The following is a 57,013-nucleotide window of genomic DNA, read 5'->3' as shown; positions in this document are numbered from 1 at the left end:
ACGCAAGCTGAAGATCTTTAGGGTCTAACGTTGCGAGCACTTCACCTTTTTGGACTTTTTGACCCATGCGTACACGTAATTCATCAACCTCTCCACCAACCTGAAAAGAAAGCTGCGCGCGATGTGTTGCATCAATACGCGCTAAAAAGGCGTGCGAGTCTTCAAGTTCTAGGTCTTTCACCGCCAGTAATTTTACAGGTTTGATTAAAGGTTCAGACGGCTCAGAAATGGCTTTATTACACCCAGTTAGCATCCCAGAAAGACTTAATGTCACCACTGCGCCAACTAAAGTGCGCTTTAAATATTGTTTTCGCACCCGCTTTCTCCGTAGGTTTTATATATTACACAGCCGTGCAGTATAAGCAGAATTTGAAATTGATCAACATATTTTCCAGGTGGATAGCAAATTAATTAGTCAAAGCGTTCGGTTTCTGGTAAAAGTAAGCGCGTGATTAATATTCGGGAAAATTCGAACTATGAATGAAAGAAAGCAGGGGCGTAGAAGTGCTGAAGCAGCAGAACAAACTAAGTGTCTGATCCTTAAAGTGGCAGCAGATATGTTTTGTGAACTTGGTTACGAGCGTGTCTCGCTGCGCAATATCAGTGAAAAGGCTGGTGTTTCACATAGTTTGATCCGTCACCACTTCGGCAGCAAAGAGAAAATCTGGCAAGCGGTTAGCGATGCAATGGACGAGTTCATGCAGTGCTATATGGCTGAACTCATCAATGAAATGCCGGAGAACACACCTTCGAATAGAAAAATTTATCTGTTTATGGTTCGCATGCTAGCATTTGCTCTCGTCAATCCTCACCCAGTACAGATGATCGCCGATGCCATTCGACAAGGCGATGACGGTGCTCTGCTGCAGTATTTCTTAAAGTCAAAAGATGAGTTCGCTGCAATATTTACCGGAATTTTCGAGCAGTACAACAGCGAAAACCCTAATGCACAATTTGATCAGTGGGAATCAAAGTGGCAAATGTTGATCTTCGCACATGGTGCTGTCAGTCTCGCGCCAATGATGCAAGAAACATGGCCGGATATTGCAGATAATCGCGAAAAACTGCTGATCAAGCATTGGGAATTGTTTAATACCATTATGGCCTCTCAATTTGGGATCCCAAAAGAAGAGATGATTCATCCGGAAAAGCTTGAAGATATCGTTATTGATATGTGCTGTACTATTGATGAAGCAGTAAACTAAAAGTAAACAAGCGAAAAGAAGACATAAAAAATGCCGAGCTACAAAGCTCGGCATTTTTGTTTCAATTCGTTTTAACCACGGTAGTAACGTTGTGGTACGAACGGCATTTTTTCAACTGTCATTGGTAGCATTTTACCACGCACTTCAGCGAACACTTCAGTACCAATCGCCGCCAAATCCGCACGAACATAACCCATTGAGACTGGCTTACCTGCATTCGGACCCGCCGTACCGCTGGTTACAACGCCAATTTTAACGCCGTCAGCATCAAACAGTTCAACACCTTCACGCACTGGCGCTTTGGTTTGACCTACTAGACCCACACGCTTACGCGCCACATCTTTAGTCTCAATCTGCTTAAGAATAATGTCTGCGCCAGGGAAACCACCTTCACGTTCACCACCAATACGACGAACTTTTTGGATACCCCATAGCAAGCTCGCTTCAACAGGTGTTGTTGTTGTGTCTAGGTCATGACCGTATAGACAAAGGCCACACTCAAGACGAAGTGAATCACGAGCACCAAGGCCAATCCATTCAACTTCATCTTCCGCAGTCAGTTTACGTGCTAGCTCTTCCGCTTTGTCAGCAGGAACCGAGATTTCGTAACCGTCTTCGCCTGTATAACCACTACGAGAAACAATGCACTCGGCGCCTAAAATATCGACTTTACGAATATCCATGAACAGCATTTCAGAAACTTCTGGTGCAAAACGCGCCAATACAGCCGCCGCTTTAGGGCCTTGGATTGCAAGTAGAGCTCGGTCTTCGATAATTTCTAGCTCAACACCAGATGGTAAATGCGCTTGTAGGTGTGCGATATCTTGCGCTTTACATGCTGCGTTCACAACCACAAACAGATGATCGCCTAGGTTAGCCACCATCAAGTCGTCCATGATGCCGCCCTCTTCATTAGTGAAAAAAGCGTAACGCTGTTTACCAGACTCAAGATCCACAATATCCACTGGAACTAATGTTTCTAGGAACGCAGCTGCACCGTCACCAATTAGGCGAAGCTGTCCCATGTGAGAAACGTCAAACAGACCTGCCGCATCACGAGTATGTAAGTGTTCCTTCTTTACGCCTAGAGGATACTGAACAGGCATATCGTAACCCGCGAACGGGACCATTTTGGCACCAACTTCAACGTGAAGTGCGTGTAGTGGTGTTTTCAGTAGTTCTTGAGTCATTTTCGTCTCCATTTAGATAGACCCGAGAATGCTATCGGCATTCGATGTGTTTCCAATAATAAACATGGCTCATTCTATTTTGCACGAACAAGACGTAGATCGACTTGCAAAAGTGTGACTCTTAACATTTTAATCACAACAAATCGTACAAAAAAAGCGCTTTAATGAGCAAGTTCTCATCAAAAAAGCGCCTTTTCATCATAACGACCACCAACAGCAATCGTTTGCTTTCACTATAGGAAATTTACAAGTATTTATCACTATTTGGCTGTCACCCACAAAATGAGCGCATCTTCCTCGCTAACACTGGTCAACATATGTCCCATATTTGCATCGTAATAAACGCTGTCTCCCTCGCTTAAAACAACAGGTTCGTAAAACTCAGAATAGAACATGACCTCACCAGATAAGATAAGCAGAAATTCTTCGCCATCATGACGAACCCAGTCTTTATATTCATCAAAACTACGAGCTCGAATTTGGCTCTTAAACGGCATCATTTTCTTATTGGAAAGTTGTGTCGCGAGCAGTTCATGTTCATAAGTTTGTGTTGGGTGTGGTTTACCTTCATTCTTCTTGGTAACATCCCTACGCCCTGTCGCTACCTTTTTTCTAGGTGGCTCAAAGAGTTGTGGCATGTCAATTTGTAAGCCAAGTGCCAATTTTTGCATCGCTTGAAACGTCGGGGAGATCTGCTCATTTTCTATTTTGCTCAGTGTAGATCGAGCAAGCCCGGTTCGCTGACTGGCCTCTTCTAATGTGATACCGAGTTTCGAGCGGATATCCTTAATACGCTGGCCCAGTTTTAACGGCTCGATATTTTGGTCATGTTGCTCTTTTGCCAACGTCATCGATGGGTATTCATCGTAAATACTTTCTGCCATAAATCCCTCTATAGATATCCATATTTTTTGTCTTACTCGCATTGTGCATGAAGCACATAGTGGATAGAAGTCCACCAAGTGAATTAAAGCGTGCTCTTGTTAACAAATTTTGAAATCTTGTTTCCTATAGGAAATTTTTGGTTGATTGTTCCCGTCACAGGCGCTATGTTACCAACTTGTTAGATGTAGAGATGCATATTTCCGTAAGAGATTGGTAAAGGAAACACGCAATCCAACGGAGTTTTTGCCCAAATTTAGGGCCGGATGTTCACTCTGTTCTGCTACGCAGTTCAGCTGTTTTTGAGGACAAATGAACCACAACCGCAAATCATAACTCATCTATTGCGGGTTCATTTTCAGATTTGGAAGGTCAACTACCATGAATAAGAGTTACCCTAACCACAGCTTGGAAAACTTTTTCTCTACCAACCTCTCTGCGACAGATGATGCTGTCTTTGCTGGAATTCAAGCGGAATCCGCTCGCCAAAACGAACAAATCGAACTTATCGCTTCTGAGAACATTGTTTCTAAAGCGGTAATGCAAGCTCAAGGCACATGCCTAACAAACAAATACGCTGAAGGTTACCCAGGTCGCCGTTACTATGGTGGTTGTGAGCACGTAGATACAGTGGAAGCCATTGCTATCGAACGCGCAAAAAAACTTTTTAATTGTGAATACGCAAACGTTCAACCACACTCAGGCGCGCAAGCAAACGGCGCAGTAAAACTGGCACTGCTTCAACCTGGTGACACCATTCTTGGTATGTCTTTAGACGCAGGTGGTCACCTGACGCACGGCGCACGCCCTGCACTTTCTGGTAAATGGTTTAATGCAGTTCAATACGGTGTTGATCGCGAAACACTAGAAATTAACTACGAAGATGTTCGTGAGCTTGCACTTGAGCACCAACCTAAAATGATCATCGCAGGTGGTAGCGCTATTCCACGTACTATCGACTTTGCAAAATTCCGTGAAATCGCAGACGAAGTAAATGCAATTCTTATGGTCGACATGGCGCACATCGCTGGTCTTATCGCAACAGGCGCACACCCTAGCCCACTGCCACACGCACACGTTGTTACGACTACAACACACAAAACATTGCGTGGCCCTCGCGGCGGTATGATTCTTACTAACCACGAAGACATCATTAAGAAAATCAACTCAGCCGTATTCCCTGGCCTACAAGGTGGCCCACTGATGCACGTTATCGCAGCCAAAGCGGTCGCATTTGGTGAAGCGCTTGGCCCTGAATTTAAAACTTATATTGATTCGGTGATCAATAACGCAAAAGTCCTAGCGGAAGTATTGCAAACTCGCGGTTGCGACATCGTAACTGGTGGCACAGACACGCACCTAATGCTGGTTGACCTTCGTCCGAAAGGGTTGAAAGGCAATAAAGCAGAAGAAGCTCTAGAGCGTGCTGGGATCACATGTAACAAAAATGGCATCCCATTCGATACAGAGAAGCCTATGATTACATCGGGCATCCGTTTAGGAACGCCTGCGGGTACAAGCCGCGGCTTTGGCGCTGAAGAATTCAAACTCATCGGTAATTGGATTGGTGACGTACTGGACGGTTTAGTGAACAACCCTGAAGGTGACGCAGAAGTTGAAAAACGCGTTCGCAAAGAAGTAAAAGAACTTTGCAGTCGCTTTCCTCTATACCAGTAAACGATTTTTTTGAAATCATAATAATTCCTGACAAGTTATTCGGAGATTAAGCAATGGACAAAACACTGAAGTTTGCAGATAGCCACGAGTGGGTACGTGACAACGGTGACGGCACAGTAACAATTGGTATTTCTGAGCATGCACAAGAAATGCTAGGTGACGTGGTATTCGTTGACCTACCAGACGTAGAAGACGAAGTTGAAGCAGGTGAAAGCTTCTCTCTCGTTGAATCTGTAAAAGCAGCGTCAGACATCTACGCACCAATCACTGGTGAAATCGTAGAAATCAATGAAGAACTAGAAGACAGCCCAGAGCTAATTAACGAAGAGCCGTACGAAGGTGGCTGGATCGTAAAAGTGAAGATGTCTGATGTATCTGAACTAGATAACCTGAAAGACGCAGACGAATACCTAAACTCTATCGAAGAAGAGTAATTAGGATGTGACGAAAGCTGTTCCCTAACCTGTTTAGAGAACAGCTTTTTTTCTAGGTTCGGACGTATAATTTAATTTATCAGTAACGCAAATCCGTTACCCGAACCAAGGAGTAGGTAAAGGACAATGACTGAATTACTTCAAAGCCTCAGCACACAAAACGAGTTCGTTGCTCGCCACAATGGACCAAACAAATCTGACCAACAGAAAATGTTGGAAGCGATCAACGCAGTTAGCCTAGATTCGCTTATCGACGAAACCGTACCAGCACAAATTCGCCTAGAGCAACCAATGAGCTTGGCAGAAGCGAAAAGCGAAGCAGACATGCTGGCAGCAATGCGTAAGTTCGCCGATCAGAACCAAGTTAAACGTACATTCATTGGTCAGGGTTACTACAACACCTTCACGCCGAATGTGATTCTACGCAACGTGATGGAAAACCCGGGCTGGTACACTGCTTACACCCCTTACCAACCAGAGATCTCACAAGGTCGTTTAGAAGCACTTCTAAACTACCAACAAATGGTGATGGATCTTACTGGTATGGAAATCGCGAACGCGTCATTGCTCGATGAAGCAACGGCAGCAGCAGAAGCGATGACACTTTGTAAGCGTGCGGGTAAAAGCAAGAGCAACGTATTCTTCGTTGCTGACGACGTTCACCCACAAACCATCGAAGTGGTAAAAACTCGTGCGAAATTCATCGGCTTTGAAGTCTTGGTTGGTTCTTTAGAATCACTACCAGAGCAAGACGTGTTCGGTGCACTAGTTCAATACCCAAGTACAACAGGTGAAGTTCGTGACCTAACGGACATCATCGCTAAAGCGCAAGCAAACAAAACACTAGTGACTGTAGCAACGGACCTTCTTGCTTCTACCCTACTTAAACCTGCAGGTGAAATGGGCGCAGACGTAGCAATCGGTTCAGCACAACGTTTTGGCGTGCCGATGGGTTACGGCGGTCCACACGCTGCTTTCATGGCAACTCGTGATAAGCACAAGCGTACAATGCCTGGGCGTGTTATCGGTGTTTCTATCGATACCAACGGTAACCAAGCACTGCGTATGGCAATGCAAACGCGTGAACAGCACATCCGTCGTGAAAAAGCGACTTCAAACATCTGTACTGCTCAAGCACTGCTAGCGAACATGGCGTCTTTCTACGCGGTTTACCACGGCGCAGAAGGTCTACGCACGATTGCTCGTCGTACGCACCACATGACAGCCATCCTAGCCGCTGGCCTAACTAAAGGCGGCTTCGAGCTTGCTCACAACAGCTTCTTCGACACCATCACTATCAACACAGGTGCACAAACTGAAGACCTATACGCGAAAGCACTAGCCGCAGACATCAACCTACGTAAGTTGGGTACTCAGCTAGGTGTGAGCTTCGACGAAACCACAACCGTGGCAGATGTAGAAGCCCTATTCGCAGTATTCGGTGTGAAAGAAGAAGTCGCAGCACTATCAACTGAAATCGCAGGCAACGAGTTTGCAGCCATTCCAGAAGCATTGCGCCGCACAACAGAATATCTAACACACCCTGTGTTTAACACGCACCACAGCGAAACACAGATGATGCGTTACCTAAAACAGCTAGAGAACAAAGACTTCTCACTCACGCACGGCATGATCCCACTGGGCAGCTGTACGATGAAGCTGAACGCAGCAGCAGAGATGATTCCAGTAACTTGGCCTGAGTTTGGTTCGATCCACCCGTTCGCACCAGCAGAACAAGCAGCTGGTTACGCAGCACTCGCAAAAGATCTTAAAGAAAAGCTATGTGAAATCACTGGCTATGACGCATTCTCACTACAACCAAACTCTGGTGCATCGGGTGAGTACGCTGGTCTTATCGCGATTCAACGCTACCACGAAAGCCGTGGCGAAGGTCACCGCAACGTATGTTTGATCCCAAGCTCTGCGCACGGTACTAACCCTGCGACAGCATCTATGGTGTCAATGAAAGTGGTTGTGGTTAAGTGTGATGAAGAAGGCAACATCGACATCGACGACCTAGCAGCGAAAATCGAGAAACACAAAGACAACCTATCAAGCATTATGATCACTTACCCTTCTACGCACGGCGTTTACGAAGAGAAAGTGAAAGAAGTGTGTGAAATGGTTCATGCCGCTGGTGGTCAGGTTTACCTAGACGGCGCTAACATGAACGCGCAGGTTGGTCTAACATCACCAGGCTTCATCGGTTCAGACGTTTCTCACCTAAACCTACACAAAACCTTCTGCATCCCGCACGGTGGTGGCGGTCCGGGTATGGGTCCTATCGGTGTGAAATCTCACCTAGCTCCTTTCCTACCAGGGCATATTGAAGACGGTGTAGAAGGCGCAGATTTCGCAGTATCAGCAGCAGATATGGGTAGCGCTTCTATCCTACCTATCTCTTGGGCTTACATCGCAATGATGGGCGAAGCTGGCCTAACAGATGCTACAAAAGTAGCTATTCTGAACGCAAACTACGTGATGGAAACACTTCGCCAACACTACCCTGTTCTTTACCGTGGCAAAAATGGCCGCGTAGCGCACGAATGTATTATCGACATTCGTCCGCTGAAAGAAGAAACAGGTATCAGCGAAGAAGACATCGCGAAGCGTCTAATGGACTACGGTTTCCACGCACCAACTATGTCGTTCCCTGTAGCGGGCACGCTAATGGTTGAGCCAACGGAATCGGAAGATCTAGAAGAGCTGGACCGCTTCTGTGATGCGATGATCGCTATCCGCGAAGAAATGGAGAAAGTGAAAAACGGTGAATGGCCACTGGATAACAACCCACTTGTTAACGCGCCACACACTCAAGTTGATCTTTCAGCTGAAGATTGGGACCGCCCTTACTCTCGCGAGATTGGCTGCTTCCCGTCTAAAGCGACCAAATCTTGGAAGTACTGGCCAACGGTAAACCGCGTAGATAACGTATACGGCGACCGTAACCTAATCTGTTCATGCCCAAGCATCGATAACTACGAAGATTAATTTTTGTAGAATCTAAATAAACAAAGGCGAACCGATTGGTTCGCCTTTGTTTTTGGTGTGCCGCCCTAACACTTGTTGATACATCGAGAAGGAATGATGGCTAGTTATTGTTTGCACAAAAGTGATTTAGAAATACAGTAACTTCTGAGAACCTTTGAATTAGCACTAATATCTCAGAGCCTTAAAGGCTTGTTGGAAACTCCTCATGAACACTATGCTATGCAGGTGCTATGTAGTTTCTAGTTCAGTTGCAGTAAGTCCCATTTATTACCATAGAGATCTTGGAACACCACCACTGTCCCGTATTCTTCTACACGAGGCTCTTCATTAAATACAACACCATTTTTCTTCATCAACTCGTAGTCACGCCAAAAATCATTAGTTTGCAGAAACAGGAAAACACGACCACCTGTTTGATTTCCTACTGCATGCGTTTGCTCCGGTGTACTCGCTTGAGCTAAAAGTAGGTTTGTACCATTGGAGTTTGGAGGAGAAACTTGAACCCAGCGTTTACCACCACCTAGGTTGGTATCTTCAACCAGAGTGAATTGAAGTTTTTGAGTATAGAATTCGATAGCATCGTCGTAATTTTCAACGACTAGAGCAATGTTTCCGATTTGCTGCTGAACAGTTTTGGCCATGATGATTTCCGCTGTGTCAAAACGCTAATTGTACGCTATTTTGAGACTTTTCTAGAAAGCACGTAACGCCTTGCAAATGTTTAAGGCACACAATACGAATGTTTACGCACAGCGCCTTTGCCACTAGAACCTACAAACAATATAGCTACCACAAGTGTCGAATCTTGATTGAGCAACTCATCAAAGCCTTAGCTATAACTCAAGAGCAAATCTCTAACCTAATAACGAAGGCTGCTCGTATACCACGGTATTATAGTTCTTCTAGTTTTCCCTTAGCTAAATCTTCTTGTTGCTTAAGGAACATGAAGAAGTTTGCCTCACTGATAAACGGGTTACCGCTTGTACCGAGCTTCTTCCTATTTTCAAAAAGGAAATTTTTATGTGGATGGTTCGAAAGGTTAACGTTCACAATAGGTGCCTGTAGTGAAATTTTTCTAATTTTCTCCATGCTAGTCAGGAACTGGCCAATAACTTCTGGATCATTGCTACTTACGCTATGCCCACCAACGATAAAAGCACGATATTGTTCGCCATTATCTTCAACAGTGAAGTCTAAGGAATAATCACCTTCCGTGTGGCCAGGTGTGAGATAGAACTTAAACTCATGTCCACCAATAGCCATAGAGCTATCGCTTTTTATCTCTATGTCTAAATTTGGAGGAAGGAACTTGTTCTCACCTTCGCTTTTGTTTGATTGCTGTATAGATAGTTCATGAGCGCTTTTGGTCATCACGACTTTGGAACCATACTTCTCTTGAAGTAACTGGGCGCCCCCAACGTGGTCAGAATGCCCATGAGTTACCAATATGTGCGTTATTGGCTTATCTTTTAGCCCTAGCTTCTCTAGGTTGATAGGTATCCACTCAGAGTAAGGGAAGTCAAGCGTATCAATGATAACAAGTCCGTCGTCTGTAGCAATGGCATATGATGAGACCCACTTGTCTCCTACATAATAGACATTATCAAACATCTGAAATGGTTCTACATAACCGTTCTTATCATTCATTGCTGGAACATATTGACTTAAGGAAGCAAAAGACGAAGCACTGAAAAGTAAACCTACAATAATTTTTTTCACGAAATCACACACAAATATATCCTTAATAATTTCTTATAGAACCTCGCGGATGAGAAAGCTCTAAACGATTTTCAGAGGCAAATACAACTGCAAATACTTTCTACTTAGCTTGAGTTTTAGCTGACCGAATCACTTGTAAACTCGAATCCCATTAACTGCCTATGTATTCATGATTCTTTTAGAGGTTAAATAAATGAACTCAATTGAAGCAGAGTCATGAAGCTTCACTTGAGGTTACCGGCACAGCACAATGTGATAAACCTCTTTCAAGCAAACATTTGAATGCGATTTTTCCAATTTAAGACATGTTCAATAAATGCATCAACTCTTGCAGGCCTTTTATCGCGGTCTCGATACATAATGAATACTTCTTTACCCGAGCATTGCCATTCTGGCAACAAAGGCAGCAGGTTATGTTGATCATGATTTAGCTCATGAAAGTAATAGGTTGGAATCCACGCAATTCCTAAACCATGGATGACGGCGTCTCTAACTAGCAGTACATCATTTGAAGTGAATTGAAACTTTAGCGGATGATCAAATGTTTCATTGGTGATTTGATTAACTAATTTCCATTGGCTGTCGTTGTTTACCGTAATTAGGCGATGATGAACAAGTTGTTCTGGATGGGTAATCGGTTGGTGTTGTTCTAAATAGCTTCGTGATGCACAAAGCGCAAATGGAATCGACCATAATTTCTGAGCAATCCAGTCTTGTTCAATAAGATCACCAAGACGAAAACTAACATCGACACGGTTAGATACAAGATTGATTTTTTCATTCTGTACATCTAAATCGATACATATCTTCGGATGTTGCTCTGCAAATTCATAAACGCACCGCTTTAACCACATCTGTGTCATGTTAATTGGCGCTGATATTTTGATCGTTCCGCTTAAAGACTGACGCTCAGTCGCAATTCTCGATGTCACATTATTTAAGCTAAGAAGTAACGGCTCACAGAGTTGATAATATTTTTCGCCATCAGTTGTTAACGCAAAGTGGTGTGCACTGCGATTAAATAGTCTGCAATTTAAGTTTATTTCCAGCCTTTTTAACTTCCGGCTTAGCGTGGCTAACGGGACATTAAGACGCTCAGATGCTTGTGTTAGGCTTTGATAGCGAGCAACAGAAACGAATAACAAAAGGTCATCCAAAGAGTGACGTTCCATATTTGGGATTAACCCTCTTAAATTTGGCTATTAAAAATCAAATATGAAATATATAGCATTATCGCGTCAAGTTAATTTTTATCAGGAAGATCTATGTCTAAGCATTTATCAATTTGGTGCGGTGTTGTTGTCGCTATCTTTTTTTGGTCTAGTAACTTTAACGTAATAAAGGCTATTAATAGCGATGTCTCTCCTTTGGATTCAGCGACGTTACGATTTTCCGTTGCAGCTTTAATACTCTTACTGATAAGAGGAACTAAACGCTCTCCATATGGAGCCAAACTCACACGAAAAAGTATGTTGTCGTTGTTTGTTATAGCAACCGTGGGTGTAACTATCCAAAACTTCTCTATTTTCTCTGCAATGAGCTTTACTACCCCAGTTAACGCAGCGGTTGTTCAGGCAAATCTACCACTTGTCACTATCTTGTTGTCGGGCTTTATTCTCAAAACTTCCATTTCGGTTAAAACTATTTTAGGTGCACTAATCAGTTTTTGTGGAGTGGTAATCGTCATTACAGGGGGAAATATTCATTCTATTAGCAGCAATAGTAATATTGGTGATCTATACATGTTATTTGCTTTAATTAGTGGGTGTTTATACACAATTCTAGCGAAGCGTTTAACATCTCATATCCCAGTAACTCAGCAGTTACGTTGGGTGTTAAGTATTGGTGCCATTCAAATGGTCGCTATAGCGATGTACCACGGCGACTTTAGCCGTAGCTTAAATGCCATAACATTTAAAGACCTATCACTAATAGCGTACATGAGCCTGTTTGGCACTTTGATCGCTTATTACTTTTGGATGAAAGGTGCTATCGTTCTTGGTCCAGATAAAATGTCTCCATTATTTAATATTATGCCGGTATTCACTCTACTGATTTCGTTCATTTCTGGTGAGCAGGCTCAATGGGAAAATGTTTTAGGCGTCTTTATCGTTGCGGCTGGCGTGTATATAGGTAACTCAGCACCTTTTGCTCGTTTACGGAAGGTGGTGGAGTAAAAATAGACGCCAACCTTAAGTCGCATTATTTAGAGCAATACTTTGTTAATTGGCATAAGTTTTCTTGGTTTCCAATAGGTACACTTTTCGCTTTCGTCGTTCACTCTTTTATCTAACTTTATTGAGTGCATGTCGAAAATCTTCAATCTTTTGCTAAGAGCGTTTTTTACTATGTAAAAAACAGAGGAGAATGACCATGAAAAAACGACTCAACTATATTGAAGTAGCGCCAAAAGCAATAGAAATCCTATACGCTCAGGAAGCTTACTTCCATGAACAATTTAGCCAATCAGAAACTATGAACATGATCATATGGGAACTGGTTAAGTTACGCATATCGCAAATCAATCAATGTGCATTTTGTATCGACATGCATAGTAAAGATGCGCTTAAGTTAGGTGAAAAGCCGGAACGCATATGGGGGCTTAGTGCATGGAAAGATATGCCATTCTACAGCGATGCAGAACACGTTGCACTAGGTTGGGCTGAATTACTAACTGCTGGCCTACCAGTAGATGATGATAGCTATCAGCTGACCTTGAATACCTTTGGAGAAGAAGCTATGGTCAACCTAACAATTGCGATCAACGCGATCAATAGTTGGAACCGAATAGTTAAGGCATTTAAGCCAAAGGTTGGAGTCTATAAACCTCGATAATTCTATTTGACGGTTCTTACTTGTAAGCCACTGCTTATACCTCAACTTAATAGGATGAAAAGTACATGTGTATCACTTTCTCATTTAAGTTGAGGTTAAATAGGATGATTCATTTGAACTTAGAATTTGATATTTTAAAACCTCAAAAGGCTTTAGCTGGCTATGTTCAAGCCATTTGGTCAGCATCCGTCAAACCTGATACGACGCAAACCGTACGTAAACAATTACTCAGTGATGCTGGTACAGGTGTGGTATTCATTTTACAGAATGAAGTACAAATAGATGGTGAGTGGCAGACGCCGGGGGTTGTCCTACTGCCTATAAGCATTCTGGCACATCAGGTCTGCCTACCGCCAGGCGCGGTGATGACTGGCGTACGCTTTCATCCTGCTGTTGGTTATCAACTATTTGGTAAACGTCTAGAACAGCTATTGCGGATTCAAGACGACCACCCTTTGGCTTCTTCTGCACTAGCAACATTTGAGTCTCTGCAAACAGCTCGTTCGCCATATGCAAGGATTTCTACGTTATATCGCTGGGTTCAAACACTGATTGAGGAATATGAACCGCAGTATGTCGGCCACATTATTGAACAACCTACAGGGACCATCAGTCAGCGCCAGAGAGAGCGCAATTTTCAGAAATGGTTGGGGATTACTCCTAAACATTACCAACGCATTAAACGAGTGAAGCACACTTTAGAGCAACTCCGAGCGCAACCCGATCTTACTTTATCGGAATTGGCGCTGGAGCAAGGCTTTTCCGATCAAGCACACATGACTAGAGAGTGTAAGCAGATTGCGCGCATGACACCGAAGCAGTATGTCCGAAAGAGAAACCTCTAAGCCTTATTAGCTTTCTACATCAAACCCAATTGATTCAGAATCGACGATATAATTGCTACAATGTTCGATCATATATCACCTACTTTTTAGAACGCTCATTCCAGCTTGATATGAGCTGGTTAGCTCGCTTTTGATGCCGCGTGCTGCTCTACCATAAACGCGATCACTTCTTCGTTTAAGCAAGATTTGCTGATGTATTGGCGTTGTTTACCAAGGTGAAGGATAAAGCCCAAATCAGTTTGTTCGAGTTGGTCGATTTCATTCCAAGCGAGGCTGCGGTCAACTTTACCGCTTTTGTAGCGCACGCCATCTGCATTCACTTCAAACACCACTTTACTGCCGCGGCTTGAGCTGATGGTTTGACGCCACAGCCACCAAGTTCTTTTGAAGTAAACGCTGCACGCTTCAATCACACTCAATACGATAAAGAACCAACCGACGTAACCGTTAGGTAGCAGTTCAAACTCCAATAAAACCACACCAAAAATTAGAAAGAGGATCCCTTTCAAATACGCTTGCGGGAACTTAACTGGCTGGCTAGTTTGATCATAACACTCAGCAAAAAATGGCTTGTCGAGTGTGTATTCTGTAGTGAATTCGAAATCTTTAGACATGTATGGTTACTTCAAGGCTTCTGTAAATGAGTATTCTTGGTTGCACTCTTGCAACGCGAGCATTGTAGCGCTTCTCTGGCTTTATCTTTAGCCCTTTTGATGCTGTTTTGTAAATCAATGATAACGAAACATTAGAAGACCTCGGTGCACTCGCCAAGATCAAACAAGGCGAACCATTTGGCTCGCCTTGTTAATTAATGACCTATATGACTTATGAGGTTTTCTACTTTAGAGGGTCGTTGTCTGGCAATGCACTGTGTATCCAGACTGCCAGTCGGTGTTTGATGCTTGCGCCGTCTAGCTTGCTTTCCGGTAATGGGGTGATCTGTTTGGCATCAACCAAGAATAGGTAAATCGCTTTTACTCTTAGAGGTTGTGGTGACTGAGGAAGGTCAAAGCCTTGTAGCTTCGCCATCTTCCCACCAATCTCTAGTGCCTTCTTAACCAGTTTGTCTTCATTGTGAAGTTTGGAGCTTTTTGACATTGATAAATCCTCTTCTTCGCTTCAATTAAGAATACATGAAGTGTCGCGTATGGCGTGTTAGTAAGCTCGCATATTGATAAGTTTATGCCTTCTTACCGAGTAACTGATTGAAAAACGACCTTAATTCGTCATCACCAAGATTGAGCAGGTAGTCACCAATATACCATTCAACAATCGATTGATTTGGATGTACCGTGACTTGCGGGTTACCAAACCAAATGCCCTTTTCCGTGGCAAACGTGTGTTGGAGTTCTTTCAACTCTTCGCAGCTAAATGGCAGGATAAGGTGCAACATGTTTGCTCGAGGTGCTGCCGAACGGCATTGCTGCAGACACTACATAAGGTGTTCTATTAATGATTTATTTAGAACAAAGATCCTGTTCACCGTAAACGAGCCATTTCGGCAAATATGCGGTTTCTGGAATTGTCCAGCCATACTTATCGTATGCCAATGCAGCAAGACCAATCAGTTTCAAAGAAACATTCCCTTTTGGCGAATAACGAACATCTTCATTCATGTAGAACTGGTAATGCGCCTCTAACGCATCTCTCAGTGCTTCTTGATAATGCGCCTCATCGCCATCGATAATGGCAACAAACACATTCACAAATGGAATAAACAAAGAATGTACATAGGGCACTCTGGTTGATTCTAAGTATTGCGGGGAGGATTTCTCCATCACAGTTTGCAATAACTCAGGTAACGCTGATGAATTGCTAAATACACCGTTAACGAACTCGACTAGCGCAACATCGAATGGATCTTTTAAACGCACTAACGACTCATCCATGATGGTCATCAGCTCTACGCCGCGCCAATCTCTCGCGGCCATCGTTAAACAGATTTCATCCAACCAAGCATCCATCGTTCCCCCTGCAACAGAACGGTTACCTACTTCCGAAAAATGTCGGTGCCCAACGGAGAATTCAACAACTTGCTCTGAATGATTGGCCAGTAAGTAGACGTTATTCAATAACTCAAGCGCTCTTTTTATATAAGCTGGCGAGGCCTGATGTTGTCCATATTTTGAAGCAGTAAAAAATGCCTGAAGCGAATCCCAAGCATCGCCTTTCATTCTTTTAAGAGGTTGCTTATAAAAAGATTGTTTTTCATCAAGCATTCTTTCCCAGAAGCTGTAGAAATCTTCATCTTCTTCACGAAAAATACGCAATTTTCTTTCTTCAGGTATCTCTAAATAATGATTCTTCATTGGTTCCATCGTTCCCTAGCCTCGCATTATAAGTTGTTCTAATTTTTTGCTGTGATGATATTCATCCTCAAAATCAAGCCGTGAATGATGCCGAAGTTGATTTATAAAATCAATTTATAATCAGTATGTTGTATCGAAAGTTAATGCTTAATTGAAATGAATCGAAAAGCCGCCTGTGTCCAGTTAGTTGTTTTGTAACAAGGTTTCGGCATAAGGCTACGATGATTAACTGATGTAGCCGATCAGATCGTAACTTCCTGATTTAGTTCCATCGAATTACGCAACAAAGCCCAATGATCTTGTAGATTTGTTTTGTTCGCTCAAACAGAGCCCGCAGCTGAGCCAACCTTTCATCGAACGGCATTGCTTCAGACACTGCATAAGGTGTTCTATTAATGATTTATTTAGAACAAAGATCATGCTCACCGTAAACAAGCCATTTAGGTAAATATGCGGCTTCTGGAATCGTCCAGCCATACTTATCGTATGCTAATGCAGCAAGACCAGTCAGTTTCAGAGAAACATTTCCTTTTGGCGAATAGCGAACATCTTCATTTATGTAGAACTGGTAATGCGCCTCTAACGCATCCCTCAGTGCCTCTTGATAATGTGCCTCATCGCCATCGATAATGGCAACAAACACATTCACAAATGGAATAAACAAAGAGTGTACATATGGCACTCTGGTTGATTCTAAGTATTGCGGAGAAGATTTCTCCATCACCGTTTGCAATAACTCAGGTAATGCTGATGAATTGCTAAATACACCGTTAACAAACTCGACCAGCGCAACATCGAAAGGATCTTTTAAACGCACTAACGACTCATCCATGATGGTCATCAGCTCTACGCAGCGCCAATCTCTCGCGGCCATCGCTAAACAGATTTCATCCAACCAAGCATCCATCGTTCCCCCTGCAATAGAACGGTTACCTACTTCCGAAAAATGTCGGTGCCCAACGGAGAATTCAACAACTTGCTCTGAATGATTGGCCAGTAAGTAGACGTTATTCAATAACTCAAGCGCTCTTTTTATATAAGCTGGCGAGGCCTGATGTTGTCCATATTTTGAAGCAGTAAAAAATGCCTGAAGCGAATCCCAAGCATCGCCTTTCATTCTTTTAAGAGGTTGCTTATAAAAAGATTGTTTTTCATCAAGCATTCTTTCCCAGAAGCTGTAGAAATCTTCATCTTCTTCACGAAAAATACGCAATTTTCTTTCTTCAGGTATCTCTAAATAATGATTCTTCATTGGTTCCATCGTTCCCTAGCCTCGCATTATAAGTTGTTCTAATTTTTTGCTGTGATGATATTCATCCTCAAAATCAAGCCGTGAATGATGCCGAAGTTGATTTATAAAATCAATTTATAATCAGTATGTTGTATCGAAAGTTAATGCTTAATTGAAATGAATCGAAAAGCCGAAAAACATTTGAAATATAAGGCTACCGCACAAGCCGCGATGGGTAAGCCAGAACGTACCTGTCCATAAACAGTGGACGACGAACACTGACTTTGTGGAGTAAAGATAGACAGATATTCACCATTGTGTTCGCCTTTCTTTTTCTGTCGCTTTCGATAATACTCTTGCGCAATATTACTCAGCTGGAAAATTTTATGCCTCAAGCAAACTCTGTGGTCGTACTCGACTTTGAAACCACAGGTCTCTCTCCTACTTTAGGTGATCGCGCAATAGAAATTGGTGCAGTAAAGTTAGTCAATGGCGAGGTTGTCGATAGTTTTCAGCAACTCATGAATCCCGGTTTCAGAGTGAGTTCTTTCATTGAGAACTACACCGGCATTACCAACAATATGTTGCGATCGGCACCAAGCTGCGAAGAGGTAATGGCGTCATTTAGTGAGTTCATTGCAGGCGAAAACCTTATCGCTCACAACGCGTCCTTCGATAAACGATTTTTAGATGCGGAGCTTGAACGAATCAACTGTGGTTATTCGGGTGAGTTTGCTTGCTCCTTACTAGTGGCAAGACGGCTCATTCAAGAAGCCCCATCACATAAGCTAGGTGAACTTGTTCGCTATAAAAATATCGACAACGACGGTGTTTTCCACCGAGCACTAGCCGATGCGCAAATGACAGCCAAGCTTTGGCTCTTAATGGTCGAAGGGATAGAAAACTCAGGCGTCGAAAAACCAAGTTTTCAGTTGATGCAAACGGTCAGTAAAACAGCCAAAGGAAAAGTCGACCTGCTACTCGCCAAAAGCCGTGCGTAACCCCCTCCGAACTAAAAGCTGATTCTAGTCTCTTAGACGTTTAAGTGATTTTCGATATACATGCGATATTGGTTATCCCAGTTAATTTCCTAATCCGAAAGCGGCAGTTCGCTGGTCTCACCAACCAAACTGGCTTACTATGCCAGGTACCTAAAACGCTTTGTGAGTCACTCATGAGCAGAAAAAATAACAAAAATCTCAGCATTCTTCTTAAACTCAACACCTTTATTGCACCTTATAAATGGCGGGTTGCGGCAGCCTTGGTTGCCCTTGTCGCGACAGCAAGTTTGACGTTATCCGTTGGCTATGGAGTGCGCATTCTTATCGACCAAGGCTTTGCTCAGCAATCATTGCAAGAGCTCACCAATGCGATTCAGTTTATTGTCGGTGTCACATTGTGTATTGCCATTGGGACTTTCTTTCGCTTTTACCTTGTCTCTGCCGTAGGTGAGCGCGTTAGTGCGGATATTCGCCTTGCGGTGTTTAACCATGTGATTACGCTGCATCCGAGCTATTTTGAGACTAACAGTAGTGGCGACATAATGTCGCGCCTGACTACCGATACCACATTGCTGCAAAGCATTATCGGTTCATCGTTCTCAATGGCGATGCGTAGCGCTTTGATGTGCTTTGGTGCCATCATTATGTTATTCGCTACCAACGTTAAGCTCACGCTGATTGTGCTTGCTTCTGTGCCTTTGGTTTTGGTACCAATTTTGTTTTATGGACGACGTGTGCGTGCGCTCTCTCGTCAAAGTCAGGACTCAATGGCTGATGTTGGCAGCTACGCTGGAGAAGCGATAGAACATATTAAAACCGTGCAAAGTTTTAGCTCAGAGTCGCATGAACAAGCGGCTTTCGCTGTCGAGGTGGAAAAAGCTTATGAAATAGGCAGACAGAGAGTAAAACAGCGCGCGATCCTGATATCAGGCGTTATTGTGATTGTGTTCAGCGCGATTTCAGGCATGCTTTGGGTAGGCGGCAGCGATGTGATTCACGGAAAAATGTCTGCGGGTGACCTAGCCGCATTTGTGTTTTATGCCATTATGGTTGCCTCATCGACTGCAACCATTTCCGAAGTCATGGGTGAATTGCAAAGAGCCGCAGGTGCTACCGAACGGCTGATTGAGATCCTTCAAGTAGACAGTGATATTAAAGCGCCAAGCAACCATTTGCCTGTCCGTTCCGACATGCCTGCTGAGATTAACTTTAATTCGGTGAGTTTCAACTACCCTTCTCGCCTAAATCAACCAGCAATCAAAGAATTAAATCTAACCGCTGAACAAGGAAAAGTACTGGCGTTAGTCGGCCCTTCTGGTGCAGGTAAAACAACACTATTCGAACTGCTGCAACGATTTTATGACCCACAGCAAGGGCAAGTGTTGTTTGGTGGTGAAGATATTCGACAGTTCGACCCAAACGAACTTCGACGTCAAATGGCGCTCGTACCACAACAACCAGCGCTGTTTAGCCATGATGTTTTCCATAATATTCGCTACGGTAATCCTAAAGCGACGGATGAACAAGTTATCGAAGCCGCGAAAAAAGCCCATGCCCATGAGTTTATTGAGAAGCTTCCCGAAGGCTATCACAGCTTTTTAGGCGAGCGCGGCGTTAGGCTATCGGGCGGACAAAAGCAGCGCATTGCGATTGCTCGCGCGATTCTAAAAGATCCAAAAATCTTACTGCTAGACGAAGCTACCAGCGCCCTTGATAGTGAAAGTGAACATCACGTTCAGCAAGCACTTGAAGCTCTAATGAAAGGACGCACAACGTTGATTATTGCTCATCGTCTTTCGACTATCCAACATGCGGATAAAATTGCGGTGCTCGACAATGGCGAGTTAGTCGATGTTGGTAACCACCAATCATTAATGCAAAGCTGTGAGTTGTATCAGCGACTTGTGGCATTGCAATTTAAGCACTTGGAGTAACGCCTAGTTAAGCGTTCAAAAGTAAGCAAAGGCGGACCAAATAATTTAATAACAGGAGTTTAACGATGTTTTTGTGTCAGTCCAGCGAGCCTTGGCGAGACTAAGAATCTAGCTCTGAGTGGTTAATGAGATAATTTAGACCATGAAGAGCTAGGGTAGAAGATCCCACATCATGTCCCATCGTCGCTGTACAAGGTGACGAAATACAAAAGATGCCACTCGCAGTTAAACGAGCGGCATTAAACCAAGCAGCTCGTCTTTTAACAAAGGAATTCCAGTAACCAGCGTATTCTCCCTTCAACTAGAAACACTCGTTCACAACTACCATATAAAACCCAATCAGCTTCATTTGTAATAATTCAGGTTTCAAAAATAGGAAATCATTACTGAAAAAGTTTACCGCGTTTTGTGTTGCTATCTATGGTTACAATATTTGAGACATCAATGCCTTTAAACCAAGCAACACAAAAGCGGCACCGATATGAACAGCGAAGCGAAACAACTATTTTCTTATCTATGTCAGCGATACGATGCGCTTTCTCAAGAGCTTGAGTCTCGCCCTTTTCCTGAATTTTCTGAGACTATTACTCATCCTCTTGGGCACTGTTTAGTCCGTTGCCCAGCAGGTAGCCAACGCTTTTCTATTGTAGCAGTCAACTTTGCACCCTCCATTCGCGGGCAAGGCGTGCTTACTGCATTTATCGACTACATCAAAAGCAATCCTTACCACTACCAAGGTGTTGAGGTTGCAATCATTGAAAACAAGAACTTAGCTAAACGGCTTTTGTCTCTTGGCTGGAAGTACAAGTCCCTGTTTGGCAAAATTTTCTTCGCTAGCAAGCCGACCCTAGTAAAGGACTTTCAGTCTACGTAATGGTTATTACGACACCGCATCGGTATCCAAAGTAAAGCCATCACTCAAAATCCGTAAGCATGTTGAAAAAAACTTGGCGATCTTCTGCAGTACTTCCTCGATGAGCAGTGTATTCAACGTGCGCGTCTGCGCTGGCTTTTGGGGATAGATTGATGCCCCATAACGCATTAATTTGATTTGGTACGATGGAATAACGCATATCAACAATTCGCATTTCATTATTCGGATCCTTCGCTACAAAACCGTTTGAAAACCAACGGAAACGTTCGATGTCTTTTGCTTGTTGCGATTGCGGGTTTAGCCACGGAAATTGCTCTTTTATATTTAACTTTGGAGTTGATTCGCCAGGGTAAATTTTTATTGAACGCCCCACCCTTACGGCATCTACATAGTAGCTCTCTTCCGTTTCATAAATTAGTTTCCAAACCAAAAGATTGCTGAAACTTGGTTTGGCTTTTAATTGTATAGCGTTGTGTTGTCGCTCTTTGACGATTTCCCAACCAGCTACTTCTGCTCTATCTCGCTGGATCATTCCAAGACTTAGGTAAGCCAGGCACCATAAAAATGCAATGCGGGCATAGTTTGGGCTTCGCTTCAGTGCAACAAACAAAAGCAATATTAAAATAGGGAGTGTGAACGCGGGGTCGATTACCGAAATAGTGTTCCAAGCATAACGCGTGTTGCTTATCGGCCATAGAAGCTGTGTTCCATAACTGGTGCATGCGTCTAATAACGCATGGGTACTATAACCAAGCGCGCAGTAAAACCAACTCTGCCGGAAGCTTAGTCCTCGCTTTTTTGCGAACAATGGATACAACACCAAAGCACAAATGAAACTACCAAACGGGATAAACAAGAGCGAGTGAGTAAATTGGCGATGGTATTCCAAATACAGCAAAGGATCAGTTGAAGAACGGATGAGCACATCTAAATCCGGAGCCATCCCAGAGACCACGCCCAACACGCCAACAACTGCAAGGTTTCGCTTGTTGCTCACGGCCAGTGGCAAAGCTGCACCCAATAAACCTTGCGTTAACGGATCCATCGTTCACTTCCTTTAGATAGATGAAGCTCAGCTGGAAAGCGTACACGCTCAATAGTCGGTTCCAATTTAAAAACCAGAAGGTTCTTCGACATAAATTATCCGCATTTAAGTGGAAAACAATACACGACTTAGTCATGCATTTGCTTGTTTAGCAACAAACACCTTGATTTAGTGTAAGAAGGAATCACGCCGTTCGCTAGTGAACGAACAAATCTGAGTCTAGGCTTGTTTGGTATTTCAAACCCGAAGGTTTATCTGACGCGAAAAAACAAGGCGAACCAAATGGCTCGCCTTGTTTCTAATTTACTGAACGATAAACGACAGGTGTTTAGTCTTGAGGATTCTCTTTCGCGTTGATTTCAGCGTAAGTGTGCAGCAGCTCCGTCAATGTTTTTACCCACGCAAAAACATCCGAAGGTGCATTTTCGATTAGTTTTTCCACTAGAGCACAGTGTGTTTCTAGCGTGATGGCCTCTTCCAAACGGAATGAGATCGCGTAGAAATGCCAAAGCACCAATCGCGTCATTCGCTCGCTATTTTGCTTTGCGTTGTCTGAGTCATCAAACGCTTGTTGAATTTCACTCAGTGCGATTGCTGTCATGCGTAGCATTGCATCAAGACGTGCAGACAACATGCGGTCTTCACTATCCACTTCTTCTTGATCAAAAGTGAACAGCTCATTCATCACGTCTTCTGGCACCATTTTACTGATCATACGAGCACTAAACTCTTCCAGCTCATGGCGAGGCATAGTTACAAGACAATCGAAGGTGTAATCACGAAGCATAAAATCACTCTAGGTTAGAAATCAATTTCAGCCTCGCATTCTAAATATTGAAATTTCAATTGCCAGTGTTAATTTCTATCCATCTACGAAAAACTACAAAACACCGTTGATTGCAATACCAACACCAATCCGCTGCTGATTATGATCATAGTCGATCAAACTCTTACCATAACCCGCTGAGTATTGTGCGTACCCCTGAACTTTGCCCCAAATCGGAAATGACACACCGAGTTCTGCAAAACCCTTATGTGTTTGAAAGTTCTGGCGACCTAAAAAGGTAAACTCGTAACCATTCCACTTGTAAGCACTCGATAGCTCAAAGTGTCCCATATAGTCTTCGATATCCGGGTTATCATCACCTTTGGGATCATTAGGCGATGTCTTTTCATCTTCAGGTATACGCCACCAAGGCTGGATAGAAACCGCAAAATTGTCTTTTGCAAAGGTTAAGTTGGCATAGACACGGTTCCAACTGCGCGATAGCTCCTGTCTCTGACCGTTAGACTCATGTTCAATACCAAAACCTAACCAAGTCGAACCATCAAGTGGTTTCCAGTCTGTTGGGGTGTAGTAAAAAAGCTCTGGACGATAATTGGTTTCACGGAATGGACGAGATGCTGCACCCGTGTATACCTGCCAAAATGATTTAAGAGTCATTCCAAAAAACAGACCATCGCCATCAAACAACAAGTCATCATAGTTCATTGGTACTTTAAAACTGATTTGGAACTCCGCCTCTTCCTTACGCAGTTCATCGCCGTATTTGGTGTCGGCATACGCGCGTTTATTTACACGATCACTGTATGTAAACGGAAGAATATAGTTAACGCGATGCGCGACCAGACTAAACGGTTCGAACGCGTTTTCTCGTTCTGATTCCAAACGCTTGTCGACCAAACTTTCCTGAAGTTCTTCAGGCTCTTCAATTTCTGGATCAGCGGGCACTGTGCTGGTTACTGTGTCAAGCTCACACTGCCCGCGAATGCTCTTTATGGTTTCCTCACCTTTGCTTTGCTTTATTTTGTCTAACAAGCATAAATCATAAGCACTGGCTGTTTCTCCCATCGCAACTGGCGCTGCCAATAAACTCAGTATTGATATCCCTGCCACTTTTGAAGCCATCTGAAACCCTTAATATTCTTTATGTCAAACCAGATAATTTTAGTTTTTCTTGGTAAACCGCTTGCCATTCTGACGTTAAGGCTATGTTAAATGTCCGCCGACTTTACGTCTTGGATAAATGCAACAGACTTTAGACATATCGGTCAACTATGATCAAAGCGCAAAAAACAACCAAGAGTTGAGCATCATAGATAAAAACTACTCGTTTGCATGATGCTCATGCTCTCTATGCAAAAATACTGGCTCGTAACTTTGATTGCAAACCCGGCTATGAATAAACCCAAACCATAACCCAAATGCGCCAATGTGCTAAGAAAACGGGCTTTCCAAGGTGTTGGGGTTTTACTCGCAGCAAAACCAAATCCTAGACAAGGTTGAATGACCAAAAATGGGAAGATCAACGTTACCACGCCTGTAATTAAGCTGGGCATTAGACTGGGCTCTACCAACCAATGATGACCAAAAACAGTAACGTGAGCCAAAGCGAAAGTAACGCCGATGGCATAATGAAAAAACCAGCCCAGTGACTTTTCTCCCGGCATCGCCTCTGACGCCATAATTGGCGCATGCATAAGCTTTCCTTGGGGCATGTACAAAACCCAGCGCGCAACCAACGCATAGTTTAATGAAGGAATACCAAACACTCTCCTTTGTAACCATGCCCATAAATCCATTATCAAAGTGGCACCAATCCCTATTAGCACCGCTTGCAATCCCATTAAAAGCAGCATTTTTCTCTCCTCAAGTTTTTGATTTGTTAAGGTCTTAGTTGCATGCTACAACTTAAAGCCAACTTGAAGTCAATGGGGAATAATATGGATATTGCAGAAGTGGTTAGAACATCAGGATTGCCGACTTCAACGCTCAGGTACTACGAACAGCTGGGGTTAATTCGCTCGATAGGAAGGAATGGATTGAGACGCCAATATTCACCAGAGGTACTCAATACACTCAATTTAATTAGTTTGGGGCGTATCGCTGGAATATCGCTTAACGAAATGGCAGAAATGTTGAATCAATCAGAAGTTTCAAAGCCATATATCGATCGTGACTTACTAACGAAAAAGGCACTTGAGATTGATGAGCAAATAAAACGTTTGAAAGCGGTGCGAGACAGCCTAAACCATGTTGCCACCTGCCCTCATGAGTCACATATGGACTGTTCTTCATTTCAAAGGCTTATGAAGGTCGTAAAGCGTTATGTCCCCCAAAAGCAGAGATAAACCGCGCTCACTACCGTCCTATTCTTAATTTAAAAGGAAGTAACTCGACATGGAGGGTTACTTCCTCTCATATTACTTAGCTTTCGCTTTTACGTACTTCTTCACTTTTTTCATCGCCATTTTTTGCTTCAGCGGTGAAAGGTAATCAATGAACAAGTTACCAGATAGGTGATCAATTTCGTGCTGCATCACAATCGCCAAGAACTCATCGCTCTCGATTGTAATCGGGTTGCCATCACGGTCTAGTGCAGAAACAACAACTGACGTGTAACGCTCTACATCTGCGTAGTACTCAGGAACAGATAGGCACCCTTCTTGACCAAGTGCTTTGTTTTCTCCGCTCACCACTTCTGGGTTAACCAAGATTAAAGGATCATTGCGTTCGTCAGAGATATCGATGACAACAACCGCCTCTTTTCTGCCTACTTGGGTTGAAGCTAAACCGATACCATTGCCCGTTGCGTAAAGTGTTTCTAGCATATCGTCTATCAGCGTTTGTACTGTCGATACATCAGTGACTTTTTCTGCTTTTACTTTAAGCCTTGGGTCTGGAATGGAGAGAATTTCGAGGACTGCCATACTTACCTTTCATATCTATAAATCGTAATTCGTGGCGAATTATACACACGTTTCTCGATACATAAACCTGCTAAGCAATCTTGCGCACAAGGCATAAACCATTAACTCAAACTACAACACAATAAATGGGTTTGCCTTTTAGACAAAAAATCCTACAAACAGGAAACTAAAACGCCAGCACATTATGGCTGACGTCTTGTCATGATCCTAATTGAATCGTTTGTTGTATTTTATCTACTGACTTTCCTTGGCTTTGAGTAATACTCTAATCGCCATTTTCTCACCACTTTTTAAAATTAAGTAGGCGATGCCAATCGTTATTAGCATTATGATAGCAATAAAAATACTTACCCCACCGAGCTCAGATAATAAATAAAACGGAGAAATATCTAACGACATTAAGATAAGAGAGAACACTACCAAACTTGCTAAAGTCCACAGTAAAACAGCATACCATCTTGTTTTTGATGGCATTACATCTCCAGTCTTGTAGCCGAAGTAATAACCAACACTCATGGCTGGGATTAACGTGCTAAGAAAGCCTGTACCACTCATTTCTATCCCAACAATATATTCAATGGCCAACAGCAATGCAGCCCAACAAACGGACGCCAGACACAACAGAGACGTAACAAGAAGTACCGATGGTGGCTGGTTTATTTCTGATTCTGAATAGTTATTTTTTAATTCCACTTTCATTTCCTTCCATTTATTTGAATAAAATAAGCGTTTTAGATCATGCTTCCGCTTGGACAACCTAGAGAAACAACACCGCCATAACTCGTTGTTGGCGTAACTACCATGACTAAATCAACAGGAAGAAACACAACGTCCGTTGCTAACGACAAAGGAATGTCAATCAATGATAGTGGGTATAACGCGATAGAAGTAATATCAGCTCTTAAATAGCAAGGTTGTCGTGCGACTGATAACGCGGTGCCTGAAAACGGCTTTCCGTATCCGCCACCAGCATGCGCATCTATAGACGAACACCCCACCATTAAAGATGCTGACACCACAAGAAATACAACTTGTAGCTTTTTAAATAGTTTTATTTTCATTTAACCTAGATTCCAACTAACTGTTATTTTTTAAAACTAACCCCTCTCTCTCAAATTGTATATTCAATAAGTTTACTCATATGGGCCCAGTGCAACCATGTTAATACGTTCTATGTATCAGAAACAATTCATTTATTTCCAATGACACTAGTGAGATTATGCGACGTGATTGGAATCTCACTTAAGTTTTCATGGACCTATCGCGCTGAAAATTGAAGCCTCTACCTGTCATAGAATAAAAAGCCGTCAAAGCCAGTGGTTCTGACGGCTTTTTGTAAGCGCCCCGTGGGCATTACCTACACCATTATTGCTTGAAGCTTATCTAGTGACAGACCTAGATAGCTAATAGTCGCACTTGCTGTCGGAGGATTTTATTGGCTTTTACGCGGACTTTAACCAACACATCACCATCGACCAACCTAAGGTCGAATATTGGTGAATGTCGCGATGGTGACTCCATCACTTTGTGACGACAACGATTTTACGTCTGCGCTAAAGTAATATGGATTAAGTGGCATTTTGCTCTCTGCTGGTCGCGCGTAGTAAAGCTTGGCGGGCTGTTTTGCCATTTGTTGCGCGTACAAATACCCGACCAACGCATGTTCAAACTGGTGGTAACCATTTCCCCAATGGAACGCTTTGGTTGATTTAGGGCTTAGACCAACACCTCCGTACTGATGATCCACCCATACGTCCATAAAAGTGGGTAACGTGTATTGAAGCGTTTCTTTCATCGAACCATCAATAAGGGAAACTGTCATTGCCGCTTGATCGAGCTCTGCCCATTCCCAAGACGAGCTGTAATGCTTGTGCGGTCTTGATTGCCAAGCAGGAATGCTCTCTTGCGTCCATTTACCCTGCCATTCTGGAGAGAAGAGCGCTTTGACTTGCTCAAAGTTTTGCTGGTATTGCGCTTGTTTAAGCGTGTGTTTCATTCCTTTGAAACCAAACTCTGTCCACTTTGAATTTTCCAACAACTGACCTGTCAGATACGTCATCCAATACGCCTTGATGGTGTGTCCAAAATCATTGTGTTTCGCATCTGGCATCATTACCGCTTTGTGGTGTATCGCGCCATAAAAGCGCTGCTCTTTGACGGAATGGTAGTTATCTATCATCACTTGCGTCAGCCATTGCAGATCTTGCTTCCACTTGGCTTGCGCTGGTTCTGGTAAAAGTGGCGCCGTTAACAACAGGTAGCCATTAATTTGGTCAAGTTGAGCGACTAACTCTTGCTGCTTCTCACTTTCCCCATCACCATCTTTCAAAACCCACGCCAGACCGCGATCATCGCTTCGTCGGTATTGTTTAAATATAAACGCTTGCTGGTCGATAAGTGCTTGTTCAACCTTTGGATCTTGCGTCAAGTAGTAGTACATCGCCAAGCCCACCAAAGCGTAAGCTTGGTCTTGAGAAGTTCGCTGTTGCCACTCCATCCCCGGTTTTCCACTACGCGTAAAGCTCACGAAGCCGCCGTTTTTCTCATCTTGTAGATGATCAATCAGGTAATAAGCACCTTTCTTTGCCAGCTCTAATGCTTGCTTGTCACCCGTAAGATGAAAAAGCACGCCATAAGCGTAAGTTTGGCGCGATTTCATGCGGGTGTATTCGCGATCGAAGTGCGGGCTAATCCACCCTTTGTTTAATTCTTCACACGGCTTTTTTGGGTCGAGAATGACACCGTTATCACAACGAAATGTCGGAAAATTCCCCGCAGGTTGTCCATGCGCGCTTTCCATCATCCAATATGGGGCTAGGCCATTCGTCACATGGTTTAACCAATAATCCCCCGAAGGCAGGCCTACATCAGCAAAGCTGCTCATGCTCGTCGTTGCGAGCAATAAGGTAAGATATTTAAAAGACATAACACTCAATTAAGTTATTGAATTTTATCCAGTATAAATAACTCCCTTTACGCATATTGTTGTCGTGCTCACAATCGCCTTACGCATTTGTTTGCATCAATCATCTTTTAGCCTTGTTCGATAACTGAGCCGAGAATAAACGCTACTCTGTCTTCGACTGACATTTTGGGCACTTCGATCAATTGATAACCAAATTTGTGATAAGCGTTGACCATCTGTTGATACGTAGCCACCGCTTCAGAAAAATCTTGCTTTCGCTCTTCGTCATTGCTGAATATCGATGCCCAAGGTGGAAAAATGAACACTTGAGAATGATAACGAAGCGTCTGGCAATGCGTGATGAGCTCATGCGAGATTGGCAGTTGTTCCAACTTACTGTAGCCATATACGTCCACAATACTGCGATCAAAAAACACATTCCCTTGGTGGACATTGAAAGCTCGGTAATTGCTCACTTCTGCCTTCACCATTTCGTCTCGAAAAGCTTGTTTGTCATTCCAAGGTAATGCTGAACCGTGATTGGCAACCTGCGTTTGTATCACGTGACGACCGGTTTCTGGCGCGCAGATAAAGCCTTGTGTTTTTAGCTGTTCGATTACCGAAGTTTTCCCTGCACCGGAACCACCAGTGAATACGATGAGTTTATTCAAAATTGTTTCCTTATTTTTTGTTTGAGTGAAGTAATGCGTGTACAGCCAAGAAAATGGGCATCATCTGGCGTTTGAAATTGGCATTTGGCACGCCAGCGTTAAGCGAGATCGGTAGTGGGAAATTTGGGGAATAGAACTGGGCAGTGAAGAGATATACAAAGTAAGAACCGAAACGACGTGTTCATCGGTTATGGAAAACGGAGGAATGCTGAGTGAAGCAAGCTCGCCCAAAATACTGGGTTGGGAAATGGTGCGATTGGTTCTGCTAGTTAACGCGTCAATTGGATATCTATATCAAGAAAATGGCACCTAAGCCTAAGAACGCAAAGAAACCGACGACATCGGTAACGGTCGTCAATACTACCGAGCCAGCCACGGCGGGGTCAATGTTAAACTTCTTCAACGTGAATGGTATCAACGTACCCGATGCCGCGGCCGCCAAACTATTGAGGAAAATGGCACAGCAAATAATAAGCGCCAATGGCAAAGAGTCAAACACCATGTAAACGACACCCGCGATCACCAATCCCATAATTAAACCATTAATGGTGGCGATTTTTAATTCCTTATTCACCAATAGCTTCAAGTTACTTTGGTGCAAGTGGTTTAGTGCGATACCTCGAATGGCCACCGCTAAGGTTTGGCTACCCGCGATGCCGCCCATGCTCGCCACGACAGGCATTAAGATCGCAAGCGCAACGACTTGCTCGACCACATTATCAAAAAGCCCAATGATGGCGGAGGCTACGAAAGCGGTCAGCAAGTTAATCACCAACCAAAGTGCTCTTAGCCTTGTCGCCACGCTTAATGGTGTAAACAAATCTTCTTCGCTTCGTACGTTTTCTGCCACTACAGCTTGTAGGCTGAGTTCACGCAAGGTAATCGCGATGGTCGCCATCGACAAGACGCCCATAATTTTGCCACCAGCCATGATAGGAAACCAATGTGCTCCACCATCAATCGAGACTTGTTTGCTGACGCTTTGAATCGTTTGAATATCTTCTAGAATTGGCGTAACTACGGTCAAGTCGGTAAGTTTGATATGATTTTCGTGCAGCAACAGGGTTTGCGGCTCTATCGTACCAATCACACCACTTGCATCACGCACAATAATCAACCGCACTGGACTTTGCCCACGTTTTAGCAGCTCGGTTTTGATGCCTCCTACGCTGTTTTTAGGGTTTGCGACCAGAAAGTGAGGCTCGGCATAACGTCCAACTTTGTTGTCTTCATACGACAATGCTTGTTGGATATGCGCGACAGACTCTTCACTTTGATCAATAAGGTATTCATCTACAAATTCGGTCGGTAGAAAGTCTGCAAAGATGATCAGTTCCGAATCCGTGATGTACGCTAAGCGTTCATGTTGCAGCTCTTTGTTGAGTGATTGATGAATGTGCTTGGCGGTGTCGTATCGCAGCAAATTTAATACCGTCCAGTACTTCTCTGGCGGCACTGCTTCTATGACACGCTTACGGTAAGCAATGTTGACCGATTCCAAAATGTTCGCAATCTGTGCTTCTTGATAGTCTTTCAAAAAGCTCAAGTCTTCGGTCGATTCTATCGCTTTAATGATCTCAGCAAGCAAATGTGGCACTTTGCGGTTAATTTGCAATTGGTTGGAATCTATCATTACTTTTACCTATAGCTTTCACTACCACATTCGCCGCATTGACGATATGTGCTATCCGAAGGCATGAATTCTTGATGTTAAAATTCTAGGCGATAGTTGACTTAATTGCGGAATTTATATTTCGCTCGCAGAAACAAAACGCCTCTGCATCAGTTCATGGTATAGACTTGAATGTGTGTCAGGCTCATTCGCCTTGTTTGATAATGGAGTAATCAATGGCACCTGTATTTTTTCTGACTCAGCAGGCCGCCTTACCAAGTCGTAAGGTGCTTCGTAAAGTGATTCAATTTTCGACAGCGTTGGCTCAGCCTATTGTGGTTTTAGTGGAAGACCATCGCCGAAGTGAAGATCACGCATTCGCTCATTTTCTCAGTTTCAACTCTGACCATATAGAAAAAAGACAAGCTGAGTTTGAAGCTTGGACCTTAAAGTTCAACGCATTAATTGTCGAACTTTGTGAAGAAGAAGAGCTTGAAACGCCAACGCTCTCTTACGAGCATTTCAAAGGGAGTCATTGGGTTGAGCAAGTTGCGAAACGACTTGTTGACCACACTGACTTACTGCTCGTGGGACACTTTAACAAACACGAGATTCAAACGATGCTCACAGAACTAGCACAACAAGATTGCGACTTGTTGCTACTGAGTGAGCGTTCATGGCCTTCTCACGCCAACATGCTTTGTGCAATCGACCCACTTCATCGAGGGGATGAAAAGTCGATAGTAGATAAAGCCATCGTCTCGCGAGGCTCAAAATTAGAACAAACCTTAAGCGGGAAAATGACGCTCGTTTACTGCCGATACGTCGCGCCATACCTCTCTCGCTATCGTGCAGAGATATTAAGCAACCAAAAAGCAGGCATTACAGATTTTATTAGTGCGCAAAGGTTAACTCGAGTACCACTACTGCTGCCAGAAGGAAACCCTGAAACGGCGTTACCAAAAGCAGTTAAGCAATCACAAGCAGCGATTTTGATTATGGGGGCATGTAAACGAAGCATGTCATCTCAATTTTGGTCTGGCAGCACTGTAGACACGTTACTTGATCAACCACCTTGTGACCTACTGTTGGTCAACAGCTCCAAGGGCTGACTAGGTATTCCCTATTAACCTATCCTTTCAATACCAAGCGCAGTTATTGGCTCTTTACATCTTCTAACTGCGCGGCTTCATGTTCCGCGTTCAAGGCTTGTTTCTGCTGCTGTTTTATCTCATCCCAACTGCGTCCCGATTCAATCGCAGATACACGCTGCTCGTATTTAGTGCAGGCTCTTTCGAGTACTTTCTCAGGATCTATACCCTTTTCTCTTTCCAGCGCTTTTAATACGTTAAGGTAGTTCCACAACACATCGCCTAACTCGTCTTCCAAATGACAAAGGCGATCCTCGCGAATCTCTTCGCGGACTTCATCAACTTCTTTGCCAATGGCCTCCAGATAAGTCTCTACGCCTTTAAACCAAGTATTGGTTTGGTCATATTGAGATTTTCTCGTCGCAATTGCATACAGCTCATCAAATTTCTTCATTGCCTCTCCGTAGAACACGTTTTTATTTATGCCTTTTTAGGACGAATAAACTTCCCTTTAGCCGTCACTCTAACTTCGCTTTCGACCCGCAATTGAGCCACCAGTTGATATATACCGCGTCGTTCACCTTCACAGTGTGCAGTAATCGTGACTCGATCATCTAACTGAATAGGTGCATGGTAGCGCACATCCAACTGCGCCGTAAGGGCTTGAATGTCTCTAGATAACAAACAATGCGTCATTGCACCATCGAGAAGCGAACTGGCAATACCACCATGCAACAGGTCTGTGTAACCTTGATGACGCGGTAAAACGTGAAACTCTCCGACAACAGAGCCATCGGCTAGGTATTGGTAGTTCACGGCCAAAGAGTTCGGATTCACATTAATTGAAGAACAAACCGCACATTGATGATGAGACTCGTGAGTGTAATGACAGTAGCTGTTTGTGGACATGATAGTTACTCGGTTTCTCAAAAGAGTAATTAGCATATGCCAATAATTAAAAAGAAACGGCGAGTAATCTTTGTTTGCATGTTGCAGGGCCAGCAACCTCGCTTTTCATAACACTAAATAATCATTTTAATAATTAACGATAATTTCCAGTTTATTTAGAGTGACGATATGGTTTGCATAGTGATTACGCAACGTTATGAAAAGGCGACTTATGAAGTTTCTCCACACGATGATCCGTGTAGCTGACCTAGACAAATCTATCGAATTTTATACAAAAGTTCTGGGAATGAGTGTTTTGGATCGTTTTGAAAACCAAGAATACCGTTACTCACTGGTGTTTGTTGGTAACCCTGATCAACCAGATGGCGCGACCATCGAGCTAACTTATAACTGGGATACCGACAGTTACGACTTGGGTAACGCATTCGGACACATGGCACTGGGGTCTGAAGATATTTACGCCGCTTGCGAAAAAATTAAAGCGCTTGGTGGCAACGTTACTCGCGAGCCAGGTCCAATGAAAGGCGGAGAAACTCACATCGCGTTCATTAAAGATCCCGATGGTTACCAAATCGAACTCATCCAAACTCAAAAATAACGAGGTTTCCTATGACAGACGCATTATTTCAACCCATTCAACTTGGCTCTCTCTCATTAAAAAACCGTATCGTTATGCCTCCGATGACGCGCTCTCGTGCTTCTCAACCAGGTAATATCGCTAACGACATGATGGCGACCTACTATGCTCAACGTGCTGAAGCGGGCCTAATCGTTGCTGAAGGCACACAAATTTCGCCAATGGGTCAAGGCTATGCATGGACACCAGGCATTTACAGCCCAGAGCAAATTGCTGGCTGGAAAAAAGTAACTGCTGCAGTGCACGAGAAAGGCGGCGTTATCTTCGCGCAATTATGGCACGTTGGTCGTGTGACTCACCCTGATAACATTGGCGGTGAGCAACCTATTTCTTCTTCTGCGCTAAAAGCAGAAAACGTGAAAGTATTTGTCGATAACGGCACAGACGAACCGGGTTTTGTCGACGTGGTTGTGCCACGTGAAATGACCAAACAAGACATCAAGAACGTTATTGAAGAGTACCGCCAAGCCGCACTAAACGCGATGGAAGCCGGATTCGATGGTATCGAGCTTCATGCAGCGAATGGCTACTTGGTTAACCAGTTTATCGATTCTGAAGCGAATAACCGCACCGATGAATACGGTGGCTCTATTGAAAACCGTCTGCGTTTTCTTGGTGAAGTGATAGAAGCGATGACGCAAGCTATTGGCGCTGAGCGCGTTGGTGTTCGTCTTGCACCATTCACTTCGTTAAATGGCACCGTTGATAGTACGCCAGTCGAAACCTACACCGCCGCTGCAGCGCTGCTTGATAAACTCAATGTGGTTTACATTCACATTGCAGAAGTGGATTGGGACGACGCGCCAGACACTCCGCACAACTTTAAAACCGCAGTTCGTGAGGCGTACAAAGGTACACTGATTTATGCCGGTCGTTACAACGATGAAAAGGCGCAACACGCGATCGAAAGTGGTTTAGCTGACATGATTGGCTTTGGCCGTCCGTTTGTTGCAAACCCCGACTTACCAAGCCGCATCAAGCATGGCTATCCACTGGCAGAACATGACCCTGCCACATTGTTCGGCGGCGGTGAAAAAGGCTTAGTGGACTACCCTGCGTACCACGCGGGTTAATTCATCTACGTAAAGCTGATTCGCAACTCGCGACAAACCAATAGCGAAACCAAAAGAACCTTGCTCTTCCCCCTGTAACGCCAAGATGCAGGGTTCTTTTTAGGCAAGCCATCAGAATTAACGTCTTTGACAAGATGTACAACCTCGACACGCAGAGCGCGTCTTTTTACTGAGCAAACTGCGTTGTACTTTACAGTAAGCATTCTTTAAAGCACGACGACCTGAAAACCAATCATCCGGTTTAGTGAGGATTAAGTAGCCGTGAAACCTCTTAACCAACTCGGTTCGATTGTTTTCGATAAATCGGCTATCAAACTCGATGTCGAAGTAATTCAAAGCCTCTTCGATACAAGTAAAGCTGGCAATTTTTTCCTGAATCGTATTCTCTGTCATCGTTTCTTTAGCGTAATCATTTTCAATGGAGTCTAAGTGCCTCGCGCTTTACGTTCTTTGATTTAGCGCTTCTTAAGATCATTCTTTATGGGTTTTCCATATTGAAATTCAATTTGGGAATTCGTTAACCCACCTAGCATTTTCATTTTGACAATCACTTTAAGGCACTGATTTAAATAAACATTATTTCTGGTTCATATTTTGCTCTACTTCATTAAACGGAATGTTGGAGCAACACGATATGACTTACAGAGCAGAAGTAGACGGATTAAGGGCGATTGCTGTCACGTTGGTGATTTTGTTTCATGCAGGAGTTGAGCAATTCGCTGGTGGCTTTATTGGCGTCGACGTGTTCTTTGTGATCAGCGGCTATTTGATCACTATCATCGTGATTAACGACTTAGAAAACCAGAAGTTCAGCCTTGGTGATTTTTATGAGCGACGCATTCGTCGCATACTCCCCCTCTTACTAGTGGTGATCGCCGTCAGCTATTTGATGTCTTGGTGGCTATTTTTGCCGCAAGCACACAAAGACGTTGGTCAATTTGCAGTGTCTTCCATTCTTTCCGCATCCAACATTCTTCTGTATTTAAAAGGCCACAATTACTTCGGTTTAGAAGATCAAGCCAACCCGCTGTTTCACACTTGGAGCTTGGGCGTTGAAGAACAATACTACATTGTCATTCCTTTGCTACTCATGCTACTCGCTCGTGGCAAAAACGCGTTTTACCTGACTTTTTTTATCACGGTATTTGCGCTGAGTTTGATGACTATTGTCTACGCGAGCAACGATCCTGATTTCGCTTTTTACATGATCTTCTCTCGTGCTTGGGAACTGGCAACCGGTTCATTACTCGCATTAGTGATGAGAAAAGTCCAAGTTCAATCTAACGATACTCTAGCAACCATTGGCATCGTTTTGATATTGGCTTCCGCGCTTTTGTTTGAAAAATCGCAAGATGGCGCGGGCATTACGCTGCTGGTGCCGGTCATCGGTAGCGCGTTGGTGATTTTGTTTGCCTCTAAAGACAATGTCTGCGGTAGATTACTGAGCCTAAAGTGGGTCGTGTTCGTCGGCTTAATCAGCTACAGCTTATACTTGTGGCACATTCCATTATTTGTCTTTTACCGCTACGTGTTGGACGCAACACAAGACGTCAATATCCCGCTTTACGTTATCGCTCTTTTTGTACTGTCTTACTTCACTTGGCGCTTTATTGAAAAGCCGTTCCGTAGCCGAAAAGCCATGAGCATGCGCACTGTGTCCGCGGTTATTGTGTTGTTGACGTTGCCCTTGCTAACGTTCGGCGTTATCGGTCATCAAAACGGTGGTTTTCCAGAAAGAAGCGTATTTTTCGAGGCCATGCGCGTTAACAACGGTTATGGTTTAGATTGCAACGGCAACACCAACGTTAACGATGTGTGCTCGTCTGCGCCGCAGCCCGCCATCGCTGTGTTAGGCAATAGTCACAGCATGGTTTACGTGAAGCGTCTATCCGAAGTAACACCAACTGGCGTGGTACAACTTACTCAAGATTCCTGTGCGGTCGGTTATGTCGACACCATCAAAGGCGCTGGCTCAGTTCCTTGCCGACAGTTCTTTAATGAGGCTGTCGATACCATTCTAAGTACCCCTTCCATTCGTCGCGTTGTTATCTCTTCTAATTTCAATAAAGAGCTTTCACAAGCCGATTATGAAGCATCATTAACCAAATTATTGAATGAACTGAAAGGAAAGGAAGTGGTCGTTTTTGGTCCAACCCCTTCTGCACCGTTTGCGGTAGGAGAATGCCTTTGGAAAGCGCGTTTGTTTGGCGAGACAGAAGAGTCTGCCTGCGACTTTTCTCCCAAACAACATCACCCTCGAAACGTGGCGAAGTTAGTGAACTACTTTGAGCAATTTGAGCACGTTGAGTTTGTCGACTTGACCGATGCCATTTGCAGAAGTGGCGTATGTCGAATGAAAGTTGGTACAAACAATGCGATGTATACGGATGACAGCCATTTATCTTACAAAGGTGCTGAGTTGGTGCTTGGGCATTACCTCAACACTACAAATGAAGCGCAACAGTTCACTTACGACCGACAATAACCAAGGAAATAAACTTTTATGCTTCAGCGCTTATCTCAGGTAAGCGCTGAATGCTTTAAAGCAAGACAAAACCAGCACGTCTATTTGAAAATGCGCGGATCAAACGCGAAATCGAGCTTTTCGGCTTTCTTGATGATCTCTTTTATTTTGGGATGATTTGGATTAACCACGTAGTTTTTATCACGAGGTGAAATCGTTGAAGGCACTTGCAGCGCGGCAAACTCTGGATGAGGATCATTGAGAAACTGATCACCAATGTACTGCGTAGACTCGCTCGCCGGTATTGCTCGCCACGTCACAGGGAGATCTTCTTCATCTAAGGTGGCGATGAGGTATTCTGGCATTTCAATACGATATAAATCGTAAAGTTTGGTGATAGCAGGATCGTTGTTTACGTGCACAAACACTTCCAACGAGCAAAGGGATTCCGATTCAGAGAAGTAGAGGGCTTCGGTTCCTTTTGAGTTCCATCGCCCTCCAAATAACTTTGCGCCAACGGGGCTGAATGGCGTGTCAGCAAATTTCTTTTGTGTGAGACGATAGAGCTTCATATTACGAGAATACCCCGTGCTCTAAACGGCCGATCAAATCTTTTACGATTTCAAAATCCACCGTGGTCGAGACCATATCAAGTGGACGTTTTCCACCTAAGCCATACACATTCTCTCTCATCCATTTTAACGCGCGCTCTTCGTCGTCAAACAGTTCTGTCGCGAGTTTCAATAACATCGCTAATCGATAGATTGCATCACTTTCTTGCGTATTGAAGCGCTCATCGTTTTTTAGACGACGCTTGATCGTGCTAACAGGTATCAATGTGACGTTTTGAAACTCACTCTGAGAAAGCTTCACACGCTCAACAATATTGCGATACACCTTTGGCTCAAAGCCTTTGTGAACCGCATCAGTGCGACCTGTTTCAGCGTCTTCAATACCCAACATAAACCAGAAATTGGCTTTATGAGGTTGTTTCGGTTTGAAGCTTTTTAATGCTGCAGTTGCCATATCAAGCTCCTATGGTTCATATGGTCCAGTTATTATGGTTCAAATGAGCTTAACTTTCAATCAAAGTAACAATCAAAGTAAAAAGATAGGTAAAGAAAAAGGCGAGCTTTTCGCCCGCCTCTCTTACTTATTCATCAACCCATCTACCGACGGGCATCGTTTCACTTATTGCAAGTCAAAACGATCCGCGTTCATGACTTTCGTCCATGCGGCGATGAAGTCATGGATGAATTTTTCCTGATTATCATCTTGCGCATACACTTCCGCATACGAACGCAGGATCGAGTTTGAACCAAAGACAAGATCCACTCGAGTAGCCGTCCACTTCACAGCGTCGGTTTTACGATCACGGATTTCATATTGATTAGCACTCACTGGTTTCCACGTATATGCCATGTCAGTAAGGTTCACGAAGAAATCATTCGACAAAGTGCCGACTCGCTCAGTAAATACGCCCTCTTTTCCACCGCCGTAGTTACTGCCTAGAACGCGCATACCACCGATAAGTACCGTCATTTCTGGCGCCGTTAGCCCCATAAGCTGAGCACGATCTAATAAAAGCTCTTCTGGCTTAACCGCGTAGTCTTTCTTCAACCAATTTCGGAAACCGTCAGCGACAGGCTCAAGAACTTCGAATGATTCAACATCCGTCATCTCTTGGGTGGCATCACCTCGGCCTGGCGCGAATGGCACACATACATCATGACCTGCGGCACGCGCAGCCAGTTCAATACCTACGTTCCCAGCAAGCACGATAGCGTCTGCAACACTACAGCCCTCTTCTGCTGCTATTTTTTCTAACACCGCAAGAACACGGCTTAGACGTTCAGGTTCGTTCCCTTGCCAATCTTTTTGTGGAGCCAAGCGAATTCTCGCGCCATTTGCACCGCCTCGGCGGTCAGAGCCACGGTAGGTACGCGCACTATCCCACGCCGTACTTACTAACTCACTAATGGATAGGCCACTTGCTTCAATTTTTGTTTTCACTAAATCGACATCGTAGTCTGTCTTACCTGCGGGCGTTGGGTCTTGCCAAATAAGATCTTCGCTTGGCACATCAGGGCCGAAATAACATGATTTTGGTCCTAGATCGCGGTGTGTCAACTTAAACCAGGCACGAGCAAAAACGTCATCAAAGTACGCAGGGTCATTTTGGAACTTTTCTGCAATCTTACGATATTCAGGGTCCATTTTGAGCGCCATATCGGCGTCGGTCATGATTGGATTGTAGCGCTTAGAACCGTCTTCAACATCGACAGGCTTGTCTTGTTCTTCAATGTCGATTGGCTCCCATTGCCATGCACCTGCTGGGCTCTTTTTCAGTTCCCAGTCATACTTAAATAGTAGGTGGAAGTATCCGTAGTCCCATTGTGTAGGGTGTGTTGTCCAAGCACCTTCAATGCCACTCGTTACCGCGTCACGGCCAATGCCACGTGTTTTGTGGTTAATCCAGCCAAGACCTTGCTCATGAACGTCTGCTGCTTCGGGCTCTGGGCCAAGGTTTGCGGCATCACCATTACCATGACACTTACCCACCGTGTGACCACCAGCTGTGAGCGCGACGGTTTCTTCATCGTTCATTGCCATTCGCGCAAAGGTCACTCGCATGTCATGTGCTGTTTTGAGAGGATCTGGGTTACCGTCTACCCCTTCAGGGTTCACATAGATAAGACCCATCATTACCGCAGCAAGCGGGTTTTCTAAATCTCGCTCACCAGAGTAGCGGCTGTTATCAGCGTCACTTGTGGCTAACCATTCTTGCTCAGACCCCCAGTAAGTGTCTTTTTCTGGGTGCCATATGTCCTCTCGTCCAAACGCAAAGCCAAAGGTCTTAAAACCCATGGATTCGTACGCCATGTTACCGGCAAGGACAATCAGGTCTGCCCAACTTAGTTTGTTGCCATATTTTTTCTTGATTGGCCATAAAAGGCGTCGAGCCTTATCGAGGTTGGCGTTATCTGGCCAAGAGTTGAGAGGAGCAAAGCGTTGGTTGCCTGTAGCAGCACCGCCACGACCATCCGCAATACGATAACTGCCCGCTGCATGCCATGCCATTCGGATCATTAAACCACCGTAGTGTCCCCAGTCGGCAGGCCACCAGTCTTGGCTATCAGTCATTAAATCTTTTAAATCTTTTTTAAGTGCTTCGACATCTAGCTTTTTCAGTTCTTCTTTGTAATTAAAGTCCTGACCAAATGGGTTGGTTTTGGAGTCGTGTTGATGCAGGATGTCTAAGTTCAAGGCATTCGGCCACCAATCCATCACCGACTTATCTGTAGATGTTTGCCCACCATGCATAACTGGACATTTACCTACCGAACCGCCGTTTGCTTTGCTCATATAATGCTCCTTCGTGTCGTGGTTGTGGTAACCACTCTTTGTTATTCAATAAATCGAATATCCACCTCAAACAGCGTAGTTCATACACTGTTTTTTTAGTTAACGCCAAGTCAAAATTTCAAACATTTCAGCGAATAAATAATTGTTATCAAACATGTACCTATATGCAGAAAATATGGATAGAGATCAGTTTAAGTCCATACCTGAATACTTAATCCCAGACAGCCTCGCCATGTTGTGATCCCAGGTCGCTAAATCATGATGACTAAATTCATTCAGAGCGTGATGACCACAAGCCCTCGCCATGACTTTCATGAGCTCGACCGAGGATTCGAAGAAATTTTTCAGTTGCTGGGATGACTTTTCAACGTCGAGACGCTGCCTCAAATCGGCATTTTGTGTCGCAATGCCTGCCGGGCAATTATTGGTGTTGCAGATGCGAGCCGCGACACAACCGATCGATTGCATCGCACTGTTTGCTATCGCTACTCCGTCTGCTCCAAGTGCCAACGCTTTGACAAAATCCGTAGGAACTCGCAACCCACCGGTGATGATTAATGTGACGCGGTCACTTGCACCTTTTTCATCTAAGTACTTACGTGCACGAGCTAATGCAGGAATGATGGGCACACTAATATGATCACGGAACATAGTTGGCGCCGCACCCGTGCCACCACCGCGACCATCTAAGATGATGTAATCAGCCCCAGCATCAAGCGCAAACTGAATGTCTTGCTCAATATGGTTGGCACTGAGTTTAAATCCAATTGGAATACCGCCTGTGATGCCACGAACTCTGTCAGCAAACTTTCTGAAATCGTGAGTAGTGTGAAGATCTTTGAACGTTGGTGGTGATATCGCTGGTTGTCCTTCGGGGATGCCTCTCACCTGAGAGATCTTACCTACATTTTTATTTGCAGGCAGATGACCACCCGTGCCCGTTTTTGCTCCTTGCCCACCTTTAAAGTGAAACGCCTGAACATTAAGAAGCTTAGATTCGTCGTAGCCAAATTGAGCGCTAGCAAGCTCATAGAAATACCGTGAATTGGCGGCTTGCTCTTCCGGTAACATGCCACCCTCACCAGAGCAAATCCCAGTCCCTGCCAACTCTGCACCTTTTGCTAGTGCAATTTTCGCTTCTTCCGAAAGCGCGCCAAAACTCATGTCCGACACCAACAAAGGAATGGCGAGTCTGAGCGGCTTACGCGCGTTTGGTCCCACAATCAACTCGGTAGACACAGGAACGTCTTCCAACAACGGTTGTGTCGCCATTTGCGCCACCATGATTTGTATAGCATCCCAATGTGGTAGCAAATGCCTAGGAACCCCCATTGCAGCCATCGGACCATGATGACCGAGTTTAGAGAGTCCTTCTCTCGCTAATTGGTGGATAAACTCGAGGGTTGGTTCTTCTTGAGTAGCAGACGCCGTTGGTTTGTCTCTTTTCTCTCGCTTTTGTTCCGGTCCCTCTTTACCGACTTGCTCTGCGGTAAATCGCTTGTGTGTACCATCACAAAAAGGAGCATTGGCGGTATGCTTACATTGGCAGAGATAGGCATCTTCGTCTTTTTCCGCACTAAAGCTCATTGGCTTTAAGCCGGTTCCCGAATGAGACCCATCGCAGTAAGGTTGTTTTTTAGAACGCCCACATCGGCAGAAGTAATATTCTTGCCCAGCTTTCAACTCTACTTTGATCGGCTTGTTATCAGCGATGATTGGCTTGCTCATGTTGCCCCCTATTTATTATTGTTAACCATGCTTTCTCGCTGGCTTGCAATAAGCGTAGAACAGGAGCGTAAAGAGCGTCAGTGTCGCCGAGTAAAATGCGCGATTGTCGCCCGACTAACCTATACTTTTTATGGGTCTCATACACGTGGAGGCTATATGACTATTGCAACCCGATTAGATGAATATTTGACTGAGCATAACATTCACTTTCAAACCGTGAATCACAGCCACAGTCATAGCTCGCTACAAAGTGGTGTTGCAGCAGGTGTGCCTTTAATGAATATCGCAAAAGGTGTGATTCTAGAGGATCATGAAGGGCGTCATATGATGGCGGTCTTACCTGCCAACAACAAAATCAGTTTGTCGAGATTAAACGACGAATTTAATGCCACCTTCCACTTGGTGAAAGAGCGTATGGTTTACCGACTCTTCACCGATTGTGAACACGGCGCTATTCCACCGATTGGTAGCCCTTACCACATGTCGACAGTTTGCGATGAAAGACTAGCAAACTTGGAACATGTCTACCTTGAAGCTGGCGATCATGAAACTCTGATTAAGCTGGACCGAAAGGCGTTTAAAGAACTGATGAACGACTGTAGATATCTAAGATTCAGCAGTGAAGTTCTGCATTAAACTTGCCAAGATATTTCGACATTTCCTGAACAAGGCTCTTTCAACAAGAGCCTTTCTTTGTTTTGTTGGTAGCACGCGATGGAAGTTTCTCGGACTTTGGTGCCCAGCGTTTCAGAGCATATAGAAACAAAAAACCGCCTATTCGGGCGGTTTTTTATCAATCAAATCATAATTATTATCGAACAAAGATCTTTTGGATCGCTTTTATCGCCATAGCCCTACGGCGCATTAATACGCTCGTTCTTGGCAACCATTTCGGTGTGTGAAGAATGGTTTTCGCATGACTAAAAGTTCTGAATCCTTCCTCTCCGTGATAATGCCCAATACCCGATTCACCAACGCCACCAAAAGGCGCATCTTCAGCGCCAACATGTAAAACCGTATCATTAACGCCGACGCCACCACTGTGGGTGTTGCGTACAATATGTTTGATGGTCGATTTGTCGTCCGACATAACATACAGCGCAAGTGGTCTTTGGTGCTGATTAATGTAGTCAATCGCTTCATCAACGGCATTGTAGGGCTTAACAGGTAGAAATGGCCCGAAGATCTCCTCTTGCATGATTCGCATATTCGGCGACACATCCGTGACCAAATGAGGATACAGAAGTCGTTCCTCTTGGGGCGACGCTTCAACAGTGTGAAGGTTAGCACCTTGCGCTTTTGCATCCTCAAGTAGCGCAGTCAAACGATCATATTGTCGTTGGTTGACAATATGGGTCAGCTTTTGATTCTTGTTGGATTTTAAATAGAGCTTTTCAAAACGTTTTAAGAATAGCGAAATGAACTCTTCGACACGTTCTTGCGGTACAAATGCGTAGTCAGGCGCGACACAAATCTGGCCTGCATTAATGCATTTACCAAACAAGATAGCATCAACGGCTTTCTTCATGTCTGCATCTTTTGCAATGATCACCGGGGACTTTCCACCCAACTCTAACGTCACCGGGGTAAGGTTTTCCGCTGCCGCTTTTGCCACTGCGCGACCAACACTCGTAGAACCCGTGAACAAAAGGTGATCGAATGGCAGTTGGCTGAATGCTTGTGCGACGTCTGCTTCACCCTCAAAAACTTCGACATACTCAGACAACCCACGGCAAATATCGACGATGACTTTATTGGTTTTTGGCGTAAATTCGCTGAGCTTCATCATCACGCGGTTGCCAGCAGCCAATGCTGTCACTAAAGGCGCAAGGCTCAAAATCACAGGAAAGTTCCACGGTGAAATGATCCCGACGACACCTAACGGTTGATACTGAACGGTGACTTTAGAAGGTGCGAGCAATAAGCCGGATTCGCGCTTGCTGGGTTTGCACCATTTTTTTAGTCGTTTGAGGGTATAATTAATATGCGAGACCGTTGGCAAAACGTCGGTCATGGCGGTATCAAATTCTGAGCGATAGCCAAAATCGTCACTTAACGCTTCAACCAAAGCTTGTTTGTTCTCAAGCAGCGATTTTTTTAACAAAACGAGGCGCTGTTTACGTTCATCCAAACTAGGATAAGGCTCGGCTGCATATGCCGCTTTTAAGCGTCCGAGGCTTTGCTGTAACAAGTTATCTACTTCAACCTCTGTGATTGCGTTCATGATGCTTCTCCTAGCCTAGTTTCTACCAATGACGCCCCAAGTTAACACGAGCGCAACAATGTTACTATTGTAGCGCTCGTGAAGTTAGAGTTCGAACTCTGATTAAAATATCTCTGGGGTGGATACTACATCAAACGTAGTTCATAAATGCCTAGTCGTTGAGAGCGGTCAAGCATATCGAACTCATGATCAACGTATTCTTTTAATGTGGCGCCTGCACGCTCAGCAATATTGATGCTAGCGATGTTATCTTCCATACAATGGAACTGAATGAATTGTGCGTGCCCTTTCTGCTTCAAAAAAGGGATCAATACTGCGAGCACTTGATCAATCACACGATGGCCTCGCCCATTGTTGGCAAGCCAGTAGCCAATTTCAGTAACACGCGTATGTGAATCCACACCTTTAATGCCAATAACACCCGTAAGCTGCTCATCAAAATAAATTGCACACCAGTGGGAATCCAGCGCGTTACTGTTCACTCGCTGGGAAATGTAGTTAACGGCCTCTCTATGATTCGTGACAGAATCCGTCCAAGGTAGATAGCCCTCAAGGCTCTCTCGGTGAGTGTTCACAACTTCTAGTAAAGCGGACGCGTGTTTCGTGTTGAGGGGCTCAATTGAGACCCTTTGCGAGACGGAAAAACGCTTCTGTAAGTGATTTCCTTGATACGTCTCTTGGCATGTGACTTCATCCATAGATGTTATTCCTTTTTATTGTGAACGCTCAGCGCAAATCCTAACGCTTCATTTTATGAGAACAAACCTCTCTATAAAAACTAATCAAAGCCGTTGCCGTTCATTTAGCCCTTTTGATCGATCAGCGTAAATGGCGTTAGTGATGCCACATCTACATAATGTTTCCATACATGTTCATATAGGTGATGCTGATTGGCAAACGGAGCCAGCTGCTTAGCTTCTTCAAGCGTACACCAGCGATACTCTGTATGCTCTTCGTTAAGAACAACTGATTGGTTAGGCGGACAAAATAGCACAAAACATGGGATAACCATGATAAGGTTATTTTTTGCTTCGTAGAACTGCTCTAGAAAGTCTGCTGTATGTAACTCAACTTGGTCAATTAGTGTCTCTTCTTTTAACTCTCTTAAAATGGTTTGCCACCCGGCTTCACCCGCTTCGATACCACCTGCAACATGGCACCAATAGCCACCTTTTACGCGTTTGAGTAACAACATTTTTTCTATGCCATCAATTTTTGAAATGACAACGCCTGAAACATGCGTTGCTTTTATCGGGATCATGTAAGCTCCTTAAATATCGAGTTTTTATTGTTACGCTGAGAGAGGCAGATTAATTGCTACGTATTCTACTGTTTATTCATCTTGCCGACAGAAGTGTTTGAGTTTAGAGGATTTAATCGCTAACTAAGTATGCTAAAGTGAGATCTGTCGCAACAAATGAGCAGTAAAATGTCCAATTCATTCAACACTATGATTCCCATCGGTGTGCGCTTTATGGTGCTTTCCGCGTTCGGCTTTGCTCTGATGTCGGCTACAGTAAAGCACGTCGGCAACTACGGTATCCCCGTTTTTGAAATCGTTGCAGCAAGAGCGCTCGTTTCACTTATCATTAGTTATTTCGATGTAAAGCGAAAACGAATTTCTTTATGGGGCAATAATAAGCCATTACTATTTGCACGCGGTGCTGTGGGCACGATGGCTCTGATGTGTGTATATTATTCAGTGACCACCTTACCTTTGGCAGAAGCGACGATATTCCAATATATTCATCCGGTATTTACTGCACTACTCGCCGTATTTTTCTTGAAAGAGAGCATCCAGCCGTCAACTTTCCTTTGTATTGCGTTGTGCTTACTCGGCATCTATATCATGGTAAGCCCAGAAACTGGGCAAGGCTCAGATAGCGCTTTACCAATGTTTAGCGTCATGATTGCGATCTTAGGCGCGTTTGGTAGCTCAATTGCCTACGTCATTGTCAGAAAACTGAGTCAGACAGAAGACAGCTCAGTGATCATTTTCTATTTCCCGTTGGTTGCTCTCCCCGCTTCACTCTTACTGATTGGCGACGATTTTGTAATGCCCGATCTATATCTGACTTTCATGTTGGTTCTAGTTGGTGTCTTTACCCAAATTGGACAATTGGGGTTAACCAAAGCGATGCAAACTCAACAAGCGGGTAAAGCCTCCGCTTATTCGTATATCCAGATCGTATTTTCTGTGTTGTTAGGCATCATTTTCTTTGGCGAGGTTCCGATCATTTGGACGTACGTCGGTGGCGGTCTGATTGTTACAGGCGCATTAATTAATGCGTTTGGTCATCACTTGCGATTACCTTTTGTTAAGCGCAACGCTTGATATACCTACCCAGAACCGTAAACACGACATTTAGAAAAACAGCCAGAGTGACTCTGGCTGTTTTGTGTTTAGCCTAACGTTAAGCTGATATTTTTAACCCTGCGATACCAGCGACAATCATTAGCAAGCTTAAGGCTTTGATAAGTGTTGCTGGCTCATTGAACAGATAAATACTCACGACTGCCGTGCCTATTGCGCCAATCCCTACCCATACGCCATAAGCAATGCCTAGAGGCAAGGTTCTTAACGCAATGCCAAGCAACCAAAAGCTCAATAACATAAAGACAATAGTGAATGCCGAAGCACCGAATTTGGTAAACCCTTGTGAATATTTAAGACCGACAGCCCATGCGATTTCACACAAGCCCGCAATGAAGAGAATTCCCCAAGCCATGTCACATTTCCCAACGAGATGGGGTCGTCCCCGAGAAAAGATAGAGCGGTGAGGTCGTCCTCACTTCTGATTGACTGCTTATTATATACAGAAATTTGAACATAAAAAATAAAACACGGCGATAAGCATACAACTCAAACATCTCATGCACGCTTAAATTCTACGCTTTTCTTTTTAACGGTGGCGGACTCTCTATTTCGCATCAATAACGACACCGTTTTTTAACAATTTACATATAACCTTCTGGTGTTGAAAGTGTTGCATTTATTGCACAAATCACACAAAAACTAATTGAACATGTAAATATGAAAATGTTTGTGTGACTAATATCGCTTAAAACAATGACTGATGACTTTAATATTCAGCCGAATTAATTATAAGGTATGACGTACCCATGAAAGCAATCAAAACCTCTATCGCTGTCCTTGTTGGCGCCGCTCTACTATCTGGATGTAATGACGACACTGAATACGTCAATGTTCAGCCTAAAGAAGTAAAAATAGCGACTTACAACCTCTCTTTTGACCGCGCTACCTTCGAAACTTTGGTAGGTGAAATGCAAATTGAACCAACGCAGCAAACTGCGTTGGTCACCTCTTATTTAGACGGTTCAATCGCAGCCGAAGACAAAACCACTGCGGAAAAAGTCATTCAAATTCGTAACGTTGCAGCAATCATTCAAAAGAATCGTCCTGATGTTCTTATGATGGCGGAATACAACAACGACGGAACAGGGGAAAACAAAGCAGCCATTGAAGGATTCCAGAAGAACTACTTGTCTGTCGCGCAAAGTATCGATGGCGCGGGCGGTGAAGCAAACCTTGAGCCTATTGAATACCCTTATGCTGAATCTTATTCAACTAATACAGGGTTGTTGAGTGAGTTTGATCTCGACAACAACGGAACCGCAGGTCAAATGCCAGGTGATGCATGGGGCTTTGGCATGTACCATGGTCAATATGCATTTGCCCTTATGTCTAAGTATAAAATTGACACAGCAAACACACGTACATTCCAAGCATTTAAATGGAAAGATATGGAAGGTGCGAAAATTCCAACCATTACTATCTGCGATGGCTCGCAAAAGATTCCAGACGGCATGAAGTGTGGTGATGAATGGTACTCAGCGGAAGAATGGGATCAAGTGCGTCTATCTTCGAAAAACCACGTTGACGCACCAATCATCATTCCAACTCGCAACGGCGAAGAAGTTGTACACTTGTTGATGTCTCATCCTACTCCACCAGTATTCGACACCGGTAAAAACAAAGCGCAAAACGCAGCAGAAGTGGAGTTTTGGCATCATTACATTCAAGGCAAAGACTATTTTTACGACGATGCGGGTAAAACAGGTGGCTTAACGAACGGCGCTAAATTCGTAATGATGGGTGATCAAAACCTTGATCCAGTGGCTGGTGACGGTATTAGCTCTGTAATGCAAGAGCTACACAACGATCCATTGGTTAACCAAACCGTGATGAATGGTGAGCTTTACCCAACAAGCTTTGGTGCAGCTGAACACGCTGTTGACCGCAGTTCAACTCACCCATATCCGAATCGCATCACTTCAACGTTTGGCTTAGGGGTAGACTATGCCTTGCCTTCAGCAAATTTGAATGTAATAGACTCTGGTGTGTACTGGTCAGCGTCTTATGAAGAAGGCCGTAAACTATTTAACGATGCACGTATCGGTAAGTATGGTGATGGTAAGGATGTATCTTCCGACCATCGCATGATCTGGATTAAAGCACAGTTCTAGACTGCATAAAAAAAGCCAACCACAAGGAGTCGTGATTGGCTGTATATATTTGTGAACAAGATGGTTCACTAACAACGTCAGTTGGCTAGGTGACCCTCGGCTTAGAAAGGGTCACTCATACTAAAGCATGAGGCGTGCCAACTTTTAAGCGCATAAAAACAGGTTGTTATTTAATCACTTTCATTAAAACTTAACCAATAGCTACTGTTTGCTCACCGAATAAATTGCAATTTGCAAACTACCATTGGCATTTCGCAATAAACCTGATCTTTAGCTCTTGCTTTTATTGCTTCCTAGCTAAGTCGCGTGCAAGGATTAACGCAAGTCCGAATACTTGCAAGAAGAGTCCGATATTCTTGTACCAAGCGATCTTTTCATCCTGCTTTGCCATTACCTCATTGAGCTCTACATTCTCAATGTAGTAATTATCGATGCGGTCTCTATACGAAGCTTGTGCCTGATTTATCTTTGACATCAGTTGAGGAAGTTGATCAATTTTTATTTCATCCGACTCGTTGAGAACCCAAGAAGATAAATGCCCTGCTAATACCTCTTCTAGCTCTAAAGGTATCGCTACGCTCTGACTTATGTGCACATGCAGCAGTAAAGCTTCTCTTTTCCTTTCTAGGGTTTCCACACTGTTCCATGCGAGTTGGATGGAATACAAGTTTTCTGCTGTTTGCTCTGCGAGCTGCGAGTGCTGTTTACCCAACTTATCAAGGACTAAGCTAGTAACGATGATCGCGCCAATATTCAGTACTAATCCAATCAGAACGAGTACCCAAGGTGGTGGAATGTAACGTCGCAGACTTACCATAACTTATCGTATGGCAGGTAAATCATATTTAACACAACCAATGAAAGTATCACCAGAAATGTCACCTGCATCCCTCTAATGCGCTTTTTCAAGTCTTTTTTCAATATGCCTTTAGCATGAATAACTCGACCAATTACAAAAATAATACCGGTGAGATGTATCCATGTTGGGTAAGCACTATTAAATTCTAAAAGTGCCATTAAAATCAGGGTGATGGGGATATATTCTGTCGCATTACTCTGGGCACTACGAGCAATTTGTAGAGCCTCTACCCCACCATCGGCATAAGCAATTTGATTTAAGCGACGTTGCTTAATTACTTGAACAGCCAACCAAATAATGAGTATTGCGAGAATGTTGGCATACAGAGCTGTGATCATATGTCGTCCTTCTTGATCTGGTTTTCACTTATATAAGCGTGTCACTTGGCTATAACTATAGCGGTATCATTATGATAATGCGTCAAATAATCTCAAGTTATGATTTCTATTCGGGCAAAAAACGAAAGCCAATGCTTTATGGTATTAAAAATGCCCTCGAATGAGGGCATAAGAATAAAGAAGCTAATATGTGAGAATATTGAAACCACTATAAGGGGTGTTTGACCAGCTTTTTGCGCCGATGCCCTTTGATAATACTTTCAAAAATTGTGAACAACAGCCCTACCCAAATAAATGCAAAGGTCACCGCTTTCACTTCGTCAAACAACTCGCCAAAAAACATAACTGCCAACACAAACTGCAAGCTTGGCTCGATGTATTGCATTAGACCGACGGTTGATAAATTAGTTATACGTATTGCGATAGAATAAAATACGAGTGGTAAAAGTGTGATAGGTGCACTGCCAAAATACAAAAGCAATGTTGTGGTATCTGTGCCCGAAGCCAGTTCACCAGTTGCCCATTGTTTATAGAGCAAATAGGCGAGTGCAACTGGAGTCAGTAACAACGCCTCAACAAACAAGGTTGTACTCCAGTCATAATTTATCTTCTTCTTGTACAGCCCATACAAAGCAAAGAACAACCCCATCGTTAGTGCGATAACGGGCAGCTGACCATAGTGAATCACTTGATACATAACACCAATTGTTGCCAGCACGATTGCAATAAGTTTGCCTTTTGAGAGCCTATCCCCAAGAATAAATACGCCCAGCGCAACAGATACTAATGGTCCAATAAAGAAGCCTAAGCTGGCATCGATGACCCGATGATGGGTCAAAGCCCAAGTGAACGCACTCCAAGAAATACACATCAAACTGCTCGCCACAAACGTGTACCACAAGGATTTTTTATCAAGCCAGATTTCTTTCCAATTCAGCCCTCGACGGGTTATCCCAAGTACAATTAGAAACCCGACAGGTACAGACCCAATGATTCGCCATGCTAGCAACTCATCCATAGAAGCATTCGGTAAATAACGATAATAAATTGGTAGCAATCCCCAGATCACAAAGGAGAATGCTGCCATAAAAGTGCCATAACGAGTGTTATTCATAAAACTATCGCCCATCTAAACGACCAATTTGGCGTAAGTAAACAAGTCCGCCATACATAAAAAGGAATGCAATCCCGCAGTGCTTTATGATGCAGATGGCATTATTGGCTCAACGCTTGTACGACGGCGGTAAAGCCACTCACAAAACACAACATAAGTGCCCCAAACCGAATCTTTTCTTTTGGTAACGACTGGGTAGTTTTCATTGCTAGCCAGTAACCAAGCGCCGCAGCAGGTAATAGAGGAATAGTAATGACCAAATGATGCAATGTGAAGAAGCCCACTGGGATTTGTACTATTAGTGAAATAATCGAACTGAAAACAAAAAAAGCCGATAAGTTGCCGCGTAACTGATTTGCTTCTTGATGCTGCAACAATAACGCCATCGGAGGGCCTCCAATCGCAGAACTGGTACCAAACAACCCAGAAAAGAAACCAGCACATGTCATACGCGAAGGCGTAGGCTCAACCCGAAACGGTAAAACACTCACCAAGACTGCAAACAGCACCAACAAACCAATCCAAAGCGTGAGAGTTTGTGTAGATACAAAAAAGAGTAGCAAGCCACCAGCAATTGATCCCGGCACTCGCCCAATCAACGCCATCTTTAAGCCGCCGATTTCAACACTACTGCGGTGCTTCATCGCATTCATCAACGAAATAAATAACGCGACTAAACAGATTGGCGCAGGAACATATTCTGGCGCCCAAAGAATCAGTAAAGGTGCGGCAACAATAGCCAAGCCAAAACCGATTGCGGTCTGGACATAAGAGCCAAGAAATATCAAACCTATTGCAAGGAAGTTTATCGAATCGAATTCCATTTAGATTATTCTTATATTTGAAAAATAAACACAAAACCAAAGCACATTCACATGACGAATACCTCAGGCATACTGCGATATGAATTCCGCGTAGCATTCATCAAAGTGAATAAAAAGACAATCCATTTGTGCGGTTCGCCCTCATTTGCATTTTGTATTTCATTCCGCTGATGTACATGTTTGCTTACATCGAAGAGGATTCATGCTCGCCTGTTCACGCAGCATTTCTTCAGCGGAATTAATGACCTCTTAAAATCTAGCAGAATTAGACCCGTGAATTCTCCATTGCATTTAATGGATTCAGTCAATTAGTGCGGCGTCGGTATAGCACTTTACAACTCACCTCCTTATACTACTGATCGATTTATCATTACCGTACTTATTTACACAATAAACAAGTGTACGGTCAGTGTTTTTCTACCTTTAACTTGCTGTGAAAATAATATGAAAAAACAAACGGGATTTACTCTAATAGAGTTAGTCGTAGTTATTGTCGTGCTCGGTATTCTTGCTGTCACTGTCGCGCCACGCTTTTTAAACCTTCAAAGTGATGCACGTGAAGCTCGTTTGGAAGGAATGAAAGGCGCTATTGCGTCAGCATTAGGCGTCGGTTATGGGAAAATGGCGATTGCGGGATTGGAAAGCAAGCCTTACGTTTCAAACTTCGTAGACAGTGCTTTAATGGCAGATTTACCATTTGACGGCTGTAATATTGGTGGTTCAAAGCGCTGTGTTTTTTTATATGGATACCCTGATTCTGATAGCGAATCGATGAAGTTACTCGTGCAAGGACTGAACGAAGAAGACTCGGATTGGAAAACATTTCATCACCCGGCTGGTTCAACAACTCGCGAAATGGTCATTGCTGCAGCCGACGAAAAAAGAGCTAGCCTTACACAATGTGGAATTTTATATGGGCCGCCGCAGACTCCAAACGAGAGTTACACCTTAGAGATTCTTCCCTGCCCTCAATAAAAATAAGGCTGCCAATCGGCAGCCTTATTTGTTTCATCTGATCGGTTTTTTACGCAAAGTTAAACACGTATTTATCCATCATATTCACCATGCGGCCAATCTCTGGCTTGGTAATCGTATCATTTGCGCCAAGAGATAGTGCTTTCGCTCGGTTATCCTCACTCATCAATGACGAGAACATAATGATCGGCATTTCATGAAACGCTTCGGTATCGCGTAGTCTCTTCACTAAGTGCATACCATCCATTCGAGGCATTTCTACGTCCGTAACCACCGCATCTAATAGCTCTTTAACTGGCAAATTTTCTTCTTTCGCGACCTCGATCAAGCTCATCAACTTCTCATGCGCCTCACCACCGTCTTTACATGTGATCACATTGTAACCTGAAGACGCTAATGTATCTTGGATCAAAGAGCGAATAAATGCTGAGTCATCCACCACCATGATCGTTTTAGCATTACGCTTACCGACCATTCTCTGGTTGAGATCCACCGACTTGTCCCCTTTCACATCGTATTTTTCCATACTCAATTCTGGGTTGATGTCTGCGATGATTTTTTCAAAGTCGAGAATCATGATCAGGTTGCCTTCTTTACGGACAACGGCTACTACACAATCTTGTTCACCCGCTTCCAAAAACTGACTTGGTGATTCCACATCATTCCAAGAGATACGATGAATACGAGAAATGCTGTCAATTAAGAAGCCATTGGTCATTTTGTTGAAATCCGTAACGATTACAAACTTGCGCTCCAGATCTTGTCGTGTTGGCACACCTAACCAACCAGCTAAGTCCACTAAAGGCGTCAGTACATCTCTGGATGAGAACACACCAATCATATGAGGTTGTGCGTTTGGATAATCGGTTGTTTCTGGCACGCGAATTACTTCTCGTACTTTCGCAACGTTAATGCCGTAATAACAAGTTTTTGTGCTGCCATCTGGCAATGTTTTTTCTAAATGAAACTCGATGATTTCAAGCTCATTGGTACCACTTTCTGTCAAAATGGTGCTGGTTACGTTACTCATAAAGCCAATTATCCAACCAAAAATACGCATCAGAAAAAGTTTGATGCAAACGCCATGAGAAGCCATTCTCTGGCTAAAAATCCAAAAGTCCTTTTTAGTCGTTACAACAAAATTTGTAAACCATCAAAAGGACGGCTAACGCACATTTCCATACCAAACCATGTAAAATTGTCTCATTTTTGAACACGACATTATGAGTGGCCAAAGTGCGAATTAACACCTCCACTTTTAGCGGCAGAGTCAATGAAAAGTTTAGAAATAATTTGAAGTGATGTTCAGCGTCAATAGCCAAACCTATCTAACAGATATCAGTACAAAGTTGGCTACTGTGCTCATGCCTGGTGTAGAACAAGCTCTCTTCAAGTGGCATGGTATAAAACTGCGCTTGTGAACACACGAGTTTAAATCGAAGCGCTAGAGGCATCGCAAGAAAATCTGAAGGCATAGAACACTGAAAGAACACTTTCAGTTTGTTAGTTTTCTGTCAGCGTAAGTTTTAAGCAATCATCCTATCACTAGGTATTTCAATACCTGACATCGTTATTCCCATAATCAAGACACTGATTTTCACTTTTGGAAAGAGTCATTTTCCTTCCTCTTAGCAAGGTTTTTCCTACAATCCTATTCATCCAATTGCGCTGTCGCCTGACAGCACACTAGTTGATGTATTAGGTGAGGTTAACTTTGAATAATGTTCTTATTATCGACGCTCAACCATTGTATAGCGAAGCACTTGCTTCTCTAGTTGAATCTATAATCAACGCAGCTGAAGTGATTCAAACCACTGACAGTGCGGAAGTGATGGATCTTGTTCGAGGCCAAAAGATTGATTTGATTATTCTAGACGTAGTGCTTGGCGACCGCGATGGTATGCGTTTAGCCAAAAACATTTTAGCGACGGGATATCGTGGCCGACTGTTATTTGTTTCTTCACGCGACTACTCGAGTCTTTCTAAAGCAGCGTACGAAATGGGCGCAAACGGCTTCTTAAGCAAGCATGAAACAAGAGAGACCATTATCGACGCAATTGTGAGTGTTTCACGCGGTTACTCAATGTTTAAGTCGACTCACACACCATCGTCGGGTAACGTAACACTTTCAAATCGCGAAGCCATGGTGTTCCATTATCTTGTACAAGGCTACTCAAATAAGAAGATTTCTGAACAACTTTCACTCAGCGCTAAAACAATCAGCACCTACAAAACGCGTATTCTGAAAAAGTACCATGCGGACACGTTGATTGAACTTCTGCATACTATTCCTCAGTCAGAAAACATTGAGTTTTGCCGCTAAGCGCTCATGTATTTTGCAATAGCACCGATTAACAACTGGTGCATTGCATCATGTCTTAAGCTTTGCTTCACCTGTACAACCACTTTTGGCCAGCCATCTGGGTAAAAATGCTCTGGCACTCTTATAAATTTATATCCATCAATTGGCGCCTGATATTCAAGTAATACGGTTGCGGCGCTTTTTTGCTTAATTAGCTTCAATACGCTGCTTACGTTGTCTAGAGCCGCAATACGGTTGATGACCATACCGTGGCTTTCCATTGCACGCTTAACGAGCTGCTCTTTCTCTTTCCAACCGATAATCTCTAACATGATAAAGGGAAGTTTGGCCGCTTCTTCCAGGGTGGTAATTCCCAGCTCTTCAGGGACAACTACCACAGCAGGCGCATAGCCGATGAACTTCTGATAAACAGATTTCGGAACATCCTCGTTGAAGTAATGTAACTGCGCATCCACTTTGCCTAGGATTATCTCTTCTATCGTATACTCTGTAATCGTTGCTATCGAAATGTGCGCCTTGGGAAACAGCGCCATTAAATCCATTGCAAGTAAATGCCCAAATGAGTATTGAGCGGTTTGCGGTAAACAAATGGTGATGTCTTTTTCGTAATTTTCCGGTTCAAACTCATCTCTAATTAGACAAGTTTCAAGCTTCTCGAGTGCATCGGAAATTTTAGGTAATTGACGTTTTAAATAGTCCGTCGGTTCCATGTGGTGAGGATGCCGAATAAACAATTCATCGTTTAGCTGGAGTCGCAATCGGGCAAGGTATTTGCTAATTGACGCTTCGCTCTTCCCCATCGCTTTCGCAACGGGCTTGAGCTGACGGTGCTTATCCAGTAAGACAAGTATTTTAAGTAAGTTTAAGTCGAGATCTTTGTTCACGTGCGACACCAAATGTAAGGTCGAGAATAAATAGAGCAATCACTATTTGTTGACTGCTCTAATATAAAAGACCACTCATTCTGTTTGGTCAAATTAATCAAACAGTTATGTCATGGTTATGTTCCGTAACTTAACATTGAGTCAATACTAGCGCTGCTTAATGGGACTTTTGTCTGTGTTTTTTCATCTCATAGAGATCTTCATCTGCACGTACAATAACGTCCTGAAGCGTTTCGTGTAATTCATTCGCCGCGATACCAGTACTCACACTAACTTCGATATCCAAGGTCTTTAGTCGGTTATCTTTAACGACACTACGAAGCTTCTTCGCCAATATTGAAGATTGACTGATACTGCAACCCGGCAGAATCGCAACAAACTCATCACCACCAGTTCGAACTAGATAATCACTATTTCGAAACACTTTAGACATAGCATCAGCAATAATCCCAATAACTTCGTCCCCTACATGGTGACCGTAATGGTCATTGATTCGCTTGATCCTATCGCCATCTATTGCAATGACAGAATATGGCGCGGTTTCCAAACGACGTTTGAATTCGCTATCTTGAAAGACTCTGCGGTTAAACAATCCCGTTAAATCATCTTTCGTCACGTTCGTCAGTGCTTTCGCGAGGCGAAGTT

Annotated in this window: 58 protein-coding genes and 2 pseudogenes (2 of these 60 cut by a window edge); 20 read left to right on the top strand and 40 right to left on the bottom strand. The window is 43.7% G+C overall.

Translation table 11 applies throughout. The features are described from left to right. Nucleotides 1-316 carry the start of an efflux RND transporter periplasmic adaptor subunit gene (locus R7F67_RS05105; RefSeq protein ID WP_017820965.1) on the bottom strand. 758 nt of this gene lie to the left of the window's left edge, so 316 of the gene's 1,074 nt are visible here — the first part of the coding sequence; the start codon lies at nt 314-316; its stop codon lies off the left edge, out of view. Between the two features lie 160 nt (nt 317-476). Between R7F67_RS05105 and vdeR the strand changes: the two genes are divergently transcribed. Beyond that, nucleotides 477-1,205, top strand: a complete 729-nt coding sequence (vdeR, locus tag R7F67_RS05100; RefSeq protein ID WP_005376423.1) for an efflux transporter transcriptional repressor VdeR — start codon at nt 477-479, stop codon at nt 1,203-1,205. A 71-nt stretch (nt 1,206-1,276) separates the two neighbouring features. On the opposite strand, the gene gcvT is transcribed toward vdeR, so the two are convergent. After that, the gene (gene gcvT / locus R7F67_RS05095) at nt 1,277-2,395 is read right to left on the bottom strand and encodes a glycine cleavage system aminomethyltransferase GcvT (protein ID WP_017820967.1); all 1,119 of its coding nucleotides are present in this window, start codon (nt 2,393-2,395) and stop codon (nt 1,277-1,279) included. 260 nt (nt 2,396-2,655) lie between these two features. Then, on the bottom strand, nt 2,656-3,279 hold the full coding sequence (locus R7F67_RS05090; protein WP_005376429.1) for a helix-turn-helix domain-containing protein: 624 nt from the start codon (nt 3,277-3,279) through the stop codon (nt 2,656-2,658). A 379-nt stretch (nt 3,280-3,658) separates the two neighbouring features. Here R7F67_RS05090 and R7F67_RS05085 point away from each other — a divergent pair, with 379 nt between their 5' ends. The 3 genes from R7F67_RS05085 to gcvP all read left to right on the top strand — a co-directional run bounded on the left by R7F67_RS05085 (nt 3,659) and on the right by gcvP (nt 8,379). Beyond that, nucleotides 3,659-4,954 (top strand): serine hydroxymethyltransferase, encoded by a 1,296-nt coding sequence (locus tag R7F67_RS05085; protein ID WP_005376430.1) that lies wholly within the window; start codon nt 3,659-3,661, stop codon nt 4,952-4,954. A 53-nt stretch (nt 4,955-5,007) separates the two neighbouring features. Further along, entirely contained in the window at nt 5,008-5,388 is a 381-nt protein-coding gene (gene gcvH, locus R7F67_RS05080) for a glycine cleavage system protein GcvH (protein ID WP_005376432.1), read from the top strand. 126 nt (nt 5,389-5,514) lie between these two features. Further along, nucleotides 5,515-8,379: an aminomethyl-transferring glycine dehydrogenase gene (gene gcvP / locus R7F67_RS05075; protein WP_017820968.1), complete on the top strand. Its 2,865-nt coding sequence runs from the start codon at nt 5,515-5,517 to the stop codon at nt 8,377-8,379. Between the two features lie 239 nt (nt 8,380-8,618). Here gcvP and R7F67_RS05070 read toward each other — a convergent pair whose 3' ends face one another. The 3 genes from R7F67_RS05070 to R7F67_RS05060 all read right to left on the bottom strand — a co-directional run bounded on the left by R7F67_RS05070 (nt 8,619) and on the right by R7F67_RS05060 (nt 11,270). After that, entirely contained in the window at nt 8,619-9,020 is a 402-nt protein-coding gene (locus tag R7F67_RS05070; RefSeq protein WP_005388788.1) for a VOC family protein, read from the bottom strand. A gap of 250 nt (nt 9,021-9,270) precedes the next feature. After that, nucleotides 9,271-10,098 (bottom strand): MBL fold metallo-hydrolase, encoded by an 828-nt coding sequence (locus R7F67_RS05065; RefSeq protein ID WP_225452537.1) that lies wholly within the window; start codon nt 10,096-10,098, stop codon nt 9,271-9,273. Nucleotides 10,099-10,364: 266 nt separating this feature from the next. Further along, entirely contained in the window at nt 10,365-11,270 is a 906-nt protein-coding gene (locus tag R7F67_RS05060; protein ID WP_033906526.1) for a LysR family transcriptional regulator, read from the bottom strand. 93 nt (nt 11,271-11,363) lie between these two features. Between R7F67_RS05060 and R7F67_RS05055 the strand changes: the two genes are divergently transcribed. The 3 genes from R7F67_RS05055 to R7F67_RS05045 all read left to right on the top strand — a co-directional run bounded on the left by R7F67_RS05055 (nt 11,364) and on the right by R7F67_RS05045 (nt 13,778). Continuing rightward, nucleotides 11,364-12,275: a DMT family transporter gene (locus R7F67_RS05055; RefSeq protein WP_047104114.1), complete on the top strand. Its 912-nt coding sequence runs from the start codon at nt 11,364-11,366 to the stop codon at nt 12,273-12,275. A 196-nt stretch (nt 12,276-12,471) separates the two neighbouring features. Further along, on the top strand, nt 12,472-12,933 hold the full coding sequence (locus R7F67_RS05050) for a carboxymuconolactone decarboxylase family protein (RefSeq protein ID WP_047104117.1): 462 nt from the start codon (nt 12,472-12,474) through the stop codon (nt 12,931-12,933). Between the two features lie 104 nt (nt 12,934-13,037). Continuing rightward, complete coding sequence (locus R7F67_RS05045; protein WP_196363361.1) at nt 13,038-13,778, top strand: helix-turn-helix domain-containing protein; 741 nt, start codon at nt 13,038-13,040, stop codon at nt 13,776-13,778. 119 nt (nt 13,779-13,897) lie between these two features. Here R7F67_RS05045 and R7F67_RS05040 read toward each other — a convergent pair whose 3' ends face one another. The 6 genes and pseudogenes from R7F67_RS05040 to R7F67_RS05015 all read right to left on the bottom strand — a co-directional run bounded on the left by R7F67_RS05040 (nt 13,898) and on the right by R7F67_RS05015 (nt 17,348). Further along, entirely contained in the window at nt 13,898-14,392 is a 495-nt protein-coding gene (locus tag R7F67_RS05040) for a YcxB family protein (protein ID WP_005388773.1), read from the bottom strand. Nucleotides 14,393-14,615: 223 nt separating this feature from the next. Continuing rightward, nucleotides 14,616-14,876, bottom strand: a complete 261-nt coding sequence (locus tag R7F67_RS05035; RefSeq protein ID WP_005376453.1) for a DUF5062 family protein — start codon at nt 14,874-14,876, stop codon at nt 14,616-14,618. Between the two features lie 82 nt (nt 14,877-14,958). Then, nucleotides 14,959-15,183: pseudogene (locus R7F67_RS05030) on the bottom strand (Low-specificity L-threonine aldolase); the annotation flags it as partial. A gap of 52 nt (nt 15,184-15,235) precedes the next feature. Then, nucleotides 15,236-16,096, bottom strand: coding sequence for an immunity 49 family protein (locus R7F67_RS05025; RefSeq protein ID WP_318057061.1), 861 nt, complete (start codon nt 16,094-16,096; stop codon nt 15,236-15,238). Nucleotides 16,097-16,379: 283 nt separating this feature from the next. After that, a pseudogene (locus R7F67_RS05020) lies at nt 16,380-16,487 on the bottom strand (threonine aldolase); the annotation flags it as partial. After that, nucleotides 16,488-17,348, bottom strand: coding sequence for an immunity 49 family protein (locus R7F67_RS05015; protein ID WP_054577849.1), 861 nt, complete (start codon nt 17,346-17,348; stop codon nt 16,488-16,490). It abuts the pseudogene before it with no gap. 356 nt (nt 17,349-17,704) lie between these two features. On the opposite strand from R7F67_RS05015, the gene R7F67_RS05010 reads away from it, so the two are divergent. The 3 genes from R7F67_RS05010 (at nt 17,705) to R7F67_RS05000 (ending at nt 21,127) form a co-directional block, all read left to right on the top strand. Beyond that, nucleotides 17,705-18,319, top strand: coding sequence for a PolC-type DNA polymerase III (locus R7F67_RS05010; RefSeq protein WP_005376459.1), 615 nt, complete (start codon nt 17,705-17,707; stop codon nt 18,317-18,319). 173 nt (nt 18,320-18,492) lie between these two features. After that, entirely contained in the window at nt 18,493-20,253 is a 1,761-nt protein-coding gene (locus tag R7F67_RS05005) for an ABC transporter ATP-binding protein/permease (protein WP_017820975.1), read from the top strand. 481 nt (nt 20,254-20,734) lie between these two features. Further along, nucleotides 20,735-21,127, top strand: coding sequence for a hypothetical protein (locus R7F67_RS05000; RefSeq protein ID WP_086047431.1), 393 nt, complete (start codon nt 20,735-20,737; stop codon nt 21,125-21,127). A 40-nt stretch (nt 21,128-21,167) separates the two neighbouring features. On the opposite strand, the gene R7F67_RS04995 is transcribed toward R7F67_RS05000, so the two are convergent. From R7F67_RS04995 to R7F67_RS04980, 4 genes are all read right to left on the bottom strand, one after another. Continuing rightward, complete coding sequence (locus tag R7F67_RS04995) at nt 21,168-22,172, bottom strand: metal-dependent hydrolase (protein ID WP_086047432.1); 1,005 nt, start codon at nt 22,170-22,172, stop codon at nt 21,168-21,170. Nucleotides 22,173-22,500: 328 nt separating this feature from the next. Beyond that, nucleotides 22,501-22,959, bottom strand: a complete 459-nt coding sequence (locus R7F67_RS04990) for a hypothetical protein (protein WP_005388759.1) — start codon at nt 22,957-22,959, stop codon at nt 22,501-22,503. A 93-nt stretch (nt 22,960-23,052) separates the two neighbouring features. After that, on the bottom strand, nt 23,053-24,081 hold the full coding sequence (locus R7F67_RS04985; RefSeq protein ID WP_213867688.1) for a phospholipase A: 1,029 nt from the start codon (nt 24,079-24,081) through the stop codon (nt 23,053-23,055). A gap of 185 nt (nt 24,082-24,266) precedes the next feature. Beyond that, nucleotides 24,267-24,812, bottom strand: coding sequence for a DUF2938 domain-containing protein (locus R7F67_RS04980; protein ID WP_258475603.1), 546 nt, complete (start codon nt 24,810-24,812; stop codon nt 24,267-24,269). Between the two features lie 84 nt (nt 24,813-24,896). Between R7F67_RS04980 and R7F67_RS04975 the strand changes: the two genes are divergently transcribed. Beyond that, on the top strand, nt 24,897-25,304 hold the full coding sequence (locus R7F67_RS04975; RefSeq protein WP_213965843.1) for a helix-turn-helix domain-containing protein: 408 nt from the start codon (nt 24,897-24,899) through the stop codon (nt 25,302-25,304). A gap of 72 nt (nt 25,305-25,376) precedes the next feature. On the opposite strand, the gene def is transcribed toward R7F67_RS04975, so the two are convergent. From def to R7F67_RS04945, 6 genes are all read right to left on the bottom strand, one after another. Beyond that, nucleotides 25,377-25,883 (bottom strand): peptide deformylase, encoded by a 507-nt coding sequence (gene def, locus R7F67_RS04970; RefSeq protein ID WP_017635324.1) that lies wholly within the window; start codon nt 25,881-25,883, stop codon nt 25,377-25,379. Nucleotides 25,884-26,117: 234 nt separating this feature from the next. After that, nucleotides 26,118-26,582: an ABZJ_00895 family protein gene (locus tag R7F67_RS04965; protein WP_017635325.1), complete on the bottom strand. Its 465-nt coding sequence runs from the start codon at nt 26,580-26,582 to the stop codon at nt 26,118-26,120. A 32-nt stretch (nt 26,583-26,614) separates the two neighbouring features. Further along, complete coding sequence (locus tag R7F67_RS04960; protein ID WP_017820979.1) at nt 26,615-26,944, bottom strand: YceK/YidQ family lipoprotein; 330 nt, start codon at nt 26,942-26,944, stop codon at nt 26,615-26,617. Between the two features lie 419 nt (nt 26,945-27,363). Next, complete coding sequence (locus R7F67_RS04955; RefSeq protein ID WP_258672062.1) at nt 27,364-28,809, bottom strand: AGE family epimerase/isomerase; 1,446 nt, start codon at nt 28,807-28,809, stop codon at nt 27,364-27,366. Between the two features lie 107 nt (nt 28,810-28,916). Then, the gene (locus R7F67_RS04950) at nt 28,917-29,459 is read right to left on the bottom strand and encodes an AAA family ATPase (protein WP_199267655.1); all 543 of its coding nucleotides are present in this window, start codon (nt 29,457-29,459) and stop codon (nt 28,917-28,919) included. Between the two features lie 289 nt (nt 29,460-29,748). Next, nucleotides 29,749-31,092: a magnesium transporter gene (locus tag R7F67_RS04945; protein WP_132937217.1), complete on the bottom strand. Its 1,344-nt coding sequence runs from the start codon at nt 31,090-31,092 to the stop codon at nt 29,749-29,751. Nucleotides 31,093-31,307: 215 nt separating this feature from the next. Here R7F67_RS04945 and R7F67_RS04940 point away from each other — a divergent pair, with 215 nt between their 5' ends. Further along, a complete protein-coding gene (locus R7F67_RS04940) occupies nt 31,308-32,183 on the top strand; it encodes a universal stress protein (RefSeq protein ID WP_047101465.1) in 876 nt (291 codons plus the stop codon). A gap of 43 nt (nt 32,184-32,226) precedes the next feature. Here the strand turns inward: R7F67_RS04940 and R7F67_RS04935 are convergent, their stop codons facing one another. Further along, nucleotides 32,227-32,616 carry a MazG nucleotide pyrophosphohydrolase domain-containing protein gene (locus R7F67_RS04935; RefSeq protein ID WP_047101463.1) on the bottom strand — a complete coding sequence of 130 codons (390 nt, stop codon included), beginning with the start codon at nt 32,614-32,616 and terminating at the stop codon, nt 32,227-32,229. A gap of 26 nt (nt 32,617-32,642) precedes the next feature. After that, a complete protein-coding gene (locus R7F67_RS04930; protein WP_031781242.1) occupies nt 32,643-33,071 on the bottom strand; it encodes a PaaI family thioesterase in 429 nt (142 codons plus the stop codon). Between the two features lie 211 nt (nt 33,072-33,282). Here R7F67_RS04930 and gloA point away from each other — a divergent pair, with 211 nt between their 5' ends. Together gloA and R7F67_RS04920 are read left to right on the top strand one after the other, a co-directional pair. Next, nucleotides 33,283-33,669 carry a lactoylglutathione lyase gene (gene gloA, locus R7F67_RS04925; protein WP_005376490.1) on the top strand — a complete coding sequence of 129 codons (387 nt, stop codon included), beginning with the start codon at nt 33,283-33,285 and terminating at the stop codon, nt 33,667-33,669. An 11-nt stretch (nt 33,670-33,680) separates the two neighbouring features. Then, nucleotides 33,681-34,781, top strand: coding sequence for an alkene reductase (locus R7F67_RS04920; protein WP_136977151.1), 1,101 nt, complete (start codon nt 33,681-33,683; stop codon nt 34,779-34,781). 117 nt (nt 34,782-34,898) lie between these two features. Here R7F67_RS04920 and R7F67_RS04915 read toward each other — a convergent pair whose 3' ends face one another. Further along, entirely contained in the window at nt 34,899-35,174 is a 276-nt protein-coding gene (locus R7F67_RS04915) for a nitrogenase-stabilizing/protective protein NifW (protein ID WP_033906505.1), read from the bottom strand. A 241-nt stretch (nt 35,175-35,415) separates the two neighbouring features. Between R7F67_RS04915 and R7F67_RS04910 the strand changes: the two genes are divergently transcribed. Next, nucleotides 35,416-37,266 carry an acyltransferase family protein gene (locus R7F67_RS04910; protein WP_176311534.1) on the top strand — a complete coding sequence of 617 codons (1,851 nt, stop codon included), beginning with the start codon at nt 35,416-35,418 and terminating at the stop codon, nt 37,264-37,266. Nucleotides 37,267-37,346: 80 nt separating this feature from the next. Here the strand turns inward: R7F67_RS04910 and R7F67_RS04905 are convergent, their stop codons facing one another. The 4 genes from R7F67_RS04905 to R7F67_RS04890 form a co-directional block, all read right to left on the bottom strand. After that, entirely contained in the window at nt 37,347-37,817 is a 471-nt protein-coding gene (locus R7F67_RS04905) for an RES family NAD+ phosphorylase (RefSeq protein ID WP_064369281.1), read from the bottom strand. A gap of 1 nt (nt 37,818) precedes the next feature. Next, nucleotides 37,819-38,271: an antitoxin Xre/MbcA/ParS toxin-binding domain-containing protein gene (locus tag R7F67_RS04900; protein ID WP_017820987.1), complete on the bottom strand. Its 453-nt coding sequence runs from the start codon at nt 38,269-38,271 to the stop codon at nt 37,819-37,821. 165 nt (nt 38,272-38,436) lie between these two features. Next, nucleotides 38,437-40,611, bottom strand: coding sequence for a catalase/peroxidase HPI (gene katG, locus R7F67_RS04895; protein WP_213891369.1), 2,175 nt, complete (start codon nt 40,609-40,611; stop codon nt 38,437-38,439). Between the two features lie 186 nt (nt 40,612-40,797). Beyond that, the gene (locus R7F67_RS04890) at nt 40,798-42,339 is read right to left on the bottom strand and encodes a glutamate synthase-related protein (protein ID WP_318057060.1); all 1,542 of its coding nucleotides are present in this window, start codon (nt 42,337-42,339) and stop codon (nt 40,798-40,800) included. 156 nt (nt 42,340-42,495) lie between these two features. Between R7F67_RS04890 and R7F67_RS04885 the strand changes: the two genes are divergently transcribed. Then, nucleotides 42,496-42,975: an aminoacyl-tRNA deacylase gene (locus tag R7F67_RS04885; protein ID WP_005376501.1), complete on the top strand. Its 480-nt coding sequence runs from the start codon at nt 42,496-42,498 to the stop codon at nt 42,973-42,975. Nucleotides 42,976-43,150: 175 nt separating this feature from the next. Here the strand turns inward: R7F67_RS04885 and R7F67_RS04880 are convergent, their stop codons facing one another. The 3 genes from R7F67_RS04880 to R7F67_RS04870 form a co-directional block, all read right to left on the bottom strand. Further along, nucleotides 43,151-44,563: a coniferyl aldehyde dehydrogenase gene (locus R7F67_RS04880; RefSeq protein WP_132937213.1), complete on the bottom strand. Its 1,413-nt coding sequence runs from the start codon at nt 44,561-44,563 to the stop codon at nt 43,151-43,153. Between the two features lie 125 nt (nt 44,564-44,688). Next, nucleotides 44,689-45,261 carry a GNAT family N-acetyltransferase gene (locus R7F67_RS04875; RefSeq protein WP_047101443.1) on the bottom strand — a complete coding sequence of 191 codons (573 nt, stop codon included), beginning with the start codon at nt 45,259-45,261 and terminating at the stop codon, nt 44,689-44,691. Nucleotides 45,262-45,365: 104 nt separating this feature from the next. After that, on the bottom strand, nt 45,366-45,824 hold the full coding sequence (locus R7F67_RS04870) for an NUDIX hydrolase (RefSeq protein ID WP_191115916.1): 459 nt from the start codon (nt 45,822-45,824) through the stop codon (nt 45,366-45,368). A 168-nt stretch (nt 45,825-45,992) separates the two neighbouring features. Between R7F67_RS04870 and R7F67_RS04865 the strand changes: the two genes are divergently transcribed. Beyond that, a complete protein-coding gene (locus tag R7F67_RS04865) occupies nt 45,993-46,898 on the top strand; it encodes a DMT family transporter (RefSeq protein WP_318057059.1) in 906 nt (301 codons plus the stop codon). A gap of 79 nt (nt 46,899-46,977) precedes the next feature. On the opposite strand, the gene R7F67_RS04860 is transcribed toward R7F67_RS04865, so the two are convergent. Further along, nucleotides 46,978-47,292, bottom strand: coding sequence for a DMT family transporter (locus R7F67_RS04860; protein WP_005376506.1), 315 nt, complete (start codon nt 47,290-47,292; stop codon nt 46,978-46,980). A gap of 394 nt (nt 47,293-47,686) precedes the next feature. On the opposite strand from R7F67_RS04860, the gene R7F67_RS04855 reads away from it, so the two are divergent. Further along, nucleotides 47,687-49,051, top strand: coding sequence for an endonuclease/exonuclease/phosphatase family protein (locus tag R7F67_RS04855; RefSeq protein ID WP_213872461.1), 1,365 nt, complete (start codon nt 47,687-47,689; stop codon nt 49,049-49,051). A gap of 283 nt (nt 49,052-49,334) precedes the next feature. Here the strand turns inward: R7F67_RS04855 and R7F67_RS04850 are convergent, their stop codons facing one another. The 4 genes from R7F67_RS04850 to R7F67_RS04835 all read right to left on the bottom strand — a co-directional run bounded on the left by R7F67_RS04850 (nt 49,335) and on the right by R7F67_RS04835 (nt 52,186). Continuing rightward, nucleotides 49,335-49,868 carry a hypothetical protein gene (locus R7F67_RS04850; protein ID WP_033906497.1) on the bottom strand — a complete coding sequence of 178 codons (534 nt, stop codon included), beginning with the start codon at nt 49,866-49,868 and terminating at the stop codon, nt 49,335-49,337. Further along, entirely contained in the window at nt 49,862-50,248 is a 387-nt protein-coding gene (locus tag R7F67_RS04845) for an MAPEG family protein (RefSeq protein ID WP_005376510.1), read from the bottom strand. The genes R7F67_RS04850 and R7F67_RS04845 overlap by 7 nt, the downstream gene beginning before the upstream one ends. A 208-nt stretch (nt 50,249-50,456) precedes the next feature. Continuing rightward, complete coding sequence (gene rarD / locus R7F67_RS04840) at nt 50,457-51,362, bottom strand: EamA family transporter RarD (protein WP_031778926.1); 906 nt, start codon at nt 51,360-51,362, stop codon at nt 50,457-50,459. Nucleotides 51,363-51,463: 101 nt separating this feature from the next. Next, entirely contained in the window at nt 51,464-52,186 is a 723-nt protein-coding gene (locus tag R7F67_RS04835; protein ID WP_005390054.1) for a sulfite exporter TauE/SafE family protein, read from the bottom strand. 444 nt (nt 52,187-52,630) lie between these two features. Between R7F67_RS04835 and R7F67_RS04830 the strand changes: the two genes are divergently transcribed. Next, complete coding sequence (locus R7F67_RS04830) at nt 52,631-53,161, top strand: prepilin-type N-terminal cleavage/methylation domain-containing protein (RefSeq protein ID WP_318057058.1); 531 nt, start codon at nt 52,631-52,633, stop codon at nt 53,159-53,161. Between the two features lie 49 nt (nt 53,162-53,210). On the opposite strand, the gene R7F67_RS04825 is transcribed toward R7F67_RS04830, so the two are convergent. After that, nucleotides 53,211-54,191 carry a chemotaxis protein gene (locus R7F67_RS04825; RefSeq protein WP_025998672.1) on the bottom strand — a complete coding sequence of 327 codons (981 nt, stop codon included), beginning with the start codon at nt 54,189-54,191 and terminating at the stop codon, nt 53,211-53,213. A 684-nt stretch (nt 54,192-54,875) separates the two neighbouring features. On the opposite strand from R7F67_RS04825, the gene R7F67_RS04820 reads away from it, so the two are divergent. After that, the gene (locus R7F67_RS04820; RefSeq protein ID WP_017635344.1) at nt 54,876-55,484 is read left to right on the top strand and encodes a response regulator transcription factor; all 609 of its coding nucleotides are present in this window, start codon (nt 54,876-54,878) and stop codon (nt 55,482-55,484) included. Here the strand turns inward: R7F67_RS04820 and R7F67_RS04815 are convergent. Together R7F67_RS04815 and R7F67_RS04810 are read right to left on the bottom strand one after the other, a co-directional pair. Further along, nucleotides 55,481-56,368 carry a LysR family transcriptional regulator gene (locus tag R7F67_RS04815; RefSeq protein ID WP_017635345.1) on the bottom strand — a complete coding sequence of 296 codons (888 nt, stop codon included), beginning with the start codon at nt 56,366-56,368 and terminating at the stop codon, nt 55,481-55,483. The genes R7F67_RS04820 and R7F67_RS04815 overlap by 4 nt on opposite strands. 157 nt (nt 56,369-56,525) lie before the next feature. Continuing rightward, nucleotides 56,526-57,013 carry the end of a GGDEF domain-containing protein gene (locus tag R7F67_RS04810; protein WP_017635346.1) on the bottom strand. Its footprint extends 883 nt past the window's final position, so the window shows 488 of its 1,371 coding nt (coding positions 884-1,371); the start codon falls outside the window, past its right edge; its stop codon occupies nt 56,526-56,528.

This window comes from Vibrio sp. YT-17 (assembly GCF_033337375.1).
In the GTDB taxonomy this organism is placed as follows: Bacteria; Pseudomonadota; Gammaproteobacteria; order Enterobacterales; family Vibrionaceae; genus Vibrio; species Vibrio alginolyticus.
Note: the sequence above shows the minus strand (reverse complement) of the source record. Positions and strands in the feature narration are given on the sequence as shown.

Excerpts from the sequence above, each read along its gene's own strand:
- vdeR (WP_005376423.1), top strand. The coding sequence starts at position 477 with ATGAATGAAAGAAAGCAGGGGCGTAGAAGTGCTGAAGCAGCAGAACAA.
- gcvT (WP_017820967.1), bottom strand. The coding sequence starts at position 2,395 with ATGACTCAAGAACTACTGAAAACACCACTACACGCACTTCACGTTGAA.
- R7F67_RS05090 (WP_005376429.1), bottom strand. The coding sequence starts at position 3,279 with ATGGCAGAAAGTATTTACGATGAATACCCATCGATGACGTTGGCAAAA.
- R7F67_RS05085 (WP_005376430.1), top strand. The coding sequence starts at position 3,659 with ATGAATAAGAGTTACCCTAACCACAGCTTGGAAAACTTTTTCTCTACC.
- gcvH (WP_005376432.1), top strand. The coding sequence starts at position 5,008 with ATGGACAAAACACTGAAGTTTGCAGATAGCCACGAGTGGGTACGTGAC.
- gcvP (WP_017820968.1), top strand. The coding sequence starts at position 5,515 with ATGACTGAATTACTTCAAAGCCTCAGCACACAAAACGAGTTCGTTGCT.
- R7F67_RS05070 (WP_005388788.1), bottom strand. The coding sequence starts at position 9,020 with ATGGCCAAAACTGTTCAGCAGCAAATCGGAAACATTGCTCTAGTCGTT.
- R7F67_RS05060 (WP_033906526.1), bottom strand. The coding sequence starts at position 11,270 with ATGGAACGTCACTCTTTGGATGACCTTTTGTTATTCGTTTCTGTTGCT.
- R7F67_RS05055 (WP_047104114.1), top strand. The coding sequence starts at position 11,364 with ATGTCTAAGCATTTATCAATTTGGTGCGGTGTTGTTGTCGCTATCTTT.
- R7F67_RS05050 (WP_047104117.1), top strand. The coding sequence starts at position 12,472 with ATGAAAAAACGACTCAACTATATTGAAGTAGCGCCAAAAGCAATAGAA.
- R7F67_RS05045 (WP_196363361.1), top strand. The coding sequence starts at position 13,038 with ATGATTCATTTGAACTTAGAATTTGATATTTTAAAACCTCAAAAGGCT.
- R7F67_RS05040 (WP_005388773.1), bottom strand. The coding sequence starts at position 14,392 with ATGTCTAAAGATTTCGAATTCACTACAGAATACACACTCGACAAGCCA.
- R7F67_RS05035 (WP_005376453.1), bottom strand. The coding sequence starts at position 14,876 with ATGTCAAAAAGCTCCAAACTTCACAATGAAGACAAACTGGTTAAGAAG.
- R7F67_RS05025 (WP_318057061.1), bottom strand. The coding sequence starts at position 16,096 with ATGGAACCAATGAAGAATCATTATTTAGAGATACCTGAAGAAAGAAAA.
- R7F67_RS05015 (WP_054577849.1), bottom strand. The coding sequence starts at position 17,348 with ATGGAACCAATGAAGAATCATTATTTAGAGATACCTGAAGAAAGAAAA.
- R7F67_RS05010 (WP_005376459.1), top strand. The coding sequence starts at position 17,705 with ATGCCTCAAGCAAACTCTGTGGTCGTACTCGACTTTGAAACCACAGGT.
- R7F67_RS05005 (WP_017820975.1), top strand. The coding sequence starts at position 18,493 with ATGAGCAGAAAAAATAACAAAAATCTCAGCATTCTTCTTAAACTCAAC.
- R7F67_RS05000 (WP_086047431.1), top strand. The coding sequence starts at position 20,735 with ATGAACAGCGAAGCGAAACAACTATTTTCTTATCTATGTCAGCGATAC.
- R7F67_RS04995 (WP_086047432.1), bottom strand. The coding sequence starts at position 22,172 with ATGGATCCGTTAACGCAAGGTTTATTGGGTGCAGCTTTGCCACTGGCC.
- R7F67_RS04990 (WP_005388759.1), bottom strand. The coding sequence starts at position 22,959 with ATGCTTCGTGATTACACCTTCGATTGTCTTGTAACTATGCCTCGCCAT.
- R7F67_RS04985 (WP_213867688.1), bottom strand. The coding sequence starts at position 24,081 with ATGGCTTCAAAAGTGGCAGGGATATCAATACTGAGTTTATTGGCAGCG.
- R7F67_RS04980 (WP_258475603.1), bottom strand. The coding sequence starts at position 24,812 with ATGCTGCTTTTAATGGGATTGCAAGCGGTGCTAATAGGGATTGGTGCC.
- R7F67_RS04975 (WP_213965843.1), top strand. The coding sequence starts at position 24,897 with ATGGATATTGCAGAAGTGGTTAGAACATCAGGATTGCCGACTTCAACG.
- def (WP_017635324.1), bottom strand. The coding sequence starts at position 25,883 with ATGGCAGTCCTCGAAATTCTCTCCATTCCAGACCCAAGGCTTAAAGTA.
- R7F67_RS04965 (WP_017635325.1), bottom strand. The coding sequence starts at position 26,582 with ATGAAAGTGGAATTAAAAAATAACTATTCAGAATCAGAAATAAACCAG.
- R7F67_RS04960 (WP_017820979.1), bottom strand. The coding sequence starts at position 26,944 with ATGAAAATAAAACTATTTAAAAAGCTACAAGTTGTATTTCTTGTGGTG.
- R7F67_RS04955 (WP_258672062.1), bottom strand. The coding sequence starts at position 28,809 with ATGTCTTTTAAATATCTTACCTTATTGCTCGCAACGACGAGCATGAGC.
- R7F67_RS04945 (WP_132937217.1), bottom strand. The coding sequence starts at position 31,092 with ATGATAGATTCCAACCAATTGCAAATTAACCGCAAAGTGCCACATTTG.
- R7F67_RS04940 (WP_047101465.1), top strand. The coding sequence starts at position 31,308 with ATGGCACCTGTATTTTTTCTGACTCAGCAGGCCGCCTTACCAAGTCGT.
- R7F67_RS04935 (WP_047101463.1), bottom strand. The coding sequence starts at position 32,616 with ATGAAGAAATTTGATGAGCTGTATGCAATTGCGACGAGAAAATCTCAA.
- R7F67_RS04930 (WP_031781242.1), bottom strand. The coding sequence starts at position 33,071 with ATGTCCACAAACAGCTACTGTCATTACACTCACGAGTCTCATCATCAA.
- gloA (WP_005376490.1), top strand. The coding sequence starts at position 33,283 with ATGAAGTTTCTCCACACGATGATCCGTGTAGCTGACCTAGACAAATCT.
- R7F67_RS04920 (WP_136977151.1), top strand. The coding sequence starts at position 33,681 with ATGACAGACGCATTATTTCAACCCATTCAACTTGGCTCTCTCTCATTA.
- R7F67_RS04915 (WP_033906505.1), bottom strand. The coding sequence starts at position 35,174 with ATGACAGAGAATACGATTCAGGAAAAAATTGCCAGCTTTACTTGTATC.
- R7F67_RS04910 (WP_176311534.1), top strand. The coding sequence starts at position 35,416 with ATGACTTACAGAGCAGAAGTAGACGGATTAAGGGCGATTGCTGTCACG.
- R7F67_RS04905 (WP_064369281.1), bottom strand. The coding sequence starts at position 37,817 with ATGAAGCTCTATCGTCTCACACAAAAGAAATTTGCTGACACGCCATTC.
- R7F67_RS04900 (WP_017820987.1), bottom strand. The coding sequence starts at position 38,271 with ATGGCAACTGCAGCATTAAAAAGCTTCAAACCGAAACAACCTCATAAA.
- katG (WP_213891369.1), bottom strand. The coding sequence starts at position 40,611 with ATGAGCAAAGCAAACGGCGGTTCGGTAGGTAAATGTCCAGTTATGCAT.
- R7F67_RS04890 (WP_318057060.1), bottom strand. The coding sequence starts at position 42,339 with ATGAGCAAGCCAATCATCGCTGATAACAAGCCGATCAAAGTAGAGTTG.
- R7F67_RS04885 (WP_005376501.1), top strand. The coding sequence starts at position 42,496 with ATGACTATTGCAACCCGATTAGATGAATATTTGACTGAGCATAACATT.
- R7F67_RS04880 (WP_132937213.1), bottom strand. The coding sequence starts at position 44,563 with ATGAACGCAATCACAGAGGTTGAAGTAGATAACTTGTTACAGCAAAGC.
- R7F67_RS04875 (WP_047101443.1), bottom strand. The coding sequence starts at position 45,261 with ATGGATGAAGTCACATGCCAAGAGACGTATCAAGGAAATCACTTACAG.
- R7F67_RS04870 (WP_191115916.1), bottom strand. The coding sequence starts at position 45,824 with ATGATCCCGATAAAAGCAACGCATGTTTCAGGCGTTGTCATTTCAAAA.
- R7F67_RS04865 (WP_318057059.1), top strand. The coding sequence starts at position 45,993 with ATGTCCAATTCATTCAACACTATGATTCCCATCGGTGTGCGCTTTATG.
- R7F67_RS04860 (WP_005376506.1), bottom strand. The coding sequence starts at position 47,292 with ATGGCTTGGGGAATTCTCTTCATTGCGGGCTTGTGTGAAATCGCATGG.
- R7F67_RS04855 (WP_213872461.1), top strand. The coding sequence starts at position 47,687 with ATGAAAGCAATCAAAACCTCTATCGCTGTCCTTGTTGGCGCCGCTCTA.
- R7F67_RS04850 (WP_033906497.1), bottom strand. The coding sequence starts at position 49,868 with ATGGTAAGTCTGCGACGTTACATTCCACCACCTTGGGTACTCGTTCTG.
- R7F67_RS04845 (WP_005376510.1), bottom strand. The coding sequence starts at position 50,248 with ATGATCACAGCTCTGTATGCCAACATTCTCGCAATACTCATTATTTGG.
- rarD (WP_031778926.1), bottom strand. The coding sequence starts at position 51,362 with ATGAATAACACTCGTTATGGCACTTTTATGGCAGCATTCTCCTTTGTG.
- R7F67_RS04835 (WP_005390054.1), bottom strand. The coding sequence starts at position 52,186 with ATGGAATTCGATTCGATAAACTTCCTTGCAATAGGTTTGATATTTCTT.
- R7F67_RS04830 (WP_318057058.1), top strand. The coding sequence starts at position 52,631 with ATGAAAAAACAAACGGGATTTACTCTAATAGAGTTAGTCGTAGTTATT.
- R7F67_RS04825 (WP_025998672.1), bottom strand. The coding sequence starts at position 54,191 with ATGAGTAACGTAACCAGCACCATTTTGACAGAAAGTGGTACCAATGAG.